Source organism: Streptomyces sp. UW30, assembly GCF_008042075.1.
GTDB lineage: Bacteria > Actinomycetota > Actinomycetes > Streptomycetales > Streptomycetaceae > Streptomyces.
On sequence record NZ_RDBN01000017.1, the window covers coordinates 18053 to 74358 of the forward strand.

Genomic DNA, 56306 nt, shown 5'->3' on the forward strand with positions numbered 1-56306 from the left:
CCGCTCCTCGTCCTCGACGTCGTCGGCCTCACCCCCCGCCTCCTCGACCACATGCCCCACCTCAAGACGCTCGCCCAGTCCGGTTCACGGGCGACACTCGGTACCGTCCTGCCCGCCGTCACCTGCGCCGCCCAGTCGACGTTCCTCACCGGCGCCCACCCCTCGGAGCACGGCATCGTCGGCAACGGCTGGTACTTCCGCGACCTCGGCGACGTACTCCTGTGGCGCCAGCACAACGGCCTGGTCGCCGGCGACAAACTCTGGGACGCGGCCCGCCGCGCCCACCCCGGCTACACCGTCGCCAATATCTGCTGGTGGTACGCCATGGGCGCCGACACCGACATCACCGTCACCCCCCGTCCGATCTACTACTCCGACGGCCGCAAAGAACCCGACTGCTACACGCGACCACCCGCCCTGCACGACGAACTCACCGACAAACTCGGCACCTTTCCGCTTTTCCACTTCTGGGGCCCCGGCGCGGACCTCGTCTCCAGCCGCTGGATCATCGACGCGACCCGCCACATCATCCGCACCCGGCACCCCGATCTGACGCTCTGTTATCTCCCGCATCTCGACTACGACTTGCAGCGCTTCGGCCCCGACGACCCGCGCTCGCTGAAGGCGGCCGCCGACCTGGACGCGGCCATGGCCCCGCTCCTGGACGACGCCCGAGCGGAGGGCCGTACCGTCGTGGTGCTCTCCGAGTACGGCATCACCCGGGCGGACCGCCCCGTCGACATCAACCGCGCCCTGCGCCGCGCGGGACTGCTGGAAGTGCACACCCAGGACGGCATGGAGTACCTCGACCCGATGGCGTCACGCGCCTTCGCCGTCGCCGACCACCAGATCGCCCACGTCTACGTACGCAGGCCGGAGGATCTCGACGCGACCCGAGAAGCGCTCGACGGACTGCCCGGCATCGAGCAACTCCTCGACGACGAGGGCAAGAAGGCCCACCATCTCGACCATCCGCGCTCCGGCGAACTCGTCGCCGTCGCGGAGCCGGACGCCTGGTTCACGTACTACTACTGGCTCGACGACGCCCGCGCACCCGACTTCGCGCGACTTGTCGAGATCCACCGCAAACCCGGCTACGACCCGGTCGAACTCTTCATGGATCCCCTCGACCCGTACGTCAAGGTCAAGGCCGCGACCGCGCTCGCCCGCAAGAAACTCGGCATGCGCTACCGCATGGCGGTCGTGCCCCTGGATCCGTCACCTATTCGCGGCAGCCACGGCCGCCTCCCTGAGAGCGACGACGACGGTCCGCTCCTCATCTGCTCCACCCCCCGCGCTGTCGGCGACCGCGTAGCGGCCACCGACGTGAAGTCACTCCTGCTCCAACTCGCCGGTCTCGGCTGACCGGTCACGACCGGCACGCATCAGCTCGCCGGTCCCACCGGCCCGTCTCTTCCGACTGGTCCCCAGTGAAGCACTCACCACTGACAACGGCCTTCGATCTCAAGGAGTTCCAGGCATGAGCCGCTTTTCCCAGACGGACCCCGAACTCACCCACCGCCTCAGCAGACGAGGCATGCTCGGCGTCGCGGCGGGCGCCACGGCCGCCGCTCTGGTGGGCGCCGCCACGGCCCCCGCGACCGCCGCCCCGGGCGCCGCGTCCGCCCCCGGCACGGCCTCCCACGGCGCCGGTCGCGGCCGTCCCGTCCTTCCGCCCGGCCGCCTCGGCATCCAGCTCTACAGCCTGCGCGACAAGGTCTCCACCCTCGGCTTCGCACCCGTCTTCGCCGAACTGGAGAAGTACGGCTACGACGAGGTGGAGTTCGCCGGATACACCCAGGGCTCGGCCGGCCCGATCACCCTCGCCCAGCTCAAGCGGCTGGCGAGGAACCACGGCCTCAACCCGATCGGCAGCCACGTCGGCTACTACTCCAACGACCCGGGCGCCTACACCTTCGCCCAGAACCTCACCAAGGTCCTGGACGACGCCCAGGCCCTCGGCCTGAAGCACATAGGCACCGCATCCGGACCGTTCCGCTACGGCTCCACCGTCGACGCCTGGAAGCGCGCCGCCGAGGAGTTCAACACCTACGGCGCGGCGGCCAGGGCGCGCGGCATGAAGTTCTACCAGCACAACCACTCCGAAGAGTTCTCCTTCGCCACCGACAACCCCAAGGTCCGTCTCTACGACGTGCTGCTCGCCGAGACCGACCCCGACCTCGTCTTCCTGGAGATGGACATCTACTGGGCCTACTCGGGCCAGTTCCGCTTCTCCAAGCGCCCCGACGGCTCACCCGCCCCCTTCGAGCCGCTCGACTACGTCCTGAAGCAGCCCCACCGTTACCCGCTCTTCCACGTCAAGGACGGCGTGAGCGACCCGTCCGACACGTACGGCTACCGCATGGTCGACGTCGGCGACGGCGACATCGACTACAAGAAGTTCATCTCCGCCGTGACGCGGCTGCGCGGGCAGCGCTCCGCCCACCACTGGCAGGCCGAGCACGACAACCCGACCGAGTCCTTCACGTTCGCCCGTCGGTCGAGCGAGCACCTGCACTCGCTGCGGGAGAAGTGCTGACGGCCGTACCTCACATGAGGAGGCCCTCCCCGGATCCGGGGAGGGCCTCCTCATATGCGGTACTCGTCAGCCTGCGGGACTCGGCACCGCCGTCCTCCCCGGCTGCCGCAGCAGCAACGCGATCGCCGCCGCCACGATCGACACGCCGCCGGCCAGGGCGTAGGCGCCGTCGTAACCCCAGGCCGCGACGACCATGGAGCCGAGACCGCCGCCGAACAGGCCGCTGACCAGCTTGCCGCTGTAGACGAGGCCGTAGTTGGTCGCGTTGTAGTTCTCCCCGAAGTAGTCGGGGGTGAGCGCCGCGAAGAGCGGGTAGAAGGCGCCGCCGCCGAAGCCGGAGAGGAACGCGAAGAACAGGAACAGCCACTCGCTCCGGAGATCTCCGGCCCAGATCACCCCGAACTGGGAGAGACCCAGCACGACGATCACGAACACCAGGGTCGACTTACGGCCCCACCGGTCCGACAGCCAGCCCACGACACCGCGGCCGACGCCGTTGATGACCGCCATCACACCCATGGACGACGCCGCGACCAGCGGGCCGAAGCCCACGTCCTTCGCGTAGTCGACCTGGAAGGATATGCCGAAGATCGACACCCCGGCGGTCAGCACCACGGACAGCCACATCAGTGGCAGCATGCCCGTCCTGATGGCCTCCCGCGGCGTGTACTGCTTCACCGCCGGAGGGTTCTTGGCCATGCTCACCGCGCTCTTCTGGCTGCCCGCGTACGAGAGCGGATCGATGTCCGCGGGCCACCAGTTCTTCGGCGGGTCCTTGAAGAAGAAGGCGCATCCGAAGACGACGATCATGATGTAGCAGCCGATCAGGTCCAGCACCCGGTGGTAGTTCGCGGTGTCGAACCCGTAGTTGAAGATGAAGATGAACGGCAGCGATCCGTACGCGAACCCGCCATTGACGAACCCGGTCCGGGCGCCGCGCCGCTCGGGGAACCACTTGCCGACCATGTTGATGCAGGTCGCGTAGATCAGGCCGGCGCCGATGCCGCCGATGACACCGAATCCGACGATCGCGAGCCGGACATCGCTCAGGTGCGACAGTGAGAGGAACCCCAGCAGGCACATGCCGGATCCGATGTACATCGCGGTGCGGGCCGTCAGGATGCCCTTCTCGCGAAGCCAGCCCGCCGGGAAGGCGATGCCGGCCTGGAAGAACACCCAGACGCTGAGGATCCAGAAGGTGTTGCTCTGCGTCCAGCCGTGCGCGTGGGACAGGGTGTCCTCCGCGGAGCCGTACGCGTATTCGAAGACGCTGATGGCCATCATGGCGATCCACGGGAGATACACCATGATCTTGCGGGAGTGGCCGAGGATGTCGCGGTCGGTCTCGCCGATGCGGTAGACGCGACCTCGCGCGTCGGCCACCTCGCGGTAGGGACGGTGTGCGGCGTCGGATGGTGCGGACGAGCTCTTTGCTGCGTACGGATCTGCCGTCATGTCAGGCCATGTCCTCGCCGAGAGGTTGGGGGTTGGGGGCGATACCGCGCGTGTTCTTGTCGCGTCCCGGTGGGCTGAGGAACAGTGCCACGCAGCCGGCGAAGAGCGAGATGGAGCCGGCCAGGATGAAGGCACCGGAGTGTCCCCAGGCGCTGACGACCACGGCGCCCATGCCCGCGCCCAGACCTGAGACGAGCTTGGCGCTGTAGACCATGCCGTAGTTGGACGCGTTGTTGTTCTCGCCGAAGTAGTCGGCGGTGAGTGCCGCGAACATCGGGAAGATGGCGCCGCCGCCGAAGCCGGAGATCGCCGAGAAGATCAGGAACAGGGTGAGGTGCTTGCTCTCGGCCGACCAGAGGATGCCGTACTGGGCGAGACCCAGGATGACGCAGACGGCGAGCAGGCACCGCTTGCGGCCGTAGAGGTCGGACAGCCAGCCGATCACGCCGCGGCCGGTGCCGTTGACGACCGCCTTGAGGGACATGGCCGTGGCCACGATCCCGCCCGCGAATCCCGCCTCCTCGCCGATGTCCACCTGGAACGCGATACCGAAGATGTTCACGCCGGACGTGCACGCCAGACAGAACCACATCAGGGCAACCCGGCCGGTCCTCCATGCCTCGATGGGGGTGTACTGGCGCACCGCGGGCGGGTTCATCCGCATCGAGCGGGCCGCGCGCGGGTCCTTGGGAGGGTTGAGGGGGTCGATCTCCGCGGGCCACCAGTTCTTCGGCGGGTCCTTGAAGAAGAAGCCGGCCGTCCCCACCATCAGGGCGAGGAAGACACCTACCGAGACCAGCACCCAGCGGAAGTTGGTCAGGTCCATGTAGCCGGTGAAGAGGAAGACGAAGGGCACCGAGCCGTAGGCGAAGCCGCCGTTGACGAATCCGGTCTTGCCGCCCTTACGCTCCGGATACCACTTGCCGACCATGTTGACGCAGGTGGCGTAGCCCATGCCGGCGCCCATGCCGCTGAACATACTGAAGCCGATGTAGGCGACGACGACATGTGGTGCGTAGGCCAGCGACAGATAGCCCAGTAGTGTGCCCGCCGCACCCAGCATCATGGCGAAACGGGCCGGCAGCTTGCCGGACTCGCGCAGCTTGCCGGCGGGGAAGGCCACCGCCGCCTGGAAGAACACCCAGACCGTCATCATCCAGAAGATGTGCGCACTGGCCCAGTGGTGCGCGGTGTGGAGCGTGTCCTCGGCGGACGCGAACGCGTACTCGGCGGAGGAGATGCCCATCATGCCGACCCAGGGCAGGATCACCATCCACTTGCGTTTGCGCCCCATGATGTCGATGTCGGACTCGCCGACGCGGTAGACGCGTCCGTTCTTGTCGGTCACCTCCCGATAGGCGGCGACTCGCGTAACGTCAGTAGTAGTCACGTTGATTGCACCCCTTGCGTCGAAAGTTCTGGCCAGCGCCCCCTGTCCAATGCCTTTCGTGCGCGCGCGGGTCCTGGGGCCGGCCGACGCGCACCGTCGGCCGGCCCCCCGCTGCCTCACCTCATGAACCGCCCCCCAACAGTCCCGCCGCGCGCGCCCAGCGGTACTTGGCGCCCAGCACGGCCACCGGCTTCTCGGTCGTGTACGGGTACGCCACGACCCCCCGCTCGTACAGGTACTGGCAGGCCTCCTCGACCTCCACGTCACCCGCGAGCGAGGCGACGACAGGCTTCTCTATGCCGCGCTCCCGGAATTCGGCGACCACGCGCGCGGTGAGCTCCGCGAAGACCATCGGAGGAGTGACGATCGTGTGCCAGTAGCCCAGGACCAGCGCGTGGATGCGCGGATCCTCCAGGCCGAGCCGGATCGTCGCCTCGTACGTCGACGGCGGCTCGCCGCCCGTGATGTCCACCGGGTTGCCCGCGGCCCCGAAGGGCGGGATGAACTTCCGGAAGGCCTCGTCCAGGTCCGGCGGGATCTCCATCAGAGACAGGCCGTTGTCGGTGACGGCGTCCGACAGCAGTACGCCGCTGCCGCCGGCCCCCGTGATGATCACGACGTTGTCGCCCTTGGGGGCGGGCAGTACCGGCAACCCGCGCGCGTACTCCAGCATGTCGTTCAGCCCGGGCGCGCGGATGACACCGGCCTGCTTCAGGATGTCCTCGTACACGGCGTCGTCGCCGGCGAGGGCTCCGGTGTGCGAGCCGGCGGCCTTGGCGCCCGCGGCCGTACGCCCCGCCTTGAGGACCACGACCGGCTTCTTCGGTACGGTCGCCTGCGCGGCCTCGACGAAGGCGCGCCCGTCCTTGAGGTCCTCCAGGTGCATCGCGATGCACTCGGTGTGCGGGTCCTCCCCGAACCAGGTCAGCAGGTCGTCCTCGTCCAGGTCGGACTTGTTGCCGAGGCCCACGATCGCCGACACGCCCGTCTTCGTGGTCCGCGCGAAGCCCAGGATGGCCATCCCGATGCCGCCGGACTGCGAGGTCAGTGCCACCCCGCCCTTGACGTCGTACGGCGTGCAGAACGTGGCGCACAGGTCCTGCCACGTCGAGTAGTAGCCGTAGATGTTCGGTCCCAGCAGCCGGATGCCGTGCCGCTCGGCGATGTCCACGATCTCGTCCTGGAGCTCGTGCTCACCGGTCTCCGCGAACCCCGAGGGGATCAGTACGGCGTTGGGGATCCCCTTGCGTCCCACCTCCTCCAGGGCCGAGGCCACGAACTTGGCGGGGATAGCGAAGACCGCCACATCCACCTCACCGGGAACGTCCGTGACACTCTTGTACGCCYTGCGGCCCAGAATGTCATCGGCCTTGGGGTTCACCGGGTGGATGTCCCCGGCGAAACCACCGTCGATGAGGTTGCGCATGACCGAATTGCCGATCTTGCCCTGCTCGTTGGAAGCGCCGATGACGGCGACCGACGACGGCTGCATCAGGCGGCGCATGGAGGTGAGGATCTCCTCGCGCGTGTAGCGGCGCCTGGGCTTGGCCGGGGCCTCGGAGAGGATCACGCGGATGTCGGCGGCGACCGCGCCCTCGGCGGTGGCGATCACCGGGTTGAGGTCCACCTCGGCGATCTGCGGGAAGTCCGCGACCAGTTGCGACACGCGGCGGATCTGCTCGGCGACGGCCCACCGGTCCACGGCCGCCTGGCCGCGCACGCCGCGCAGGATCTCCGCCGCCCGGATCGAGTCCAGCATGGACAGCGCCTCGTCGGCGGACACGGGCGCGAGCCGGAAGGTGACGTCCTTGAGGACCTCGACGAGCACTCCGCCGAGCCCGAAGGCGACCACCTTCCCGAACGTCGGGTCGGTGACCGCGCCGACGATGACCTCCTGCCCCTGCGGGAGCAGCTCCTGCACCTGCACGCCCTCGATGCGGGCGTCCGCGTTGTACGCGCGCGCGTTGTCGACGATCTTGTGGAACGCCGCCCGTACGTCCGTCGCGCCCTCGACGCCGACGATCACGCCGCCCGCGTCGGTCTTGTGGAGGATGTCCGGCGAGACGATCTTCATCACCACGGGCCCGCCGAAGCGAGCGGCGTACGCCACCGCCTCGTCGACATCCGTCGCGAGCTCCTCGCCCGGTACGGCGATCCCGTACGCGTCGGCGATCACCTTGCCCTCGGGCGCGGTCAGCGCGGTACGTCCCTCGGCCCGCACGGAGTCGAGAAGCGTCCGCACCCTGAGCTCGCGGTCTTCGGCCATCACGTCAGATCACTCCGTTCGACTTGAGCAGGCGCAGCTCCTCGTCACCGAGGCCGAGCTCGCCGATGTAGACCTCTGCGTTGTGCTGTCCGAGCAGCGGCGAACTGCTCACCTCGACGGGGGAGTCGGAGAGCTTCAGCGGGCTGCCCACGGTCACGAACTCGCCCCGCTCGGGGTGCGGCACGGTGACGACCATCTCGTTGTCGACCAGCGAGGCGTCCTCGATGATCTCCTTCGTCGACAGGATCGGCCCGCACGGGATGTTGTGGGCGTTGAGCTTCTCCAGCACCTCCCACTTGGGCAGGGTCGAGGACCACTCCTCGATCAGCTGGAACATCTTGCTGAGCTTGGGCAGCCGGGCCTCCGGCGTCGCCCACTCGGGGTCACCTGCGAGTTCGGGCCGGCCGATGAGCTCACTGAGGGGCTGCCAGCCGACGGGCTGCACGATGACGTACACGTAGTCGTTCGGGCCGCCCGGCGCGCACTTGACCGCCCAGCCTGGCTGACCGCCGCCGGACGCGTTTCCCGAGCGGGGAACTTCCGTGCCGAAGTCCTCGTTCGGATATTCAGCGAGCGGCCCATGTGCCAGGCGTTGCTGATCCCTCAGCTTCACCCGGCACAGGTTGAGTACAGCGTGCTGCATGGCCACGTTGACCCGCTGCCCACGCCCGGTGTTCTCGCGCTGGAACAGCGCCGCGAGAATCCCCGCGACGGCGTGCACACCCGTCCCCGAGTCCCCGATCTGGGCTCCGGTCGCCAGCGGCGGCCCGTCCTCGAAACCGGTGGTCGACATCGACCCGCCCATGGCCTGCGCGACGACCTCGTACGCCTTGAAGTTGGTGTACGGGCCTTCGCCGAACCCCTTGATGGAGGCGTAGACGATACGCGGATTGATCTCCTGGATGCGGTCCCAGGTGAAGCCCATCCGGTCGACCGCGCCCGGTCCGAAGTTCTCGACCATGACGTCGGAGCGCCGGATCAGCTCGGTGAGGATCTCCTTGCCGCGCTCGGTCTTGGTGTTGAGAGTGATGCTCCGCTTGTTGCAGTTGAGCATCGTGAAGTAGAGGGAGTCGACGTCCGGGAGGTCACGCAACTGCTTGCGCGTGATGTCTCCGGTCGGCGCCTCCAGCTTGACGACGTCCGCGCCGAGCCAGGCGAGCAGCTGGGTCGCGGAGGGCCCGGACTGGACGTGGGTCATGTCCAGGACGCGGATGCCTTCGAGGGCCTTGGTAGGCGTGCCGGTCATGGAGGCCACCTCACTTGTACATGGTCTGGTTCATGGTTCCGGGGGCGTACGCGTCCGGGTCGACCCAGACGTTGATCAGCGACGGCTTCCCGGACTCGCGGGCGCGCCGCAGCGCGGGGCCGATGTCGGCGGGGTCACGGACCTCCTCGCCGTAACCGCCCAGCATCTGCGCGAACTTGTCGTAGTGGACGTCGCCGAGCGTGTTGCCGACCCGCTCACGCTCCAGGCCGTACTTCTGGGCCTGGCCGTAGCGGATCTGGTTCATGGAGGAGTTGTTGCCGACGATGCCGACGAAGGGGAGGTTGTAGCGGACGAGGGTTTCGAAGTCCCAGCCGGTGAGGGAGAACGCGCCGTCGCCGAAGAGTGCGACGACCTCCTTGTCGGGCCGCGCCTGCTTGGCCGCGAGCACGAACGGCACCCCGACGCCGAGCGTGCCCAGCGGACCCGGGTCCATCCAGTGGCCGGGCGACTTGGGCTGCACGACCTGACCGGAGAAGGTGACGATGTCGCCGCCGTCGCCGATGTAGATCGAGTCCTCGGTGAGGAAGTCGTTGATCTCGCTGACCAGCCGGTACGGATGGATCGGTGAGGCGTCCGACTTCAGGCTCGGCAGCCGCTTCTCCAGGGCGGTCTGCTCGGCCGCGCGCAGCTCGTCGAGCCACTCCTTGCGCTTGGACGCGCCTCCGTTGACGCGTCCGGAAGCGGCCTCGGTGACCGACTTCAGCACCAGTCCGGCGTCGCCCACGATGCCGAGGTCGATGTCGCGGTTCTTGCCGACGGTGCGGTAGTCGAGGTCGATCTGCACGACGGTCGCGTCCGGGGACAGCCGCTTGCCGTAGCCCATGCGGAAGTCGAAGGGCGTGCCGACGATGACGATGACGTCGGCGTTGGAGAAGGCGTACCGCCGTGACAGCTGGAAGTGGTGCGGGTCGCCGGGCGGGAGGGTGCCGCGGCCGGCCCCGTTCATGTAGGCCGGGATGTTGAGGGTGCGCACGAGGTCGATGGCCGCCTCGGTGCCGCGCGTCGTCCATACCTGGCTGCCGAGCAGAATGGCCGGCTTCTCGGCGTGGACCAGCAGGTCGGCGAGCTTCTCGATGGCCTCGGGGTCGCCGGCCGAGCGGGTGGAGGCACGGTAGGCGCCCTCCTTCGGCACACGCGCCTTGCTCACCGGCACCTTGGCGTCGAGGACGTCGCGCGGGATCTCCAGGAAGGAGGGCCCGGGAGCGCCGTGGTAGCACTCGCGAAACGCCATGGACACCATGTCCGCCGCGCGTGCCGTGTCCGGCACGGCCGCCGCGAACTTGGTGATCGGCGTCATCATGTCGACGTGCGGCAGGTCCTGGAGGGACCCCATCTTGTGCTGGGTGAGGGCGCCCTGGCCGCCGATGAGCAGCATCGGTGACTCGGCGCGGAAGGCGTTCGCGACGCCGGTGACGGCGTCGGTGGTGCCGGGACCCGCGGTGACGACCGCGCAGCCGGGCTTGCCGGTGATGCGGGCGTAACCGTCGGCGGCGTGTGCGGCGACCTGCTCGTGACGGACGTCGACGACCTCGATGCCCTCGTCGACGCAGCCGTCGTAGATGTCGATGATGTGGCCGCCGCACAAGGTGTAGATGCGGTCGACCCCCTCGGCCTTCAGCGCCTTGGCAACGAGATGACCACCGGAAATGACGTCCTGGGTGTCGTCGGGCATGGCGAAGTCCTGTCCCTTCGTAGGGGGGTGGAACGGCTCTCGCGGTACATTGCATACAGTCGACGAATACTGTATGAACCTTGTTATCCCGCATCCGGTGGGTGGTGTCCAGGGGGCGTGCGGCACTTTTGAGTCAGGAGCCGGAATGGACCTGTACGAACACCAGGCAAGGGAACTTTTCGAAGAACACGGCATCTTGGTGCCACGGGCGGAGGTGACGGACTCACCCAAGGAAGCCCGCGGGATCGCACGCCGGCTCGGCGGCCGGGTCGTGGTCAAGGCGCAGGTGAAGACGGGTGGCCGGGGCAAGGCCGGCGGTGTGAAGGTCGCCGCGGATCCGGCCGCCGCCGAGATCACGGCCCGCCAGATCCTCGGCATGGACATCAAGGGCCACACGGTCGGCAAGGTGATGCTGGCCCAACCCGTCGACATCGAGACCGAGTTCTACGTGTCCTACGTACTCGACCGCGCAGCCGGCGGCTTCCTCGCCATCGCCTCAGCCGAGGGCGGCATGGAGATCGAGGAGGTCGCCGCCACCCGGCCCGAGGCCGTGGCCCGCATCCCGATCGACCCGGCCGAGGGCGTGACCTCGGCGAAGGCGGGCGAGATCGCCGCGGCGGCCGGCCTGCCACCCCAGACCGTCGWCGTGCTCGTGCGGCTGTGGGAGGTACTGGTCCGCGAGGACGCCCTCCTCGTCGAGGTCAACCCGCTCGTACGCACCGGGCAGGGACAGATCCTCGCCCTCGACGGCAAGGTCACCCTCGACGACAACGCCCGCTTCCGCCAGGCACGCTGGGGCGCCGACGGCGTCGAGCACGACGACGCGCTGGAGGCGGCGGCCGCGGCCAAGGGCCTCAACTACGTCAAGCTCGACGGCGAGGTCGGCATCATCGGCAACGGCGCCGGGCTGGTCATGTCCACCCTCGACGTCGTCGCGGGCTGCGGCGCCCGCCCCGCCAACTTCCTCGACATCGGCGGCGGCGCATCGGCCCAGATCATGGCCGACGGGCTCTCCGTCATCCTCTCCGACCCGGCCGTGAAGTCGGTCTTCGTCAACGTCTTCGGCGGGATCACCGCGTGCGACGCGGTCGCCGACGGCATCGTGCAGGCCCTGGACTCCGTCCAGTTGACCAAGCCGCTCGTCGTACGCCTCGACGGCAACAACGCCGCCCGTGGCCGCGCCATCCTCGACGGACGCGCCCACCCCCTGGTCCAGCAGGCCACCACCATGGACGGCGCCGCGCAGCGCGCCGCCCAACTCGCCGCCGCCACAGCCTGAGGAGACATGACGACATGGCCATCTACCTCACCAAGGAGAGCAAGGTCCTCGTCCAGGGCATGACCGGCGGCGAGGGCATGAAGCACACCCGGCGCATGCTCGCCGCCGGCACGAACGTCGTCGGCGGCGTCAACCCGCGCAAGGCGGGCCAGAGCGTCGACTTCGACGACCGCGCTGTCCCCGTCTTCGGCTCGGTCGCCGACGGCATGCGCGCCACCGGAGCCGACGTGACCGTCGTCTTCGTGCCGCCCGCCTTCACCAAGGCGGCCGTCGTCGAAGCCGCCGACGCCGGCATCGGACTCGCCGTCGTGATCACGGAGGGCATCCCGGTCCACGACTCGGTCGCCTTCACCTCGTACGCGAAGGCCAAGGGCACCCGCATCATCGGCCCCAATTGCCCCGGCCTGATCACCCCCGGCCAGTCCAACGCGGGCATCATCCCGGCCGACATCACCAAGCCCGGCCGTATCGGCCTGGTCTCCAAGTCCGGCACGCTCACCTACCAACTGATGTACGAACTGCGCGACATCGGGTTCTCCACCTGCGTCGGCATCGGCGGCGACCCGGTCGTCGGCACGACCCACATCGACTGCCTGGCCGCCTTCCAGGACGACCCCGACACCGAGCTCATCGTCCTCATCGGCGAGATCGGCGGCGACGCCGAGGAACGCGCGGCCGCCTACATCCGCGACCACGTCACCAAGCCGGTCGTCGGCTACATCGCCGGCTTCACCGCACCCGAGGGCAAAACCATGGGGCACGCGGGCGCGATCGTGTCCGGCTCCTCCGGTACGGCCGCGGCGAAGAAGGAGGCGCTGGAAGCGGTGGGGGTGGGGGTCGGCAGCACGCCCACCGAGACCGCGCGCCTGGTGCTGGAGCGCCTCGGCGTGGACGCGTGACGCCACTCATAGTTGACGCGAGGTCGCTTACCGGAGTTTCCGTGCCCCGCTAGCGTCCGCCGTAGCCATGTACGACCGCCCCCGAATGTGCACCGAGAGCGGAGAACCGAATGGCAACCACCCTCACCCTCAAATCCGACACCTCCTGGACCGACGCCTGGCAACGCTGCCTCACCGTCGCCCCGGAGGCCTTCCGCGACGACCGTGTCCTCAACCTCTGGAACTCCACCTGGCAGGCCGACGGTCGCGCCCTGCCCGCCACCAGCCCCGTCGACGGGCGCCCGATCGCCGGCCCGCCGCGCCTGGACCGGGAAACCGCCCACCAGGCCGTACGCGCCTCGCTCGACCAGCACCGCGCGTGGCGGCACATCCCGCTGGACGAACGCCGGGCCCGCGTCGCGGCTACCCTCGACGCCCTGACCCAGCACCGGGACCTGCTCGCCCTGCTCCTCGTCTGGGAGATCGGCAAGCCCTGGCGGCTCGCCCGGGCGGACGTCGACCGGGCCATCGACGGCGTGCGCTGGTACGTCGACGGCATCGAGCCGATGGTCGCCGGCCGGGCCCCACTCAACGGCCCGGTTTCCAACATCGCCAGCTGGAACTACCCGATGAGCGTGCTCGTTCACGCAGTGTTGGTACAGGCATTGGCAGGCAACGCGGTCATCGCCAAGACCCCGACCGATGGCGGTGTCGCCTGTCTGACCCTGGCCTGCGCGCTCGCCGCCCGCGAGGGAATTCCCGTCACCCTCGTCAGCGGCAGCGGAGGCGAGCTGTCCCAGGCGCTGGTGCGGGCGCCCGAGATCGGCTGCGTCTCCTTCGTCGGCGGCCGCGACACCGGCGCCGCAGTGGCCACGGCCGTCGCCGACCTCGGCAAACGACACGTACTCGAACAGGAGGGACTGAACACCTGGGGCATCTGGAACCACACGGACTGGGACGCGCTCACCGCGGTCATCCCCAAGCTCTTCGACTACGGCAAACAACGCTGCACGGCGTACCCGCGCTTCGTCGTCCAGCGTGAGCTGTTCGACGAGTTCCTGGCGGCGTACCTCCCGGCGGTGCGCACGCTCACGGTCGGCCACCCCCTGGCGGTCGAGCAGCCGGACGACCCGTATCCGCAGCTGGACTTCGGGCCGGTGATCAACGCGGCCAAGGCCAAGGAGCTGGGCGACCAGGTCGCCGAGGCCATCGACCGCGGCGCCGTACCACTGCACCGCGGCAACCCGTCCGACGCCCACTTCCTGCCCGGCCAGGACACCTCGGCCTATGTCCAGCCGGTCACGCTGCTGAACCCACCCCCCTCCTCCCCGCTCCACCACGCGGAGCCGTTCGGCCCGGTCGACACGATCGTCCTGGTCGACACGGAGGCGGAGCTGCTGGCGGCCATGAACGCCTCGAACGGCGCCCTGGTCGCCACGCTGTCCACGGACGACCGGGCGACATACGAGCGGCTCGCCCCGCAGATCCGCGCGTTCAAGGTCGGCCACGGCAAACCGCGCTCACGCGGCGACCGCGACGAGTTGTTCGGCGGGTTCGGCGCGTCCTGGCGCGGGGCGTTCGTCGGCGGCGAGCTGCTGGTGCGCGCGGTGACGCAGGGGCCGGCGGGGGAGAGGCTGCCCGGGAACTTCCCGGAGTACCAGCTTCTTCCGTGAGCAGAGACCGCCGGGGCATCGGCCGGCCGGCGAACCGGTCAGCCGATGCCCTGCCGGTCCGGGCGCAGCGCGAACGCGCGGTCCGTCGCGTTCGGGGCGGACTCGTCGACCGCCTGCTGGAGCAGTTCGCGGTGCCGCAGCAGCGGCTCGCGCCGATCCGGATGCGCGAGCAACAGCAGGTCGTCCAGACCGGCCAGCATGCGGCGTGACACCTGCGGGCTCCCGAGCGCACACCCGCGCACCTCGGTGAACCCGAGATCCACCAGCTCGGTCCACCCCGGCACGGACTGCACCAGCCTCACGGCCCCGCCCCGGTCCCGGTGCAGTGCGACGTCCAGCGGTTGCCGGGTCAGCGCCGCCAGGAACTGCACGACGCGGTCCAGCGCCTGCACGGCCGTCGTCGGATCGTTGATCGCGGGCGACAGGGCACGCAGCGCGATGTCGCACAACTGCCGCAGCCCGAAACCGAGATCCTGGTGGTAGGTCCGCTCCACCCCGACGTAAGTGGTGTAGCACAATGCGCCGAGCGGCGGGGCCGCCCCGCCGTGGACCGCGAGCAGGGGCGTGCCGGGCACCACGAAGTCCCCGATCCGCGGGATCAGCCGCAGCACGACGTCGTGTCTGCGGGCCACCCGCACCAGCCGTGCGATGTGCACGTCCCGCAACACCCCCGCCCGGCCCTCGTGCGGCACCCACGCCGTCGTGGGGCCCAGTTCGGGCGAGGCCGGTCCGCCCGTGGGCGGGGGCATCGAAGCGATTGCCCGGAAGGACTCCTTGGCGATCCGCGCGATCACGTGGCTGATCCGCATCAGCCGCAGGGTGGTGTTCACGTACAGCACGAAGAGCAGGAGGCTCAGTGCGACCATGCAGAGCGTGAGGATCGACTGCACCAGGGGCAGCGTCGTCACGTCCCGCGGGTCGTCGGCGGTGTCGAAGGCGGTCAGCACCAGCAGGGTCAGCACGAAGGTGGCCAGGAAGACCGCGAAGGTCGCCTTGGTGATCCGGCTGCGGACGAAGAGCCGCACCACACGCGGGGTGAATTGCCCGCTCGCCATCTGCACAGCCACCAGTGAGATGCTGAAGACCACGCCGATGAAGGTCATCATCGCCGACCCGACGGCGCTCACCACGGCCTTCGCGTCCTGCGCGAACCGCAGCAACTCGTCGAGCGTCTCGTAGTCGCCGTCCTCCCGCAGCGCGTCCACGATGGCCGTGTCGAGCGCCTGCGCCGCCAACCAGACCACGAAGACACCCACCATCGCGGCGGTCGGGGCGAACCAGAATGTGTCCCGCAGATGCTCCCTGAGGGGCGACAGCACACGCGGTCGACGGCCTGCGGGAGGGCTCTGCGTAACCAGCGAGTCACTCATGGTTCGGACCCTAGGTGCATCGGAGCGCGAGGTCCCGTACCCCCGCCATGCGGAAGGAAACGCAGGTGAAAGGCACTCCGAAAGCTTGGTATTGTTGTCCAGGTCGCCGACGGGAACACCCCCGGCAAGGCGGCAGACACCTAGTCCGGGTGGCGGAATGGCAGACGCGCTAGCTTGAGGTGCTAGTGCCCTTTATCGGGCGTGGGGGTTCAAGTCCCCCCTCGGACACAGATTCTTTCCAGCTCATGCGGGTCGAGGAWWTCCTCGRCCCGCATGAGCTGTTTCCGGAGCGCGACTGGGGCGGCTCCCGGCAATTGGGTATGCAGGCGGAGATACTTCGTAGGGCGTCGTCGGAGTGTCCGGGGCGCGTCGCGTCATGGAGGCCGCGTCCGGCCGGGCAGGAGCGATGTTGATCCGTGTTCTTCTCGTCGAGGAGGCAGACCTGGTGCGTGGGGCACTCGCCGCCCTGCTCACACGTGAGAAGGACATCGAAGTGGTCGCGGCGTCACCGGAGCGCAGTCAGACGGTCCCGCACGCGCTGTCGTACCGGCCCGACGTCGTGGTCATCGACAGCGACGGCGATGAGGACCGAGCCCTCGGTACCTGCCAGGAGCTGGCTGCGCGGCTGCCCGAGTGCGGGGCCCTGCTCGTGGTCGGCTCGACGACGCCGGACTATCTCCGGCGGGCGCTGGCACGTCGCGTCGCGGGTCTCATCGGCAGGAACAGCCCCTGCGACGTCCTGCCCCAAGGGGTCCGCAAGGTGGCCGCGGGCGAGCGGTTCATCGACCCCGGACTGGCGCTGCTGGCGCTCTCGTCGGTGGAGAACCCGCTGACCGAGAGGGAGATCGAGGTACTGCGGTTGGCGGCGGACGGCACGCCCACGCGTGAGATCGCCGACCGGCTCTCGCTGTGCGTCGGAACCGTCCGCAATCACCTGAACGCCGTCTCCAGGAAGACCGGGGCGCGCAACCGCATCGACGCGATCCGGATCGCCCGCGAGTCGGGTTGGTTGTAGACCGGGACGAGTGGCCGCGCTCGGGCACGGCGGATCGTGGTCCGATACGGACTCCGCGTCGGCCGCACCGGCGCCCCGCGTCGGTCATCCGCGCCGGACGTCGGCCGTCGCCTGGTCCCAGTGGCCGATCAGGTCGCGGTAGAGAGCGCAGTCGGCCAGCAACTGGTCGTGTGTGCCGAGGGTGCAGCGTGGGCCGTCCATCACGAGCACGAGGTCGGCGCGCAGGGCGGAGCTGATCCGGTGGGCGCAGACGATCAGGGTGGAACGACGGCAGGCGAAGGCCCGTTCGGCGACCGCCTCGGCAGCCGGGTCGAGGTGGCAGGTGGCCTCGTCCAGCAGGACCAGCGGGGCCGGCGGGAGCAGGGCGCGAACGAGTGCGATCAGCTGGCGCTCACCGGCGGACAGCAGGGCCGGGTTCACGGGAGCGTCGTAGCCGCCGAGGCGTTCGACGAGCGGGTCGGCGCCGATGGCGTGGACCGCCGCGTCGAGGGTGGGCCGGGTGGCCGTGGGCAGCAGGTAGGTGAGGTTCTCGCGCAGGGTGCCGGCGAAGACGTAAGCCTCCTGCGGGATCAGTACACGGGACCGGGCGAGTCGGCCGGGGTCCAGGGTCCGTACCGGGATTCCGCCCAGGCGTACCTGGCCGACCTGCGGTTCGAGCACCCCGGCGATGAGCGCGGCGAGCGTGGACTTGCCCGCGCCACTGGGTCCGACGACGGCCAGATGGGTGCCGGGCGCGAGGGAGAGGCCGAGGGACTGGAGGACCGGTTCGGCGCAGGGGGCGTAACCGAAGGTGACACCGCGCAGTTCGACACGGCCGTCCCCCGGCCGGGGCCCCGCATGTCCCGACGCCCCCGGCGATCTCGATGCCGCCGGTGTCGCTGCCGCGGCCGGTTCCGGCGCCGTCGACGCTCCCCACGCTGCCGCCGGCCCCTCCTGCCCCGCACCCCTCACCTCGGCCGCCTCCAGGATCCGGCCCAGTGTGACCAGCAGCCACAGCCCGCTGCCGCCGAGTCCCTGGACGAAGCCGCGCAGGGCCGGTTGGAGGCCTTGCGCGACGTAGGTCAGCGCGCCCAGGATCGCGCCGGCCGTCACCCCGCCCCGCACCAGCCAAGGCGCCCCGGCCAGGATGAGCACGATCGGCAGCCAGCCGCCGACACCCAGGGCGGCGGTGCGCAACGCGGTGAGCCGGGCCAGGGCGCGGGCCGCGCCGGCCGCCTCGTCGATACGGGCGCCGACCCGACGGCGTACGACGTCCTCGGCGCCGCACGCCGTCACGTCCCGCAGCCCGCCGGCCACCGTGCTCACCTGCTCGGCGATGGCCTCGTCGGCGAGGACGACCGCCCGCTGCCGGGCCGCCATCGCCCGCAGGGCCAGCAGGAAAAGCGTGAGCCCGGCCAGGAGGGGCGGTACGACGAACAGCAGGAGGGCCGGGTCCAGCGCGGCGAGCCCGAGCAGCACGCTCACCGTCGTGACCGCGAAGCTCTGCACGAACATCACGACCGCTCCGTACGACTCGCGGGCGATCTCCACCTGCTCCGTCAGCCGTGCGACGCCCGCGGTGTCTGCGGGTCGGCCGGCGTGGACGGAGGAGCGGTGCAGCGTGCCGGTGGTGGCTAGGGTGACCAGTTCGTCGCGGAACGGCTCGACGACTGCGGCCAGTTGGAGCGTGGCGTGCCGGGTGCCCCAGGCGCCGACGAGGACGGCGGCGGCCAGGAGTCCGAGCCAGCCGAGGCCCGCGGCGCTGCGGCCCGCGAGGAAGCCGTCGTCGACGGCACGGGCGACCAGCCAGCCGGACAGCAACGCGGGCGCGGCCTCGACCAGCGACCACCCGGTGAGCCGTACGAACTCCCGGCGCCGCGTGCGCAGCGTGGTGCGCAGCAGGGCTCCCGGTGCCGGGTTCACCGGCGCACCCCCGCGTCATCCCCGGACTCCGGGCGGAACACCGCCCGATAGCCCTCCCGTGTCCACAGCTCCCGATGCGTCCCCAGGCCCCGCACCCGTCCCGCGTCGAGCCAGACGACGACGTCCGCGCGGGCCGCCGTGGAGGCGCGGTGGGTCACGACGAGCCGGGTGCGGTGGGCGAGCGGACCGGTGCCGGTCAGGGCCTGGCCGATGTGGTGCTCGGTGACGGTGTCGAGGCTTGCCGCCACGTCGTCCAGTACCAGGAGGCGGCCTTCCGGCGCGGACTGGACGAACGCGCGCGCCAGGCCGATGCGTTGGGACTCGCCGCCGGACAGCGGGGCATCGGTGAGCGGGGTGCCGTACCCCTCGGGCATGGTCCGGACGAAGGCGTCGGCGCGTGCCGCGGTGGCCCCCGCACGCATCTCCCCGCCCCCGGGTGTGCGTGGCCCGAAGCCGATCGCGTCGGCGAAGGTCTCGCCCAGCAGCACCGGTCGTTCGAAGCCGTAGGCGACGGCCCGCCGCAGCTCCCCGCGGTCCACAGCGCCGAGCGGCGTCCCGTCGAGCAGTACCTCGCCCTCGTCCGGGTCCACCAGCCGTCCGGCCAGCGCGGCCAGCAGGGACTTGCCGGATCCCGAGCGCCCTACGACGGCGGCCAGCGCGCCCGGCGGCAGCTCCAGATCGATGCCGCCCAGCGTGGCGTCGCCCTCGGCGGTGCGCACCGTGACCCCGCGGAACTCCAGTCGCCCGCCGCCCCCGGAGGGCAGGTGTGCGCTGCCGTGGGCGACCGTGGGCTCGCCCAGCACCTCGGCGACCCGTCCGGCGGTGGCGCGTGCGAAGGCCAGCCGGTTGACCGAGGCCACCAGCGAACTCACGCCGGTGGCCAGGAGCACATACCCGCTCGCGGCGAGCATCTGACCCGGTGTGATGCGTCCTCGGGCGAGCCCCAGTCCGGCCACCGCCAGTACGGCGACCTCCAGCAGGGGGACGATCGCGGCGTCCCGTGCGCAGACCCGGGCGTACGCGCGCCACATGCCCAGGCCGTGGCGGTGCAGTTCGGGCAGCGGCTGCAGTATCCGCTCGCACTCGCGGGCCGCGGTCCCGGCGGCCGTGATGGTCCGGATGCCGGTCAGGGCGTCGACGAGTCGGGTGGCGATGTGGCCCTGCGTGGCGAAGTAGCGGTCGTTGAGGTCGGAGACGTCGCGGACGAAGGCTCGGACCATGAGGACGACCAAGGGCAGTCCGGCCAGGAAGGTGAGGCACAGCCAGGGGTCGATGAGGGCCAGGGCCACCACGGCCCCGACCGGGGGGACCAGTTCGGTCACCGCCCACACCAGGCCCGACGGGGCGTTGCCGGCCCGGGCCGTGTTGCCCACCAGACGCGCCACCAGATCGCCCGGAGTGTGCCGGCGGGTGGCGGGGGCGCCCAGATCGAGGACATGGCCGAGCAGGGTGTGCCGCAGCCATGCCGTGCAGCGGGCGTTGGCCACGGCGCCCGCGTAGTCGTCCACGGTGTCGCACACCACCAGCAGCGCGACGGTGACGGCGGACAGGGTCAGCCACAGGGCGGTGTCGCCGCGTCCGAGCACGGCGTCTACCGTGCGGCCCATCACGGCGGGCAGGAGCACGTAGACCCCTGCCAGCAGCAGTGACGCGGCGGCCTGGACGCCGCCCCACACACCGCCCCGCCGGACCGTTTCGAACAGCAGACGGTCCGCCGCGCGTCGGTCCACCGGCCGCTCCCGTCGTCGTACGGTTCCTGCGTTTCCAGCGAAGGGCGGGGGCACTCGGAGTGCCCCCGCAGTGTGGGTGAGGACTCGTCGTGAGGACTAGCAGAGCAGCAGGCTGAGGAAGCTGCCTCCACCGCATCCCTTGCTTGCCCGGCTGCCTGGCGGCGGACGGTAACCGTTCTCCGACTCGATGGTCAGTCCCTGCAGTTCGAGGAGCGACATATGTCCTCACCTCCTCTCGTGTACTCGCGTGGGGACGGGTAGGTCATCGGCCGACCAGCCGGGTGTCAGGAACGGCAGCCCTGCGGGCCGGGAGTGGAAGGCGGCGCCCAGGGCCAGCAGGACGCCCGCGGTGCCGGTGGCCAGGTCCATGGACAGTCGCAGCAACTGCTCGCCGGGGAAGGCGAGTCGGCCGTCGAGCAGGCAGGCGTGGCGGTCCAGGTGGCGCACGTGGTCCGCGATCACGGGGTCGTGCGCGGCAGCCGTGCCGGGCGGGTGCGCGCGGCTGAGGTGGAGGATCATCCCCGCCACGCCGTCGCAGAGCCCGGGTTCGATGTAGAACGACGCCCTCGCGGCCTTGCGGATCCGGTCGGCGGCCGTCGAGAACTCCTCGTCCGCGCGATGGGCCAGGTACTCGTCGAGCACCATGCCGATGCCCACGCTGCCGTCGGCGAGATACGGCATGGTGCGCCAGCCCTCGTTGACCTCCATCGAACCGTCCGCGCGCACCAGGCAGCGGCGCAGGTCCTGACGCAGCGCGGTGGCGGCCAGGTCCAGCAGCGCCGGTTCGCCGCTGTGTTCGTACAGGCGCAGGAACAGCAGCGCGGGCCCGGACGAGCCGTACATCAGCCCCGCCCTGGGGTGGGCTCCGCCACTGGTCTCGGGCACGCCGTCGGCCGGGCCGATACGGTCGGCGACGGCCTGCGCCACGTGCAGGGCGGCGTCACGGCAGGCGGCGTCGCCGAGAGTGGTCGCGAAGTGCAGCGTGTTGAGCCCGATGCCGGACAGTCCGCCCCTGAGGTCCAGTGCCATGGTTTCCCAGTGCTCGTCCAGGCACATGTCGAGGACCTTGACGGCCTCCTCATGGTGCCCGAGGTGTTCGAGGACGTACGCGACGCCGTGCAAGCCGTCGTAGAAGCCGAGGCGGGTTCCGGGCTCGGGATGCAGTGCGTGCCGGATCAGCCAGTCCTCGTGGTCGGGGTGGCGCCCGGCGCCGGTCACGTCCAGCGCGTACAGCACGCCCGCCGCGCCGTGCGCCACCGCGAGGCCGCCGCCCGGGACGCCGAACTGCTCGATGTCGCCCGGGAAGAGCCGGTCGCGGCGCTCGGGCGTGGCGGTGGCCAGGACGGCGTCGGCCATCGAGGCGCGGGCACGCAGCCAGCCGGAGTGGTCGGGGCGCAGACGCGGCCCTTCGTCCGCCCCGGCGGCCATCCCGCCGTCGCCGGTGAGCGTGCGAACGGCCTCGTCGAGGAAGTGCCGGGGCACCGGGAACAGCCGGGCGGCCTCCCTGGCGAGCTGCCCGGCCTTGCCGCCGTCCAGCTCGATGAGGCCCGTCAGGGGCATGAAGAGGAAGATCCTCAGGCAGGCCAGCGCGTAGCGGTCGATGTCGAAGCCGGTGGCCCCGCTGGGGGCGATGAAACCCGGGGCCGCGAGGACCTGGTGCCCCGCCTCCGCCACGTCCGACGCGCCTTCGAAGTCGATCAGCACCACCCGGCCGTCGGGGCGGACCAGGACGTTGTACGTGTGCACGTCGCCGATCACGATGCCCCGCTCATGAACCGCGGCGACCGCTTCCTCCACTCGCCGGTGCAGGTCGAGGGCCCAGGACGCGTAGTCGGCGAAGGCCGACGCGTCGGCCTCCAGGTCGGTCGGCGGATAGCGTTCGACGAACACCTCGTGCAGGGGCCTTCCCTCGATGAACTCCTCGACGAGGAAGTGGTGGCCGCCCAGCTCGAAGTGATCGCGGAGCTCGGGTACGCAGGACAGGCCGCGCAGCCGTTCCAGGGCCGTCCGCTCGCGCTCCAGCCGGGTGACGGCGTCCGCGCCGTCGGCGGTGAGTCCCGCGTGCGGCCGGGCCTCCTTGAGGACGACACGTTCCTCGGTGCGGGTGTCGATCCCGGCGTACAGTCCGCCGCCGTTGGAGAAGTGCAGCGCCCTGTCGAACCGGTAGGGCAGATCGGCGACGGTGGTACGGCGGCTCTCGGCGAGCTGCGCTTCGAGGAACCCGGGCAGCGGCACCCACTCGGGAACGTGGAAGGTGGGACCTCGCACATCCGGCACCAGACGTCCGGAGGGGTCCTCCACCGCCTGCTCCAGCACACCGTCGGCCGAGACGCAGTACCGGTCGGCGAAGGCGCCGTACCTGACATACAGCGGACCGGCGCCCCAGCGCAGGTCGCTGAGAATGTACGGCCCCTGCCGGCCGTCGAGGACGGCTCCGAGCTCGGTGAGGACACGCTCGCACTGGGCCTCGTCCACGGGGTAGACGGTCACGAACTTTCCGCTGGACCCGCGGTGCGCGTACTTCGCGTTGGCGAGGAAAAGGGTGTCCAGGCCGGGCAGGAACTTGAAGGCGATACGGCGCGGGACGCAGTAGTCCCACACCGCGTCCAGGGTCGTCTGCGCGTTGTCCGGACACGCCGAGACGTGGATCTTCCAGCCCTGCTTCGGGAGCTCCGCGTCGACCGGGCGGAAGACCACCCAGTCGCCGAGTTCCTCGCGCGACCAGGAGGCGGGAGGGGTGCGCAGAGTCTGGTGGAACTGGCCCTGCGTTCGGCCACGGGACGGCGTGTCGTAGAAATGCGGGTGAGTGAGGCAGTAGACCTCGTACCGCTTGTCCACGGAAAGCCTCCAGTCGGGGCTGCTCTCCTGCTCAGCGGTGCCTCGCCGCGCGACGGGGCGGGGTGGCGAACGGGCGGCCGTGCTGCTTTCGGGCCGCGTGACCAGTGCCTGTCACCTCTTACGATGGCAGAACTGGTGACGGCGAACATCGATCGTCTGTCACCGGAAGAGTGTGAGATTCACACGGCCCGCCTGTACGGATCGCACGCCCCGCAGAAGCGTCGAAGGCGCTGCGGGTGTCGCGGGGGCGGCGGGCGTGCCGGGTGCGTCAGTCGTGGTCGGCCGTCAACGCGCTCAAGGCCGACGGGTTTTCGTCGTCCGGGTCGTTCGCGCCTCTGGGCCAGGGGCGCCCGGTGATCCGCTCGATGTCCGTGTTGAACTGCCGTAGGTCGGCGATGAACCGCCCCAGTCGCTCGGGGGTCCAGTCGGCCACGACCGTGGACAGGCCTGTGACGATTCCGTCGCGCTGTTGCGTGAGGAGCCTGAGGCCCTCCTCGGTGATGCGGAACTTGCGGGCCACCCCGCCGTCCGGGTCGAGGGTCCGCTCCACCAGCCCGTTGCGCAGGAGGGCCGAGGTCTGGCGGGTGAACGTCGACGCCGCGAGTCCGAAGGCCTCGACGAAGTCCGGGATGGACATCGGGCCCTGTGCCTGGAGTCTGTTGAGGATGACGTAGGCGCTCTGGTCCAGCGGGTCCCCGCCGCGCGGGCCCCGGGGTGCCCTCATCTCCTTGTGGCGGGTGAGGATCAGCAGCTCCCGCTCGATGCGCTCCGCGGCCTCTCGGGCCTCCATGCCGATCTCCTTCCCGGGTCCCTGAGCCCACACCTTACGGTGACATTGCGCCATACATCGAAAGTGCATCATGCACTCTTGAAGCATGATGCACCACGTGCGTGAGCGCCCGAGCAGTACTCACTTCAACGCCCCTGCCGTTCCCCTGTTCTGACGGGACGGCAGGTCGTGCTCGCGTGGGCGCCTGCGCTCGTCCGGAAATCGCGCTGACCCCTTTTCGTATCCGGATCGTCCGGATCATCCGAAAGGCCACGGGCCGTGCGCACCAACCTCAACACCCTCGCCGTCGTCCGCAACCTCGGCATCCTCGCCCACGTCGACGCGGGCAAGACCACCGTCACCGAGCGGATCCTGTACACCACCGGGACCACGCACAAGCGTGGCGAGGTCCACGACGGCACCACTGTCACCGACTTCGACTCGCAGGAGCGCGACCGCGGGATCACCATTTTCGCGGCGGCGGTCAGCTGCGCCTGGGACGGTCACCGGATCAACCTCATCGACACCCCCGGGCACGTCGACTTCGCCGACGAGGTGGAGCGTTCGCTGCGTGTGCTCGACGGCGCGGTCGCGGTGTTCGACGCCGTTGCCGGGGTCGAGCCGCAGAGCGAGTCGGTGTGGCGGCAGGCCGACCGGCACGGCGTACCGAGGATCGCCTTCGTCAACAAGATGGACCGGGCGGGCGCGGACCTCGACACGGCCGTCGCGTCCATCCGGGAACGGCTGCATCCGGCGCCGCTGGTCGTGCAGTTGCCCATCGGCGCGGAGGACGGGTTCCGTGGCGTCGTGGACCTCGTACGCATGCGCGCGCTGGTGTGGGCCGACGGTGCCGACACGGCCGTGGAAGAGCCGGTGCCGGAGGAACTGCGGGAGGAGGCCCGCCGGCGTCGGCGGCTGCTGGAGGAAGCGGTGGCCGAACTGCATGCGGACGCGCTGGAGGAGTTCTGCGCCCGGTCGGCCCTCAACAAGATGGACCGGGCGGGCGCGGACCTCGACACGGCCGTCGCGTCCATCCGGGAACGGCTGCATCCGGCGCCGCTGGTCGTGCAGTTGCCCATCGGCGCGGAGGACGGGTTCCGTGGCGTCGTGGACCTCGTACGCATGCGCGCGCTGGTGTGGGCCGACGGTGCCGACACGGCCGTGGAAGAGCCGGTGCCGGAGGAACTGCGGGAGGAGGCCCGCCGGCGTCGGCGGCTGCTGGAGGAAGCGGTGGCCGAACTGCATGCGGACGCGCTGGAGGAGTTCTGCGCCCGGTCGGCCCTCACGGCGCAGACGCTGGTCCGTGCCCTGCGGGAGCTGACCCGCGGCGGCGAGGGCGTGGTCGTGCTGTGCGGGTCGGCCTACCGCAACCGCGGCGTCGAGCCGTTGCTCGACGCGGTGGTGGCGTATCTGCCGTCGCCGCTCGACGTGCCTGCCGTACGCGGCCTGCAGGGCGGCGCCGAGGAAGAGCGGCCCGCCGACCCGTCGGCGCCGTTCGCGGCGCTGGCGTTCAAGGTGAGCGCCACTTCGACCGGGCGGCTCACCTACCTGCGCGTGTATTCGGGAACGATCGCGAAGGGAGACACCGTGCTCGACGCGGGCGCGCGGCGCACCGAGCGAATCGGGCGGATCCTGCGGGTCCAGGCCGACCGGCATGAGCAGGTCGACCGAGCCGTCGCCGGGGACATCGTGGCCGTGGTCGGACTGAAGTCGGCACGCCCTGGCTCCACCCTGTGCGCACCGGGCGCCCCGCTCGTCCTCGAACCGCCCGGTGTCGCCGACCCGGTGGTGTCCGTCGCGGTCGAGGCGCGCAGCTCCCTCGACACCGACCGGCTGGCCTCGGCCTTGGCGCGGCTGGTGGAGGAGGACCCGTCGCTGGTCGTGCGGACCGACGCCGAGACCGGGCAGACGGTGCTGTCCGGCATGGGCGAACTGCATCTGGAGGTGGCGGTGGAGAAGATCCGACGGGATGCCGGGCTGGAGGTCAACGTCGGCCGCCCCAGGGTGTCCTACCGAGAGACCGTCGGCCGAGGGGTGTCCGGCTTCGTCTTCCGGCACGTCAAACAGGACGGCGGGGCAGGGCAGTTCGCGCATGTCGTCCTCGACGTCGAGCCGCTCGCGGTCGAGGAGGGTGCGACCGGCTTCGAGTTCCGCTCGGCCGTCGTCGGCGGTCGCGTGCCGCAGGAGTACGTCCGTGCCGTGGAGGCCGGCTGCCGGGACGCCCTCGCCGAGGGCCCGCTGGGCGGCCACCCGGTGACGGGGCTGCGCGTCACCCTCACCGACGGGGCGACCCATGTGAAGGACTCGTCCGACACGGCGTTCCGTACGGCCGGCCGACTCGGTCTCCGTGACGCCCTGCGCTCCTGCGCGATGGTTCTCCTGGAGCCGGTCGTCGAGGTCACGGTCACCGTGCCCGAGGACGCCGTGGGTGGAGTCCTCGGCGATCTGGCGGCGCGGCGCGGCCGGGTCACCGGCTCGGTCGCGCGGGCGGGCGCGGCGGTTGTCACGGCGACCGTGCCGCTGGCCGAACTCTTCGGCTACGCGACGCGGTTGCGCAGCCGGACGCAGGGCCGCGGCACGTTCACGGCCCGACCGACCGGGTACGCCCCGGCGCCGGCGCCGGCGCCGGCGGTGACGCGGTAGCACGTCCACGTCGACGAGAGGCCCCTCGGCCCGACGGCCTCTCGTCGACGCCCCAGGCCGTGGGCGGGCGTCGCACCCGCGAGCCCCCGGGCGGCCCCTCCCCACCACGGGGCGGGGCCGCACCGGGTGAACGAATGGGCAACCGTCACCCTGCACGGCACCCGGCCGCTGGTCCCCCGAGGCGTATGACGCCGTGGGGCTGGTCGCGCGCACCCTGGAGAGGCTGGGCGGCGCGGCCGACATCGAATCGGGGGCCGTGGCCGGGCGCCTGTTCGACGCGCCCTACCGGGGACTCGCCAAGACCCTCCGCTTCACCACGGACGGCAACAAGACCCTGGAGCAGGGGCCGCCGTACTACTTCCTGTTCCAGGCGGAGGGGAAGGCGTTCCGCTTCCTGGGACGCAGCGACCAGGTCGGATGAGCGGCCGCCAGAGGGGTGAGCGGTTGTCACGGGTACGACACGACCGTCGACGGCACCGTCGAGGTCCCCGACGTCGGCGCCCCCGTGTCGTTGATGACGCACTCGTACTGTCCTTGGCCGCCCAGCGAGACGACGAGCAGGTTGTGGAAGCGCACCCCGGGCCGCACGGGTGCGGCGAAGCCGTGGTGCTGCACGATCGTGGGGTCGACGTTGTAGTAGCAGTAGCTGCCCAGTCCCCAGCCCTCGTGCGACGTCACGCCGTCGCCCACCTTGTAGGCGGCGTAGCCCTTCATCGAGCCGTTCTGGATGGCGGCCTGGTTCGGGGCGTCGTACGCCTTCTCGTTCTGGAAGAAGACCGTGCGGCCGCGCTCGCCGTTCCACTGCACGTCGTACTTGTTGAAGTGCTCCACGAACAGGCCGGTCGCCAGGACGTCGTCGCCGTTGACGACGACGCCGTAGTCGGCCCTGTTGGTCTCCCAGCCGACGCCCTCGCCGTGGTCGGCACGCCACACCCACGTGTGGTCGACGACGGTGTGCCGGCTGTTGATCACCATGCTCGTGGTCGCCTTGCCCGCGCCGGCGCCGCCGATGCGGACGAACACGTCCTGGACCGTGGTCGGGTTGGCGGAGTGGTCCCTGGACGCGCCCTGCGGCCCGATCTCCAGCAGCGTCGCGGAGTTCACCGGTCCGGCGTCGACCAGGAACCCGGCCAGCCGCACGCCGTCGACGTCGGCGACCTTCACGGCCGTGACGCCGTTGTCCGGGATGAGCGTGGCGTAGCCGAGGCCCAGGACGACGGTGTCGGGCCGGTCGACCTGGATCGGCCGGTCGACGTGGTAGATCCCCGGGGTGAGCAGGAGGTGCAGTCCCTGCGCGAGTGCCTCGTTCAGCGTGGCCGCCGAGACGCCGGGCCGGGCGACGTAGAACTGCGACAGCGGCAGCGAGGTGCCTCTCGGGGTGCCGTTGCCCCAGGTGACGCCGCGGGCGTTCGTCCGCTTCTCCGGGAGGAAGACCCGGAACTCGCTTCCCTGGACATACAGGAACGGCTTCTCACGCGAGACCGCTGTGGTGTCGAGCGTGGTGTACGGCGGGTTGGGGAAGCTCTGCGCGGGGGCGCCCTCGACACCGGAGAACACCATGTTCCACACGCCGTTGAGCCAGCTGCCGATCGCGCTGTCGCGGGTGTACCACTGCTGCTGCGAGTACGGCCCGACCTGGCCGTCGATGCGGCTGTCGGCGATGTAGCCGCCGCTGGCCCAGCCGTAGCCGGTGGGGGAGAGGTTGAGGCCGCCGCGGACATGCATCCGGCGGAACGGTGCCGCCTGCGCGACGGCCCACCGGTTGGTGCCGTTGGCCGGGACCAGGGCCAGGTTCTCCGCCGAACGCCAGAAGTTCTGCGTCGCGTTGCCGTTGAACCAGCCCGCGTCGACCGTGACGTCGCCGTTGATCGTGGTGTCGTCGGGGGACAGGCCCAGGCCCATGATCGAGGTGTAGAAGCCGAGCTGGGCGTTGAGGCCGTTGTAGGTGCCGGGCTTGAACAGCAGCGCGTAGCGGCCGGTGCCGRACTGCRCGGACTCCTGCCGGCGGAACACCTCGTCGAGCCGGGCCTGGATGCCCGGGGTCGACGGGTCGAAGACGAGGACGTTCGGGCCGAGGTCGCCGCCGCCGGGCAGGGCGCGCGGCTTCTTCCGCGCGGACGGAGCCGCAGCGGACGGCGTGGCCACGCCGAGGACGGCCGGTGTGGCCGCGGCCGCGGCGCCCAGCAGCGTACGGCGGCCGATCGAGGGCGGCCGGGAGTGCGGGGAGGAAGCAGGCATGGGGCGGCTCTCCTTGTTCAGGAAGTGAACATGGTGGGGTTTGGGAGCGCTCTCTCGCCGGTGAATGGTTCAGCTGTAAAACGAAGGAGTCAAGAGTTAGGACCAGAGTCCGGTGACTGTGTCAAAAGCCTTGACGCGGACGCTCCTTAGGGCTTAACTCACGCTCTAAATTAAGCAGGAGTACTCCCGGAAGGGACACCAGGAGCCATGCGCACAACGCGAGCCGCGGCCGTAGCTGCCGTCACCATGTCTCTCGCCCTGGCCGCAACGGCCTGCGGAGGCGGTTCGTCGACCGATGGCGGGGGGTCCAACGAGTCGCCGAAGACCCTCACCTATTGGGCCTCCAACCAGGGCGCCAGCATCGAGGTCGACAAGAAGGTCCTCCAGCCCGAGCTCGACAAGTTCGAGAAGCAGACCGGCATCGAGGTGAAGCTGGAGGTCGTGCCCTGGTCGGATCTGCTCAACCGGATCCTGACGGCGACCACCTCCGGCCAGGGCCCCGACGTCCTCAACATCGGCAACACCTGGAGCGCCTCTCTCCAGGCCACCGGGGCACTGCTGCCGTGGGACGCCGGGAACTTCGACAAGATCGGCGGCAAGGACCGGTTCGTCGACTCCGCGCTCGGCTCGACCGGCGCCGAGGGCCAGGACCCCGCCGCGGTGCCGCTGTACTCGATGTCGTACGCGCTCTACTACAACAAGAAGATGTTCGCCGACGCGGGCATCTCCAAGCCGCCGGCCACCTGGGACGAGCTCGTCGCCGACGGCAGGAAGCTGTCCAAGGGCGGCAAGTGGGGCCTGGGCGTGGAGGGTTCGAACCCCGCCGAGAACATCCACCACGCCGTCGTCTTCGTCAAGCAGCACGGCGCCGACTTCTTCACGGCCGACGGCAAGCCCGACTTCACCTCCGACAAGGCCGTCGAGGGCGTCAAGCAGTTCGTCGACCTGATGGCCAATGACAAGATCGTCGCCCCGGGCAACGCCGAGTACGCGCAGAACCAGTCCGTCAGCGACTTCGCCAAGGGCAAGACGGCGATGCTGCTGTGGCAGTCCGCCTCCGCCAACCTCAAGTCGCAGGGCATGAGCGAGGACTCCTACGGCATCGCCCCCGTGCCCGTGCAGTCCGGCACCCCCGGCTCCGGCACGAGCGTCAACTCCATGGTCATGGGCATCAACCTGGCCGTCTTCAAGAACACCGACAACATCGACGGCGCCACGAAGTTCGTGAAGTTCATGACGAGCGACGCCGAGCAGAAGGTCCTCAACGAGGCCTACAGCTCGATCCCGCCGGTCAAGGGCGCACAGTCGGAGCAGTCCTTCAACACCCCCGCGAACGCGGTACTCAAGGACACCCTCGCGGGCAGCGCCATCGCCGCCCCGCAGGTCGCCGACGAGTCCCAGTTCGAGACGGCGGTCGGTACGGCCATCAAGGGGCTGTGGGCCGACGCCGCCGCCGGACGCCCGGTGACCACCGACTCGGTGAAGGCGGCCCTGGAGAAGGCCCAGCAGCAGATGCCGACGAAGTGAGCACGATGACGACCACGGTCCCGCCGGAGGCCACCGTGCGCAAGACCTCCCCCGGGACGGCGAGCGGTCCGCGCCGCCGTCCCGGGCGGATCCGCCGCATCGGACTGCCGTATCTGCTCCTCCTGCCCGCGCTGCTCCTGGAACTCCTGGTCCACCTGGTGCCGATGGTGATCGGCATCGTGATGAGCTTCAAGGAGCTCACGCAGTTCTACATCCGCGACTGGACCACCGCGCCCTGGAACGGCATCGACAACTACCGGATGTCGGTGGACTTCAACGCCCCCGTCGGGGAGGCGCTGCTCCACTCGTTCCTGGTCACGGTCGCCTTCACGCTGCTGTCGGTCGGCCTGTGCTGGCTGATCGGCACGGCCGCGGCGATCTACATGCAGGACACCTTCCGCGGCCGGGGCCTGCTGCGCGCGCTGTTCCTGGTGCCGTACGCGCTGCCCGTCTACACGGCCGTGATCACCTGGGTCTTCATGTTCCAGCACGACAACGGCCTGGTGAACCACGTCCTGCACGACCAGCTCGGCCTCACCGACAAGCCCTCCTTCTGGCTCATCGGCGACAACAGCTTCATCGCGCTGCTGACGGTGTCGGTGTGGAAGGGCTGGCCGTTCGCCTTCCTCATCGTCATGGCGGGCCTCCAGAACATCCCGAAGGAGCTGTACGAGGCCGCCGCGCTCGACGGCGCCGGCATGTGGCAGCAGATCCGCCGCATCACCCTGCCGTCGCTGCGCCCGGTCAACCAGGTCCTCGTCCTGGTGCTGTTCCTGTGGACGTTCAACGACTTCAACACGCCGTACGTCCTGTTCGGCAAGACCGCCCCGGAGGCCGCGGATCTCATCTCCGTGCACATCTACCAGGCCAGCTTCGTCACCTGGAACTTCGGCTCCGGCTCCGCGATGTCGGTGCTCCTGCTGCTGTTCCTGCTCGTCGTGACGGGCCTGTACCTCTGGCTCACCTCGCGCGGACGGAGGACCGCCGATGCGTAACCCGTCCATGGCGCCACCGGGCAACTCGCCCATGGCGCCCCCGCGTTCCTTCCTGTGGTCCCGCCGCATCTTCCTCACCCTGCTCACGGGCTTCGTGCTGGTTCCCGTGTACGTCATGATCTCCAGCTCGCTCAAGCCGCTTGCGGACGTCACGGGCCAGTTCCGCTGGCTGCCCAGCAGCCTGACCATCCGGCCGTACATCGACATCTGGTCGACGGTCCCGCTCGCGAGGTACTTCGTGAACTCGCTGATCGTGGCGGGCGCGGCGACGGTCTGCTCGGTGGTGATCGCGGTCTTCGCGGCCTACGCGGTCAGCCGCTACAACTTCCGCGGCAAGCGGGTCTTCACGGTCACCGTCCTGTCCACGCAGATGTTCCCGGGCATCCTCTTCCTGCTCCCGCTGTTCCTCATCTACGTCAACATCGGCAACACCACCGGCATCGCCCTGTTCGGCTCACGCGGCGGCCTGATCCTGACGTACCTGACCTTCTCGCTGCCGTTCTCGATCTGGATGCTGATCGGGTACTTCGACTCGGTGCCGCGCGACCTGGACGAGGCGGCGCTGGTCGACGGCTGCGGACCGCTCGGGGCGCTGTTCCGGGTGGTCGTGCCGGCGGCGATCCCCGGCATCGTCGCGGTCGCGGTCTACGCCTTCATGACCGCCTGGGGCGAAGTGCTCTTCGCGTCCGTCATGACCAACGACACCACCCGCACTCTCGCGGTGGGCCTCCAGGGCTACTCCACGCTCAACGACGTGTACTGGAACCAGATCATGGCCGCCTCGCTCGTCGTCAGCGTGCCCGTGGTGGCGGGCTTCCTGCTGCTCCAGCGCTATTTGGTCGCCGGCCTGACGGCAGGCGCCGTGAAGTGACGGGCCGCCCTCCAGTGACCAACACCCCCCATTCCGAAGGGATTTCTGTGTCCGACCGTATCGACCTCGCCGCACTCCCGAACGACTTCCTGTGGGGCACGGCCACAGCGGCGTACCAGATCGAGGGAGCGGTGGCGCAGGACGGCCGTTCCCCGTCGATCTGGGACACCTTCTCGCACACGCCCGGCAAGATCGAGGGCGGCGACAACGGCGACGTGGCCTGCGACCACTACCACCGCTGGCGCGAGGACATCGGGCTGATGCGCCAACTGGGCACGAACGCCTACCGGTTGTCGATCGCGTGGCCGCGGGTGGTGCCGGGCGGCGACGGACCGGTCAACCCCAAGGGCCTCGCCTTCTACGACGAGCTGGTCGACGGCCTGCTGGAGGCGGGCATCACCCCGTCCGTCACCCTCTACCACTGGGACCTCCCGCAGGCGCTCCAGGACCGTGGCGGCTGGCCCGAGCGCGAGACCGCCGAGCACTTCGCGCAGTACGCCTCGGTGGTCGCCGCCCGGCTCGGCGATCGCGTCACCCAGTTCGCCACGCTCAACGAGCCGTCCTGCTCGGCCTGGATCGGCCATCTGGAAGGGAAGATGGCGCCGGGCCTGACCGACCTGACGGCCGCCGTCCGCGCCTCCTACCACCTCCTCCTCGGCCACGGCCTCGCCACACAGGCGATCCGCGCCGCCGCGCCCGGCGCCGAGGTCGGCATCGTCAACAACCTGTCGACGGTGTACGCGGCGGGCGACCGCCCCGAGGACGAGGCCGCCGCCCGCCGCCAGGACGGCCACGTCAACCGCTGGTGGCTCGACCCGGTGCACGGCCGCGGATTCCCGGCCGACATGGTCGAGACGTACGGCGTCGACCTCCCCGAGCGCGCCGGCGACCCGGAGACCATCGCGGCCCCGCTGGACTGGCTCGGCCTGAACTACTACTTCCCGGCATACGTCGTCGACGACCCCGAGGGCCCCGCGCCCCACGCCCGCGCCGTCCGCCGCCCGGACGTACCGCGCACCGGCATGGACTGGGAGATCGACGCGAGCGGCATCGAGACGCTGCTGCTGCGCCTGACGGACGAGTACGGCCCGCGCAAGATCTACGTCACCGAGAACGGTTCCGCCTTCCCGGACGTCGTACGCCCCGACGGCACGGTCGACGACCCGGAGCGCCAGGACTACCTGGTCCAGCACCTTGCGGCCTGCGCCTCCGCCGCCCGCAAGGGCGCCCCGCTGGCCGGGTACTTCGCCTGGTCGCTGCTCGACAACTTCGAGTGGGCGTACGGCTATGCGAAGCGGTTCGGGCTGGTCCACGTCGACTACGACACACAGGTGCGCACGATCAAGGGCACCGGTCACCGGTACGCGGACATCGTCCGAGCCCACCGAAGCCAGTCACGCCGGGCGGCCTGACACCGACCGCGGTGGGCGTGGGGGCCGGAGCCCACGCCCACCGCACCGGGACGGCCCGGGCTCTCCCTCGGCCTGCCGTGCGTCAGGCCAGTAGTGCCGCCGGCCCCGGTACGAAGTCCGGGTCCACCTGGGCGGCCATGTCCTGGCCCGTCCTGGCGTCCGCCCAGGCGTGGGCGTTGCGGAGGTGGAACTCGACCGCGTGGCGGTGGGCCGTCGGCCAGTCCTTGGGGTGGGCGTCGACCGCCTCGCGCAGGACGTTCAGGGCGTGGACGTTGGGGGACTCCAACTCGCCCTGTTCCCGGCCCTGTTCGGCCGCGCGGATCCAGGAGGAGTGGTGCAGGTGGGTGAGGAGGTCGTCGCCGACCTCCTCCTTGAGGAAGAGCAGGTCGTCCTCGCCGGTGACCTTGTTGCCGACCACCGCGATGCGGATGCCGAACTCGCGGGCGTGGTCGCGGTACTGGCGGTACACCGAGACGCCCTTGCGCGTGGGCTCCGCCACCAGGAACGTCATGTCGAAGCGGGTGAACAGGCCCGAGGCGAAGGCGTCCGCGCCCGCCGTCATGTCGACCACCACGTACTCGCCGGGGCCGTCGACGAGGTGGCCGAGGTAGAGCTCGACCCCGGCGAGCTTGGAGTGGTAGCAGGCGACCCCGAGGTCGCTCTCGTCGAACTCGCCCGTCACCATCAGCGGCACCTCGCCCACGCGATGGACGTGCCGTGCGTGCAGCTCGTCGTCGCCGAGAAGGGTCAGGAGGCGGGAGCCGCGACCCGGCGGAGTGGTCTTGATCATGGCGTCGGCGGAGGCGATCCGCGGGTTCGTGCCCCGCAGGAGTTCCTTGATGTCCCGCACGTGGGCGCCCAGCGGCGGGACGTCCAGGGTGGGGCCGGTGTGGCCCAGGGCCTCGGCGAGGTGCTGGTTGATGTCGCCGTCGATGGCCAGCACGGGCGCACCGGAGCGGGCCAGATGGCGGGCGAAGAGCGCGGACAGCGTCGTCTTGCCGCTGCCGCCCTTGCCGACGAACGCGATACGCATCAGCGGCCGGTTTCCAGGGCAACATTACCCTTGTTGAAAATGGATGTCATGTGGCCAGGTTCACCTCGGCTTGAGATCGCTGTCAAATTGCTTGAGCCGTACGGGGGTTGCGGGGGTCCTGGGGAGGTCCAAAGGGCGTCGTGATCAGCACCTGTGCTTAATGCATATGATGTGCAAGTGCACGACTACAGCATCAGGGCGGCGGGCCCGGACGACCTCGACGGTGCGCGAGCCCTGATGCTCGACACCGTCTACCACGACTTCGGCACCGGCTATGTGCCCCGCTGGCACGCGGACATCATCGACCCGGCCGCCGCCTACCTCGCCCCGGCCCGCCACACCCTCCTCGTCGCGCTCGACCCGCGCGACAACGGTGTCGTCGCCACCGCCGCCCTCGACTCCCGMGGCCCGGCCCACCCGCCGAACCCGCGTGACCTCGCCGAGCGCTACCCCTCCGGCGCGACCGCGCAGCTGCGCCGCGTCTATGTCCGTGCCGAGCACCGTCGGCGCGGCCTCGCCCGGCGGCTCGTCGCGGAGCTGCTTGCCTTCGCGGCGGCCGACGGCGATTACCGGGCCGTCTATCTGCACACCGACCCGGCCGTGCCCGGCGCCGAGAGCTTCTGGCGCTCGCTCGGCAAGGTCGTGCACGACGAACGCGAGGAACCGGGCGGCGGCAACGGCGTCGTCCACTTCGAGATACCGATGGAGCGATAGACCGTGCGACCCCGACTCCGCCCGCTCGTCGCCCTCCTACTGGCACCCGTCCTCGCCGGCTGCTTCGCCTCCGACGGTGGAAGTGAAACCGGCACCGACGCCGGTTCCCGCCTGCGCGTCGCCCTCGCCTTCCCGCCCGCCGAGAACCTCTCGCCGTACGGCGCCGACTCCACCATCCTCAGCCGCCTCGGCGTCACCGAGGGCCTGACCGCGCTGGACGCCAACGGCGCCGCCACCCCCGCCCTCGCCGCCTCCTGGCGCCAGGAGGACGACCGCACCTGGCTGTTCACCCTGCGCGAGGCCACCTTCCAGGACGGCTCGAAGGTCACCCCGGCCGCCGTCGCCGCCTCCCTCGCCCACGCCGCGCAGGCCAAGCCCGCACCGGCAGCCCTCGCCGGCGTCACCCTCACCGCGAAGGCGCAGGGCGCAGGCGGCGTACGGATCACGACCGGCGCCCCCGACCCGATCCTGCCGCTGCGGCTGTCCAGCCCCTCCCTCGCCGTCCTCTCCGCGAAGGCGTACGAGGAGAAGGGCGACGTCGATCCGGTCGGTACCGCCACCGGGCCCTACGAACTCACCAAGGTCATGGGCGCCACCGCCGCCACCCTCGACCGCTACGACGACTACTGGGGCGGGCGCGCCCAGGCCACCGGCATCGACGTGAAGTTCGTCGCCGACGGCACCGCACGCGCGAGCGCCCTGCGCACCGACCAGGTCGACCTCGCCGAGGCGATCCCCGTCGCCCAGGCCGCCACCCTCGACAAGGCCACCCGCGAGGCGACCGCCACGACCCGCACCACGAGCCTGCTCCTCAACAGCAGCAAGGGCCCCTTCAAGGACGCCGCGCTGCGGGCCGCCGCCCGCCGGGCCGTCGACGCCTCCGCGCTCGCCAAGGACGTCTACGAGGGGTACGCCGACGCGGGCGCCGGCATCTACGGGCCCGCCGTCACCTGGGCCGGGGGCAAGCGGACCGAGCCGGTCGGGCGGGCCGGGGCGGGGAAGCCGGGCGGCTCGCGCATCACCCTCGCCACGTACGACAACCGGCCCGAACTCCCGGAAGTCGCCCAGGTGTTGAAGCAGCAACTGGACAAGGCCGGGTTCGACGTCACGCTGGAGGTGCGCGAGTACTCGCGGCTGGAGAGCGACGCGCTGGCCGGCAAGTTCGACGCGTTCGTCCTCGCCCGCAACACCCTCGTCGACACCGGCGACCCCGTCTCCGTCCTCGCCAGCGACTACACCTGCGACGGCGGCTACAACATCGCCCGGCTGTGCGACAAGGACGTCGACCGTGCCGTGGCCAAGGCCGAGCGCACGACCGACACCACCGGGCGGCAGGACGCCGCGATGGCCGCCGAGGCCCGCATCCTGGGCACCGACGCCGTCGTACCGCTGGTCCACCAGCGCATCATCACCGGCGTCGGCACCTCCGTCAGCGGCGCGCTCCTCGACCCGTACGAGCGCACCCTCGTCGGCATCGGCACCCGGCGCTGATCCGTGCGGCACAGCGCGGCCACGTTGCTGTGGCGGTTCGGGATCGCCGTCGCCCTCGTCACCGCCATCGGCGTACTGCCCTGGCTGTCGCACACCGACCCGGCGCTGACCGTCCTCAAGGCCCGCTCCGCGGACCGCGACCCCACGCCCGAGGTACTGGCCGACATCCGTGCCCAACTCGGCCTGGACCAGGGTCCGTTCCCTCTGCTCGGGGACTGGCTGGGCGGGCTGTGGCGCGGGGACGCCGGCCGGTCGTGGATCTCCGGCAGCGAGGTCACGCCCGTCGTGCTCCAAGCCCTCGGCGTCTCCTTGCTGCTGATGGCGGTGGCCCTCGCGGTCGCCGCCGCCACCGCCGCGCTGATCTGCGCCCGCACCCTGTGGCTCGGGGCGCACCGGCGGCTCGACGGGCGGCGGGCGGGAGGCAGTGGCTCCGCCGTCCTGGCCGCACTGCCCGAGTTCCTCACCGCGTCCGTCCTCGCCACCGTCGTCGGCGTGCAGCTCGGCTGGCTGCCCGCGCTCGGCTGGTACGGCTTCCGGTGGACGGTCCTGCCCGCCCTCGCCCTCGGTCTGCCCGCCGGGGCAGTCCTCGGCCGGCTCCTCGACGACCTGCTGCCCGGCGCCTTCGCCGAGCCCTGGGCGCTGGCCGGCACCGCACGCGGACTGCCCGGCCGCACCCTCGCCCGGCAGGCCCTGCGCCGCTGCCTGCCCGGACTGCTGCCCAACACCGGCCTGTTCGTCGTGGGCATCACCGGCGGCGCGGTCACCGTCGAGCAGATCTTCGACATCCCCGGCCTCGGCCGCACCACCCTCCAGGCCGCCCTCGCCCAGGACCTGCCCGTCCTCCAGGCCGGCACGCTCGCCCTCGTCCTGCTCGCCGCGCTCGCCGCCGGCGGGGCCCACCTCCTCACCCGCCTGCTGATCGGCCCGGCTCTGCGCGACGGCGCGCTGCCGTCCCTGCACCGGCCGACACCGCCCGCCCGCGGGATCCTGCCCTTCGTGTACGGCGGTCTGCTCGTCGCCGTCATCGCCCTCGGCCTGCCCCGCGACCCGCTGGCCCTCGACACGGCCGAGCGACTCGCGGCGCCTTCCCCGGCACACCCGTTCGGCACCGACGCCCTCGGCCGGGACGTCCTCGCCCGGGTCGCGCACGGCGCCCTCGACACGCTGCTGCTCGCCCTCGCGATCACCGCCGTCACCCTGCTCACCGGGCTGGCGCTCGGCCTGCTGCCGCGGCTGTCCGGGCCGCTCGTCGACACCGTCACCGCGCTGCCGCCGGTCCTCGTCGCCCTGCTCGTCACCGCGACCGTCGGCAGTGGAACCGCCACGCCCGCACTCGCCGTGGCCGCCGTCGCCTGGACGCCGCTCGCCGCCCACACCTGCGCGCTGCTACGGCAGGAACGCGCCGCGCTCCACCTGACCGCGACCCGCGCCCTGGGCGCCGGCCCCTGGTATCTGCTGCGCCACGAACTGCTGCCCGCCGTGGTGCCGCCCGTCACCCGGCACGCCCTGCTCCGCCTGCCCGGCATCGCCCTCGCGCTCGCGTCGCTCGCCTTCCTCGGCCTGGGCGCCCAGCCGCCCTCCCCGGAGTGGGGTCTGCTCCTCGCCGAGAACCAGCCCTACGCCGAGCGCGCCCCCTGGGCGGTCCTCGCCCCCGCCGCCGTACTCGCCCTGCTGGGCGCGCTGGCGGTGACGGCGGCCGGGGGTGTGCGACGTCGTACGCGCAGGACCGAGCCGGTCGCTCCCTTGCCCGAACGGCAGCCGGAACCAAGGGAGTTGGCGGCCACCCGATGACGCGTCCGTCGATGCTCGGTTTCCGCGGGGCGGCTCCCGACCGTCCGCGCCTCTCCCCGCTGCTCCGCCTCCTCATCCTCACCCAACTCGCCTTCAACGTCGGTTTCTTCATCGTCCTGCCCTTCCTCGCCGGGCACCTGGGACAGGCCGTCGGCATGGCGGGATGGCTGGTCGGGTTCGTGCTGGGGCTGCGGACGTTCAGCCAGCAGGGGCTGTTCGTTGTGGGCGGGGCGCTGGCCGACCGGTACGGCATCCGGCCGGTCGTGTTCACGGGGTGCGTGCTGCGGATCGCCGGGTTCGTGTGGCTGGGGTACGCCCGGGAGACGGCGGCCGTCGTAGGGGCGGTGCTGCTGATCGGGTTCGCCGCCGCGCTGTTCTCGCCGGCCGTGGAGTCCGAGGTCGCCCGCCAGGCCGTGCTGTGGGAGGAGTCGGGCGGCGGCTCCCGCACCCGGGTACTCGCGCTGCTGACGGTGGCCGGGCAGGCGGGCGCGTTCGTCGGACCGCTGCTCGGCGCGCTGCTGCTGTCGGTGGACTTCCGTACGGTCTGCCTCGCCGGCGCCGGGATCTTCGTCCTCGTCCTCGCCGGGCACGCGTGGCTGCTGCCGCAGCACATACCCGGGCAGGGCGGTGTCCGGCTGCGCGGCGGCCTGGGGAAGCTGCTGCGCAACCGCCGCTTCCTCGCCCTGTGCTGCGCGTACGGCGCCTACTTGCTCGCCTACAACCAGCTCTACCTCGCGCTCCCCGACGAGGTGGAGCGCGCCACGGGTTCCCAGGCCGCGCTGGCCTGGCTGTTCGCCCTGTCCTCGCTGCTGGTGGTGATCGCCCAGCTGCCCGTCACCCGCTGGGTGGGGGAGCGGCTCACCCTGCGCCGGTCCATGGTGGCCGGTCTGCTGCTCATCGCGGCGGGCTTCGCGGTCGTGGCCGCGGCACGCCCGGCCGACCGGACGGGCACGGCGGGCCTGCTGCCCGCGGCCGGCTTCGTCGTCCTGCTCACCCTGGGCCAGATGCTCGTCGTCCCGGTCGCCCGCGCCTGGGTCCCCGACCTCGCCGAGGAGGGCCGACTCGGCCTCTACACCGGCGCGTTGTCCTCGATCTCCGGGCTGATCGTCCTCATCGGCAGCTCGGCGACCGGCACCCTGCTCGACACCGGCCTGCCCGCCGCCGTCCCCTGGCTGGTGCTGGCGACCGTGCCCCTGGCGGCGATCGGGGTGCTGCCGCGCCGGTAGGGCCCAGCAGGCTGGGCGCAGGCAACAGCGGTTCGGAAGGCCCCTGAAGGGGGCGTGGGAGTGACGCGGCGGCACTCTGAACGGGCGCAGGAGCGCTGCGGTGGGCGCCCTGAAGGGGCGCGGGGAACTGCGCGACCAGCCACGACGGTGCCGCACACGATCGACGGCCAAGCGCGGCACTCGCACCGGAGCGCGACGTCGACGAGGCCGCGCGAACCGTCGATCTCACCTCGCGGCCGGACCGGGCCGCGGCGAACCGGCTGGACGAGCGGCTGGGGTTCGCGGCGCGGGAGCCGACCGTTCACCGGAGGCCGCTCGACGGCTGACCGCGCTCAGGACGCCACCAGCTCCCGCACCTCCGCCACCCGCGCCCGCCGCACGCGCGACGGCCGATTCCGGTACAGCCACACGATGTCCCGGCCGAACGACCAGACCAGGGCCGCGAGAGCCGTCGCGGTGACCGCGAACGTCGCCGCGTACGGGAGGTAGCCGGAGGCGGCCAGCAGCAGGAACACGCCCTGCAGCGCGGCGACCGTCTTGCGGGCCGTGCTCGGCGGGAGCGGGGCGTTCAGCCAGGGCCAGACGCGGGCGGCGGCGACGAAGCCGTAGCGCATCGCGCCGATGAGGAGGACCCAGGGGCCCAGCGACATCGAGACGTACACGCTCAGCACCAGGATCAAGAACGCGTCGACCTCCATGTCGAAGCGTGCGCCCAGGGCCGTCGACGTGCCCGTGCGGCGGGCCACCTTGCCGTCCACGCCGTCCAGGATCAGGGCCACCGCCGTCAGACCGACGAAGAGCGTGACGGGCGGCGAACTCTCGAAGGAGTCGGCCACGAGAGCCGTGACGCCGCCCACCAGCGTCGCGCGTCCGAGGGTGACCCGGTTGGCCGGGCCGAAGGAGCGCAGCCCCGACCGGTGCAGGGCCAGCGAGAGCAGCGCCCAGGTGGCGATGGCGAAGACGAGGCCGGTCAGCCAGCCCGCCGGCCCCATGCCGATCGCCGATCCGAGCAGGGCCAGCAACAGGATCTGCACGCCCGCTCCCACAGCGGTCTCCTGCTGGACCAGCCTCGCGTCGTAAGTGTTGTTCAGGGCCACCGCACATTCCTCCGGCCAGATGACAGAGTCGATCAAGGCCGCGTACTGTGCGCGACCTGTGCACACCTCCGTACGTGCACAGCTTCACGATCGTTCAGGAGGATCCCGATGAACCGCACCGCTCGTGCGTTCTGGCTCCGATCTCCGGGTGAAGGAGAGATCCGGGAAGCCACCCTTGCGGAGCCGGGCGAGGGCGAAGTACTGGTGCGGTCGCTCTACTCGGGAGTCAGCCGGGGCACGGAGACACTCGTGTTCCGCGGCGGGGTCCCGCAGAGCCAGCACGCGGCCATGCGGGCGCCGTTCCAGGAGGGCGAGTTCCCCGCCCCGCTGAAGTACGGCTATCTCAGCGTCGGGATGGTCGAGGAAGGGCCGACGGCACTGGTCGGGCGTACGGTCTTCTGCCTGTACCCGCACCAGAGCCGCTACGTCGTCCCCGCGAGCGCCGTCACCGTCGTACCCGACACCGTGCCCGCCGCGCGGGCCGTCCTCGCCGGCACCGTCGAAACCGCCGTCAACGCCCTCTGGGACGCCGCGCCCCTGGTCGGCGACAGGATCGCCGTGGTCGGCGGCGGCATGGTCGGCTGCTCGGTGGCCGCCCTGCTCGCCCGCTTCCCCGGCGTACGGCTCCAGTTGGTCGACGCCGACCCCGGCCGGGCCGCGGTCGCCGAGGCCCTCGGCGTCGGATTCGCCGCGCCCGGGGACGCGCTCGGCGAGTGCGACCTGGTCGTCCACGCCAGCGCCACCGAGCAGGGCCTCGCCCGCTCGCTCGAACTGCTCAGGCCCGAGGGCACGGTCCTCGAACTCAGCTGGTACGGCGACCGGCAGGTCGGCCTCCCGCTCGGCGAGGCCTTCCATTCCCGTCGGCTCGTCATCCGCAGCAGCCAGGTCGGCACCGTCTCCCCGGCCCGCCGCGCCAGCCGTACCTACGCCGACCGGCTCGCCCTCGCCCTCGACCTGCTCGCCGACCCCGCCCTCGACGCCCTCGTCACGGGGGAGAGCGCGTTCGAGGAGCTGCCCGAGGTGATGCCGAAACTCGCCTCCGGCCAGATCCCGGCCCTGTGCCACCGCGTCAGGTACGCGGACACCCCCTGACGGTCTCGTGCATCGCCTCCACGACATGAGCGCCTGACCTGAGAAAAGAGTGAGAGGCGGCTGAACACGGGGAAGCCAAGAGCCGTACTACACGACATCCCCGGCAGCGATCAGCGGGGGATGAGGAGTGCACCGCACCTGGAGGGTCGTCCGTTGTTCAGCATCACCGTCCGCGATCACATCATGATCGCCCACAGCTTCCGCGGCGATGTCTTCGGACCCGCGCAGCGCCTGCATGGAGCGACGTTCCTGGTGGACGCAACGTTCCGGCGCGAGCAGCTGGACGACGACAACATCGTCGTCGACATCGGTCTGGCCACGCGGGAACTGGGTGCCGTCGTCGGTGACCTGAACTACAGGAACCTCGACAACGAACCCGACTTCGCCGGGATCAACACCTCCACCGAGTTCCTCGCCAAGGTCATCGCCGACCGGCTCGCCGAGCGGATCGAGAAGGGTGCGCTGGGCGAAGGCGCCAAGGGTCTGGCGGGTCTCACCGTCACGCTGCACGAGTCGCATGTCGCGTGGGCGAGTTATGAGCGTGCGCTGTGACCGACGTGACGCTGGAAAAGAACATGACCCCGCCGAACCCGGAAAAGTTCACGCTCGGCTATGTGCCCGTGCAGCACTCCGTCCTGAAGAACGCCGAGATCATCCCCATGTCCCTGCGCTCCGTGCACTTCGTCATGCCGGGCGGCGTCGACGACCTGGCCGCGCCGAGCGGCGGCAACGCCTACGACCGGCGGGTGTGTCTGGACCTGCCCGGCTTCGGCTGGCAGGTGCACAAGCACACCGTGGACGGCAGCTGGCCCCGCCCCGGCGCCGAGGCCCGTGCGGAACTCGCCCGTACGCTGCGGGAGTTCCCGGACGGGACGGTCGTCCTGCTGGACGGGCTGGTCGCGTGCGGCGTGCCCGAGATCATCGTGCCGGAGGCGGAGCGGCTGCGGCTCGCGGTCCTGGTCCACCTCCCGCTCGGCGACGAGACGGGTCTTGAGCCCGCCGTGGCGGCGGAGCTGGACGCCCTGGAACGCACGGTGCTGCGGGCGGTCCCAGCGGTGATCGCCACCAGCGACTGGGCGGTGCGCCGCCTCGTCTCCCACCACGGCCTCGCCCCCGAGCGGGTCCATGTCGCCGCCCCCGGCGCCGACATCGCGCCCCTCGCGGCCGGCACCGACGGCGTGTCCCGCCTGCTGTGCGTGGCCGCCGTGACACCCCGCAAGGGACAGCACCGGCTGGTCGAGGCGCTGGCGGCGGTCACCGACCTGCCATGGAGCTGCGTGTGCGTCGGCGGGTTGAACCAGGACCCCGAGTACGTCGCCGAACTGCGGTCCCTGATAGCGAAGCACGGCCTTGAGGACCGGCTGATCCTGGCGGGCCCGCAGGCCGGCGCCGAGCTGGACGCCAGCTACAACACCGCCGACCTCATGGTGCTCACCTCCTACGCCGAGACGTACGGCATGGCGGTGACCGAGGCGCTGGCGCGCGGTATCCCGGTGCTGGCGACGGACGTCGGCGGACTGCCGGAGGCGGTCGGCCGGGCGCCCGACGGCGGTGTCCCCGGCATCCTCGTCCCGCCGGAGAACCCGGCCGCGATCGCCGTCGAACTGCGCGGCTGGTTCGGCGAGGCGGACGTACGACGCCGGCTGAAGGCGGCGGCCCGCGGACGCAGGGCCGCCCTGAACGGCTGGGCCGGCACGGCCCGCAGCCTGGCCTCGGTACTGGGCCGACTGCCGAACGAACCCCGGAGGGCGGCATGAGGAAGACGGCGACGGCACAGAGCGGCGGGCCGATTCCGACCCAGCCGGGGCCGCACAGCGAAATCGTTTCGGCGGAGGTTGACATGGGTGGCGCGTCCGTACCGTCGGCGGCCGATGCCGACGCCGTGATCCTCGGGGCCGGCCCCACGCTCCGGCCCGGTGAGCGAGCCACCGTGCGACTGCGGGACGCCGGGTCGGACGACCCGCCGCGCTACGCGCCCGAGTGGCTTGAGCTGCGCGAGGGCGCCGATGCCGCCGCGCGGGCGCACGACCTGCTCGACCCGCTGCGGATCCGGCTCGCCAACCTGCCGGGACGGGCCGGCGGACTGGTCATCCACGACGTGGGCTGCGGCACCGGCTCCATGGGCCGCTGGCTCGCGCCCCACCTGGACGGCCCCCAGCACTGGGTCCTGCACGACCGCGACCCCTACCTCCTGCACTTCGCCGCCGTCGCCTCCCCGCGCTCCTCCGCCGACGGCAGCCGCGTCACCGTCGAGACGCGCCGCGGCGACGTCGGCCGGCTCACCCCGGACGCCCTCCTGGGCGCCTCGCTGGTGACGGCGTCCGCCCTGCTCGACGTCCTCACCCGCGAGGAGATCGACACCCTCGCCGCCGCCTGCACGGGCGCGGGCTGCCCGGCACTGTTGACGCTGTCCGTCGCGGGCCGCGTCGAACTCACCCCCTCCGACCCGCTGGACGCCGAGATCGCCGAGGCGTTCAACGCCCACCAGCGGCGCTCGGGTCTGCTCGGCCCGGACTCGATCACCGCGGCGGCGGAGGCCTTCTCCGAGCACGGCGCGACCGTGCAGGTCCACCCGAGCCCCTGGCGGCTCGGCCCCGGCGAGTCCGCGCTCACCGCCCAGTGGCTGCGCGGCTGGGTCGGCGCGGCGGTCGAGCACCGTCCCGAACTGCGCGAGCGCGCCGACCGCTACCTCGTCGAACGCCTCGCCGCCTGCCAGGCCGGCGAACTGCGCGTCGTGGTCCACCACAGCGACCTGCTCGCGCTGAGCCGGCCGACGGGCGGAGCGTCATGAGCGTGGAGACGGTGGCGCGGGCCCGCGCCGAGCGCCGGGGCCTCAAGCCGCGCAGCCGTCGAGCCGTCCGCCAGCGCGAGGCGGCCGCGGGCGAGCGGAACGGACCGGTGGAGCGCGCGGGCCTGACCGGGTCCGAGGGGACGGCGGTTCGGCCGGACGCAGATGTCGTCGCGGCGGGCGTCGCGGTCATCGACGGTCCGGCCGAGGGGGCCACGGCGCCGCGATCGACCGTGCCCGTCCGGACGGCACGCCGGGACGCCTCCGTCTCCCCGGCCCGCACCGGCGTCATCGTCACCGAGCAGCGCCCCGCGGCTGCCGACACCGGGCCGGCCCGCCCCCGCGGCACCTTCCGGGCCCTCCTCGCCCGCCTCAACACCCCGGCCCTGCGCACCCACCTGGGCACGGCCGTCGGCGTCGTCATCCTCGGCGTGCTGTTCTGGCGGCTCGGCACCGGAGTGTTCCTCGACGGGCTGCGGCGCATCGACGGGGCGGCGCTGGCCGCGGGGCTCGCGATCGGGGTCGTCACCACCGTCTTCAGCGCCTGGCGTTGGCAGTTGGTGGCGCGGGGCCTGCGGATCCGGCTGCCGCTGTGGCCCGCCGTCGCCGACTACTACCGTGCCCTGTTCCTCAACGCCGCCCTACCCGGCGGCGTCCTCGGCGATGTGCACCGGGCCGTGCGGCACGGGCAGAGCGCCGGAGACATGGGGCGCGCGGTCCGCGCGGTCGTCCTGGAGCGCACGGCCGGCCAGGTCGTCCTCGCCGGCGTCGGCGCCGTCGTGCTGCTGACCATGCCGTCCCCGGTGCTGGACCAGGCCCGCGACATCACCCCGCTCATCCTGTTCGCCGGGGTGGGCGCACTCGCGGTCGTGGCCGCCGTACGCATGAACCGGGCGCCGTCGCGTCGCGACCGGACCCGCCCGACGGCGCTGCGCACGACCCTCGACGAGGCCAGGGAAGCCCTGCTGTCCCGCCGTAACGGCCCCGGCGTCGCCGTCTCCTCGGCCGTCGTGCTGGCCGGACACCTCGGGATGTTCGTGCTCGCCGCCCGGGTCGCCGGTTCCGACGCCTCCGTGGCCGAACTGCTGCCGCTCGCCGTCCTCGCGCTGCTCGCGATGGGACTGCCCCTCAACGTCGGCGGCTGGGGCCCCCGAGAGGGCGTCACCGCCTGGGCGTTCGGCGCCGCGGGCCTCGGCGCGACCACCGGATTCACGGTCTCCGTCGTGTACGGCGTGCTCAGCTTCGTGGCCGCTCTGCCCGGCCTCGCCGTCCTCGTCGCCCGCTGGTACACCGGCCTGCGCGGTTCCGGATCCGCCGGGACCATGGCGGACCCGGAACCCAGCGGCTATTTTCGTGCGTCTCCCGTGTCCGCTACGGAATCGTCCGCGGAGGTCAGCAGTGACACATACGCGCCGAAGGAATCCGAGAGGCTCGCCAGCAGCCGCTTCCCCTTTTCCGGGGAACCCAGCGAAGGACGGCCAATGACACCCGAATCGGTATAGCCGGACATACCGAGGGTCAGCAGATGACGGCGGTCGTCCGCCACGAAATCGGAAGTCTCATAACCGGGTCGGAGAAATTCGGGATGAGCGTGCAGAAGGATGGAGGTCTCGATTTCCCCCGCGTGCATGTCGGTGAGCAGAGAGGTCTCCACCCCGGCCCGCTCCCGCGCCGCCTCCCAGTCCTCCGGGGCCGGGAACAGCGCCATCCGCTCACCACGCGCGGAGGACTCCTGAACGACGTTGCCCAGTACGTAGTTTCCGCCGTGCCCGTTGACCAGCACCAGGGCGTCGACGCCCGACCGGCGAAGCGAAGCCGCAATATCCCGTATCACCGCATGAAGGGTCACGGAGGAGATGCTCACGGTCCCCGGCCAGGCCGCGTGCTCGTGCGAGCAGGAGATCGTCACCGGCGGAAGGAGGTGCACCGGGTACGCGGCGGCGATCTCACGCGCGATGGCGCAGGCCACGAGCGTGTCGGTCGCCAGCGGAAGGAACGGACCGTGCTGCTCGAAGCTTCCGACGGGCAGGACCGCCACCTGTCGTGAGACGTCCGCTCCTCGCGTCCGTACGTCTTCGGTGGTGTCCGTCGGCACCAGCGAGTGTGCCGCCGGCCGCGTTTGCGAACCACTCATCTTTTCACGGCCTTTCGTCTCTGCTTAGGATCTGAAGAATCATGACAGAAAAAATTGGCGTCCTCGGCAAGAAGTCCGCGCAGCGGACGCAGCGTTCCGGTGTGGAGCGGGTGGTGAATGCCCCGCTGCCCACCGTGTACGGGGAATTCCGCGCGATCGGATACATGGACCACGACCGCGGCGACGAGCAAGTGGCCCTGGTGTACGGCGAGATCGGCACCGAGGACGTCCTCACCCGGCTGCACTCCGAGTGCCTGACCGGCGACGCCTTCGGCTCCCAGCACTGCGAGTGCGGCGACCAGCTGGCCTCCGCGCTGCGCGCCGTCGTCGCGGCGGGCTCGGGCATCGTCGTCTACCTGCGCGGCCACGAGGGCCGTGGGATCGGCCTGCTCGCCAAACTGCGCGCGATGGCCCTCCAGGCGGAGGGCCTGGACACCGTCGAGGCCAACCTCGCACTCGGCCTGCCGGTGGACGCCCGCGACTACGGCGTCGCCGCCGGGATCCTGCACGACCTGGGCGTGGCGAGCGTACGCCTGCTGTCGAACAACCCGCGCAAGCGCGAGGCGCTGCTGCGGCACGGCATCCAGGTGGCCGAGCAGGTCCCGCTGCTGATCCCGCCCTGCGAGGACAACATCACCTATCTGCGCACCAAGCGGGAGCGTCTCGACCACCACCTGCCCCATCTGGACGCGGTCGCGCACCTGTCCTGATTGCCGCAAGGCCCGTCCGGACAGGAAGAGGGAATGACCGACGACGTCCTCTTCCTGACCGGAGAACAGGTCTCGCGCCTGCTCGGCCTCGACGCGGCGATCGCCTCGCAGCGCGCGGCCTTCACGGCGCTCGGCGCCGACGCGGCCGACCTGCCCAGGAAGATCATGCACCCGAGCCGCTTCGACGACAGCGTCGTCTTCGCGTACGTCTCCCGGCTGTCCGCGGACACCGGGGCCGTCGCGAAGATCGGCAGCGTCAACCCGGGCAACGCGGCATCCGGCCTGCCGACCATCCACGCGGTCATCACCGTGCTCGACCCGGTGACGGGCACTCTGGCCGCCGTCATGGACGGCACGGCGATCACGACCCTGCGCACCGCGGCCGCGAGCGCCGTGGCGATCGACGCCCTGTCCACCCCCGGCAGCGCGGACCTCGCCCTCCTGGGCTCCGGCACCCAGGCCCTCGCCCACGCCCGGGCCGTCGCCAGGGTGCGCGAGCTGAAGTCCGTACGGCTGTGGAGCCCGACCGCACGCAACCGTCTCCGTGCCGCGGAGCAGCTCACGGCCGAACTGGGCCTTGCCGTCCAGGCCGTCGGCACCGCGCAGGAGGCCGTGACGGGAGCGTCGCTGGTCGTCGCCTGCACGCTCAGCACAACGCCCGTCGTGCGGGGGGAGTGGCTCGCCCCCGGGTGCACGGTGGTCAGCGTCGGGTCGTTCGAGCCCGGGCGCCGGGAGGTGGACGCGGAGGTGCTGCTGCGCGCCGCGAGCGTCGTCGTCGACGAGCCGGCCACCGCGGCCGAGCACGCCGGTCCCGTGGTGGACGCCCTGCGGGCAGGGGCGTTGGCCCCCGAGGACCTGGTCGGGTTGGGCGCCGTGCTCACCGGGCAGAGCTTCCCGAGATCCGGACCCGAGGACATCGTCTACTACAACACCGTCGGCCTCGGCATCCAGGACGCGGCAGCCGCCTGGGCCGTGTTCGAGGCGGCCAGGAAGGTGGGCCAGTGACAGCGCGCGCGACGACAGGAGCCACGACCGTGGGAGGCCGCCCGTGAACACGCACGCGAACGTCGTCGTCATCGGAGGCGGTGTGATGGGCACCAGCATCGCCTACCACCTGGCCCGCGCGGGCGTACGGGACGTCGTCCTCGTCGAGCGGGACGAACTGGCCTCCGGCTCCACCTCGAAAGCGGCCGGCGGAGTGCGCGCACAGTTCTCCGACGAGCTCAACATCCAACTGGGGGCGCGCAGCCTCCAGGCGTTCGCCCGGTTCGCGATGGAGACCGGGTACGACATCGGGCTGCACCGGGTCGGCTATCTGTTCCTGCTGTCGACCCCGCAGGACGTCGCCGGGTTCGAGGCGGGCGTCCGGCTCCAGAACTCCCTCGGCGTGCCGAGCCGGATGATCGACCCCGCCGAGGCCCGGCGGCTGTCCCCGCTGATCACCACCGACGGACTGCTGGCGGCCGCGTTCTCCCCGGACGACGGTCACTGCACCCCCGAATCCGTCGTCCACGGCTACGCGTCCGCGGCCCGCGAGTACGGGGCGCGGATCTTACGCCACAACGACGTCACCGGCATCGAACTGCACGGCGACCGCATCACCGCCGTGGCGACGACCATAGGCCGTATCACCACCGACACGGTGATCTGCGCGGCCGGCCCCTGGTCGCGGGCGATCGGGGCGATGGTCGGCGTGGACCTGCCGGTGGTGCCGCTGCGCCGCCAGGTCGCGGTCACCGAAGCCGTCCACGGACTGCCGCCGCACCTGCCCATGACCATCGACTTCACCTCCAGCCTCTACTTCCACTCCGAGGGCCCAGGGCTTCTGCTCGGCATGTCCGACCCCGACGAGCGGCCCGGCTTCGCCACCGACACCCACGACCGCTGGATCCCCCGCCTGACCGAGGCCATGGAGCGCCGCGCCCCCGCCCTGCTCGATCTGCGCCGCACCGGAGGCTGGGCGGGCCTGTACGAGGTGACGCCGGACCACAACGCGCTGATCGGCGAGGCGACTTCCGTGTCCCGTTTCCTCTACGCGACCGGCTTCTCCGGCCACGGCTTCCTCCAGGGACCGGCCGTCGGCGAGGTCGTCCGTGACCTGTACCTCGGCCGCGTACCCTTCGTCGACGTCAGCCCCTTGAGCGCCGGCCGGTTCGCGGCCGACGCCCCGCGCCCGGAGGCCAACCGCGTATGACCGAGCTCCATCTGTGGCTGCGCCACGAGGTCCGTTCCACCGAGCGACGCACGCCGATCGTGCCGTCGGACGCCCGCCGGCTCGTCGAGCGCGGGATGACACTGACCGTCGAGGAGTCCGCGCAGCGGATCTTCCCCGTCGAGGAGTACGAGGAGGCCGGCTGCCGCACCGCGCCCGCCGGGTCGTGGGTGTCGGCGCCCGGGACGGCCGTGGTGATCGGGCTGAAGGAACTCCCGGACCGGCCGGGCGAGCTGACGCACCGCCACGTCTTCTTCGGGCACGCCTACAAGCGCCAGCCCGGCGCCGAGACCCTGCTCAGGCGCTTCGCGGCCGGGGGCGGGGCGCTGCTCGACCTGGAGTACCTGGTGGACGACGACGGCCGCCGCCTCGCCGCCTTCGGCTTCTGGGCCGGCTATCTCGGTGCCGCCCTGGCCGTCCTGCAGCACCGCGGACGGCTCGCCGCCCCCCTGACGCCCATGGCGAAGGACGAGCTCGACGCGCTCCTGCGACCGGCCGCGGGGGACGAGGAGTTCACCGCGCTGGTGATCGGCGCCCTGGGGCGCAGCGGACGGGGCGCGCGGCTCGGGTTCCTGACCGCCGCGGTCGAGGCGACGCCCTGGGACCTCGCCGAGACCCGCGCGCTGGACCGCCGGGCCCTGCTCGCACACGACGTCCTGGTCAACGCCGTCCTCGCCACCACCCCCGTCCCGCCGTTCCTGCGCGAGGCCGACCTCGACGACCCCGCCCGCCGGCTGCGCACCCTGTGCGACGTCACCGTCGACGTGGGCTCGCCCCTGAACGTCCTGCCGATCTACGACCGCACCACCGACTGGACCGATCCGGTACGCCGGCTGCGCAAGGAACCTCCGCTCGACCTCATCGCCATCGACAACCTGCCCTCCCTGCTGCCCCGCGAGTCCAGCGCCGACTTCTCCTCGGCGCTGCTGCCGCAGCTGCTTCAGTTCGAGACGGGCGGGCCGTGGGGGCGCTGCAAGGACCGGTTCCACCAGGCATGCCGTGAACTCGGCATCGTCGAAGGGGAGTTCCGTGATGTCTGACAGATCCGCACGCGTGCCCGCGAGCGGCACCGTCCACTGGGTCGGCGCCGGGCTGTCCACCGGCAGCGGGCTGGCCCGGCTGTGCGACACGGCCGACGGTGTACGGCTGTGGCACCGCACCCGGGACCGCGCCGCCGACGCCTTGGCCCGGCTGGGGCTCACCGGGCGGGCCGAGCCGCGCGCCTACACGCTCGACGCGCTCACGGCCGAACTGGTGCCCGGCGACGTCGTCGTGTCGATGCTGCCCGCGCCGGAGCACGCCGGAATCCTGGCGGCCTGCGTCGGGCGACAAGCCCACTTCGCCTGCTCCAGCTATGTGTCGGACGCGGTCCTCGACCAGGTGCCCGCGGCCACCGCGGCCGGGCTCGTCGTGCTCACCGAGGCCGGGCTCGACCCCGGCATCGACCACCTCTTCGCCCACTGCCTGATCGGCCGCGCCCGGGAGGCCGTCGGCGACGACACCGGGGCCTCGTACAGCCTCACCTCCTACTGCGGCGGTGTCCCCGCCGTCCCGAACGACTTCAGGTACCGCTTCAGCTGGGCGCCCGCCGGAGTCCTCAACGCCCTGCGCTCGCCGGCCCGTTACCTCGACGAAGGTGCCGAGACCGTGGCGGAGCGGCCGTGGGAGGCGACGCGTCGGCACATCGTCGACGGGGAGGTGTTCGAGGTCTACCCCAACCGTGACAGCGTCCCGTTCGTCGAGCAGTACGGGATGCCGGCCGCCTGGAAGCCCCTGACCTTCGTGCGCGGCACCCTGCGCCTGGACGGCTGGCTGCGTGCCTGGGACGCCGTGTTCGAGGAGCTGAAGGACGGCGACGACGCCCGGATCGCCGCCCTGGCCGGGGAGTTGGCGGCGGCCCACCCGACCACGGACGCCGACCGTGACCGCGTCGTCCTCGCCGTGTCGCTGGACGTGCACGGCGCCTCGGGGCAGTCGTGGTCCGGCAGCTATCTGCTCGACCTGGTGGGGGACGAGGAGGAGAGCGCGATGGCCCGCTGTGTCTCGCGCCCCCTCGCCCTCGGCGTCCGCCACATCCTGGACGGTTCCCTGCCGGCGGGCCTGAACCGGGCCGCTGAGACGGCGGCCCGCTCGGAGGAGTGGTTGCGTGAACTCGCGCTGGAGGGAGTGGAGTTCACCCTGCGCGTGGACTGCTGACGGGCTCAGGCCTTCGTGAGGGCCTCGTGCACGAGCCGCCTGAAGTCCTGGAACATCGTGTGCGAGGTCTTGGGCCGCACCTGCGTCATGAACTGCACCGTCAGGTCGTGGCGCGGGTCGACCCAGAACGTGGTGGTCGCCGCGCCGGTCCAGCCGTAGGCGCCGAGGACCGACGGGGCCTTCGTGCGGGCCGGGTCGATCACGACGGAGACGCCCAGGCCGAAGCCGATGCCGTCGTTGCCGGGCTCGTCGTGGGCGGGGCAGCTGCCGAAGGAGCGCAGGTCGGCGCCGCCCGGGAGCTGGTTGGACGTCATCAGGTCCACGGTCTCGGGCGCCAGCAGCCGGGTGCCGTCGAGTTCGCCGCGGCGGCGCAGCAGCTCCATGAAGCGATGGATGTCGTGCGCGGAGGCCGCCAGACCGCCGCTGCCGGACAGGAAGCGGGGGCGGCCGCGCAGCGGGAGGCCGGGGATCGGCTCGATGCCGCCGGCCTCGGTCTCGCCGTACAACTCGGCGAGCCGGACCGCCTGTTCGTCGCTCACCTGGAACCCGGCGTCGGTCATCCCGAGCGGGCCGCAGATCCGCTCGGCGAAGAACTCGTCGAGCGGCTGCCCGGACACCACCTCGATGACCCGGCCCAGGACGTTGGTGGCCACCGAGTAGTTCCACTGTGTGCCCGGCTCGTACTGGAGCGGCAGGCTCGCGTACACGTCGACCGTGCCGGCCAGGTCGGAGCCCGGCAGCACCGCCGAATCCAGGTTGGCGTCGCGGTACAGGGCGTCGACGGGGTGCGCGCGGTAGAAGGCGAAGGTCAGCCCCGCGGTGTGGGTCATCAGATGCCGGACGGTTATCGGCCCGTCGGCGGGGCGCGTCACCAGGTCGGCGCCGGATCCGCCGACATACACCCGGGGCTCGGCGAAGCCCGGCAGGTGACGGCCGACCGGGTCGTCGAGGGTCAGCTTGCCCTCCTCGACCAGCAGCAGCGCGGCGACCGAGGTGACCGGCTTGGTCATGGAGTAGATCCGCCACAGCGTGTCGGCCTCGACGGGCAGTCCGGCCGCGCGGTCCCGGTGGCCGTGCGTGGTGAGGTGGGCGACGCGTCCACCGCGGGCGATGGCCACCAGGTAGCCGGGCAGCCGCCCCTCGTCGACGTAGTGGGCGAAGTACTGGTCGAGGCGGTCCAGCGCCTTCGCGTCCAGCCCGACCTCACCCGGGTCGACCTCTTGTGTCAGCAGTGCCATCGCTCTCCTCCGAATGCGTACGCCGAGGGTGCGCTCCGGCATACCCCGCAGGAACGGCCTCTGATCTCATCGTCGCGCAGGAACACGTGTACGGTCCTTCGAATGGCCATGATCGTTCAGGGTTGCGTCCTGCCGCCCCGGCAGCGCACGGCCCGCCGCCGCCCCGGCCAGCGCGAGGGCCGCCAGTACGGCCAGCGGCAGCCCAGGGCCACCGCCGGTTTCCAGGAGTGCGGTCGCGGCGGCCACGCCCAGCACCGGTCCGACGTTCATCGCGGTCTGCTGGAGCCCGCCCGCCACCCCGGCCGACTCGACGGCGGCCTCCCGTACGACCACATGCGTCGCCGCCACCATCACCGTGCCGAACCCGGCCCCCACCAGCGCGAACGCCGTGCACAGGAGCGGGACGGACGACGTGCGGGACAGCGTGAGGATGCCGAGCGCGAGGAGTGTCATCGCCGCCACCGTCGTACGCCGGGCACCGACCCGGCGCAGCAGCACCGCGCAGGTCGGTGCCGCCGCCACCATCAGCGCGGCCAGCGGCAGGCTGACCAGAGCACTGCGGAACGGGTCCAGACCGAGGGTGTCCTGCAACAGGAACGTGCCGGTGAACAGCGCGCCCGACAGCGCCGCCGACGCGGCCACCAGCATGCCGAGCGCCGAGCCGACGGCAGCGGATCCGATCACGCCCGGCGGCAGCAGCGGGCTCGCGGTGCGGCGCTCGTGCCGGACGAAGGCGGCGCCGGTGACCGTGGCCGTCGCGGCGGTCCAGCCCCAGCCCGGCAGCACCACGAGGGCGTGCACCAGGCAGGCCAGGGTGATCGCGAGCAGGAGCGCTCCGGGCAGGTCGAGGGGGACGGGTGAGGCCGGGCGCGGGGGCCGTACGGTGAGGGCCAGCGCGCCGAGGACGAGCGCGGGGACGACGTTCAGCAGGAACACCACCCGCCAGCCCGGCCCCGCCACCAGCGCACCGCCGAGCACCGGTCCGACAGCGGCCGACACGCCGATCGCCGCCGTCCGTATCGCGATCGGCGTCCGCAGCCGGTCGGGCGGGAACGCGGCCCGCAGCATCCCGAGCGTCGCCGGTTGCAGCAGCGCCCCGAACACCCCCTGCACCACCCTGAGCCCGATCACCCAGCCGACACCGGGCGCCAGGGCGATCCCCGCCGACACGGCTCCGAAGCCGAGCATGCCGATGCCGAAGAGACGGTGGTGGCCGTGCCGGTCGCCGAGCCGTCCGGCGAACACCAACAGGCTCGCCACCGCGATGAGATAACCGGTGCTGGTCCACTGGACCTGGGCGAAGGAGGCGCCGAGGTCGCGTTGCACGCTGGGCTGGGCGATGGTCAGCACGGTGCCGTCGAGCGCGACGATCACCGCTCCGACGACGCTGCTCACGAGGGTGAGACGCGGGTTCACTCGCCCTCCCGACCGAGGTGGGCGTCCAGGACCGAACGCAGCACAGGCGCGAAGTCATCGGTGCCCGTGGCGAGTTGGGGCGGGTGTACCTGGAGTTCGCACTGGGCAACCGCGGGATGTATGAGCTCCCACAGCCCGCCCGCGACCAGACGCGCGTCGGCGTCCGGGCGTACCCGGCCCACCAGTTCCACCAGACGGCCGAAGAGCGGAAGGCTGGTGTCCCGCAACCCCAAGTGGCCGCTCTCCAACAGGTCATGACGGAACATCAGCTCATACATCCCGCGGTTGCCCAGTGCGAACTCCAGGTACACCCGCCCCAACTCGGCGAGCTGCGCCCGCGGACGCGCGTCGCCGACCAGCGCCGCCCGCGCCCCCAGATCGTCGAAGCCACGGCGTGCGATGGCCGAGAGAAGCTCCAGGTGAGTGGGGAAGTAGCGGCGCGGCGCGCCGTGCGAGACGCCGGCCCGGCGGGCGATCTCGCGCAGGGTGAGCGCCTGGACGCCCTCCCGCGCCACGAGATCGACGCCGACGTCGACCAGCCGGGTGCGCAGTCCCGGGTCGGATTCCCTCGATGCATGCATAGACACTGTCTACCAGAATGAAGTAGACACTGTCTACGAGGAATGCCGGGCACGCTCGCCAGGGTTGATGCAGACATGACTCAGGACGCCACCCACAACGCACTGCTCGCGCTCCTCGCCCAGAGCCACGGCGGGGTGCTGGTCACCCTGAAGCGCGACGGCCGGCCGCAGCTGTCGAACGTCAGCCACGCCTACTACCCCGACGAGCGGATCATCCGCGTCTCGATCACGGACGACCGCGCCAAGACCCGCAATCTGCGCCGCGACCCGAGGGCGTCGTACCACGTCACGACCCCCGACCGCTGGGCCTATGCGGTCGCCGAGGGCACGGCCGACCTGTCGCCGGTCGCACGGGATCCGTACGACGCCACGGTCGAGGAACTCGTCCGCCTCTACCGGGACGTCCAGGGCGAGCACCCCGACTGGGACGACTACCGGGCCGCGATGGTCCGCGACGGGCGGCTGGTGCTGCGGCTGCGGGTGGAGCGGGCGTACGGCATCCCGAAGAGCGCCGACCGGGGGTGAGCCTTGGTGTGCGACGAGGGCCTAGGGCGCGGGTCGCAGGGCTCATGACCGATGGTCACGGCGGACGCGGGCTGCCTAGGCTGCCGAGTGGATCAACGCCGATCAGGACGCCACACGGAGGGTCACCATGCCGGTCACCGGCCGCAGTCACATCCGTATAGCCCGCCCGTCCCGCGACCTTGCCGCGGCGGAGCGCTTCTGGGCCGAGGGCCTCGGACTCGCCGTCGTATGGCGGGCGGTGGGCGGTCCGGAACCCGGCGAGCACGACCTGCTGATGCTCGGGTGGCCCGACGCCGACTGGCACCTGGAACTGGTCAACGAACCCGCCCACCC

The 56306-nt window shown here is 71.4% G+C and carries 44 protein-coding genes, 1 tRNA gene and 3 pseudogenes; 30 read left to right on the top strand and 18 right to left on the bottom strand.

Annotated elements, in window-relative coordinates:
• Together EAO75_RS09320 and EAO75_RS09325 are read left to right on the top strand one after the other, a co-directional pair.
• Positions 1 to 1365 (top strand): nucleotide pyrophosphatase/phosphodiesterase family protein (locus tag EAO75_RS09320; RefSeq protein WP_147994628.1); only part of this gene is annotated, 1365 nt, incomplete at its 5' end.
• Between the two features lie 115 nt (positions 1366 to 1480).
• On the top strand, positions 1481 to 2539 hold the full coding sequence (locus EAO75_RS09325; protein ID WP_147994588.1) for a sugar phosphate isomerase/epimerase family protein: 1059 nt from the start codon (positions 1481 to 1483) through the stop codon (positions 2537 to 2539).
• Between the two features lie 66 nt (positions 2540 to 2605).
• Here the strand turns inward: EAO75_RS09325 and EAO75_RS09330 are convergent, their stop codons facing one another.
• The 5 genes from EAO75_RS09330 to EAO75_RS09350 form a co-directional block, all read right to left on the bottom strand.
• The gene (locus EAO75_RS09330) at positions 2606 to 3994 is read right to left on the bottom strand and encodes an OFA family MFS transporter (protein ID WP_147994589.1); all 1389 of its coding nucleotides are present in this window, start codon (positions 3992 to 3994) and stop codon (positions 2606 to 2608) included.
• Position 3995: 1 nt separating this feature from the next.
• Positions 3996 to 5384 carry an OFA family MFS transporter gene (locus EAO75_RS09335; protein WP_187284364.1) on the bottom strand — a complete coding sequence of 463 codons (1389 nt, stop codon included), beginning with the start codon at positions 5382 to 5384 and terminating at the stop codon, positions 3996 to 3998.
• A 121-nt stretch (positions 5385 to 5505) separates the two neighbouring features.
• The gene (locus EAO75_RS09340) at positions 5506 to 7650 is read right to left on the bottom strand and encodes an acetate--CoA ligase family protein (protein ID WP_147994590.1); all 2145 of its coding nucleotides are present in this window, start codon (positions 7648 to 7650) and stop codon (positions 5506 to 5508) included.
• Between the two features lie 4 nt (positions 7651 to 7654).
• On the bottom strand, positions 7655 to 8896 hold the full coding sequence (gene frc, locus EAO75_RS09345) for a formyl-CoA transferase (protein ID WP_147994591.1): 1242 nt from the start codon (positions 8894 to 8896) through the stop codon (positions 7655 to 7657).
• Between the two features lie 10 nt (positions 8897 to 8906).
• Positions 8907 to 10589 (bottom strand): thiamine pyrophosphate-binding protein, encoded by a 1683-nt coding sequence (locus tag EAO75_RS09350; protein WP_147994592.1) that lies wholly within the window; start codon positions 10587 to 10589, stop codon positions 8907 to 8909.
• 145 nt (positions 10590 to 10734) lie between these two features.
• On the opposite strand from EAO75_RS09350, the gene sucC reads away from it, so the two are divergent.
• The 3 genes from sucC (at position 10735) to EAO75_RS09365 (ending at position 14419) form a co-directional block, all read left to right on the top strand.
• Positions 10735 to 11868 carry an ADP-forming succinate--CoA ligase subunit beta gene (sucC, locus tag EAO75_RS09355; protein ID WP_147994593.1) on the top strand — a complete coding sequence of 378 codons (1134 nt, stop codon included), beginning with the start codon at positions 10735 to 10737 and terminating at the stop codon, positions 11866 to 11868.
• A gap of 14 nt (positions 11869 to 11882) precedes the next feature.
• Complete coding sequence (sucD, locus tag EAO75_RS09360; protein ID WP_147994594.1) at positions 11883 to 12767, top strand: succinate--CoA ligase subunit alpha; 885 nt, start codon at positions 11883 to 11885, stop codon at positions 12765 to 12767.
• 110 nt (positions 12768 to 12877) lie between these two features.
• Positions 12878 to 14419 carry an aldehyde dehydrogenase family protein gene (locus EAO75_RS09365; protein ID WP_147994595.1) on the top strand — a complete coding sequence of 514 codons (1542 nt, stop codon included), beginning with the start codon at positions 12878 to 12880 and terminating at the stop codon, positions 14417 to 14419.
• Positions 14420 to 14457: 38 nt separating this feature from the next.
• On the opposite strand, the gene EAO75_RS09370 is transcribed toward EAO75_RS09365, so the two are convergent.
• Positions 14458 to 15789: a DUF2254 domain-containing protein gene (locus EAO75_RS09370; protein WP_147994596.1), complete on the bottom strand. Its 1332-nt coding sequence runs from the start codon at positions 15787 to 15789 to the stop codon at positions 14458 to 14460.
• Between the two features lie 143 nt (positions 15790 to 15932).
• Between EAO75_RS09370 and EAO75_RS09375 the strand changes: the two genes are divergently transcribed.
• Positions 15933 to 16017: transfer RNA gene (locus EAO75_RS09375), tRNA-Leu, on the top strand.
• Positions 16018 to 16195: 178 nt separating this feature from the next.
• Complete coding sequence (locus EAO75_RS09380) at positions 16196 to 16804, top strand: response regulator transcription factor (protein ID WP_147994597.1); 609 nt, start codon at positions 16196 to 16198, stop codon at positions 16802 to 16804.
• Between the two features lie 84 nt (positions 16805 to 16888).
• Here EAO75_RS09380 and EAO75_RS09385 read toward each other — a convergent pair whose 3' ends face one another.
• From EAO75_RS09385 to EAO75_RS09405, 5 genes are all read right to left on the bottom strand, one after another.
• Positions 16889 to 18706 carry an ATP-binding cassette domain-containing protein gene (locus EAO75_RS09385; RefSeq protein ID WP_147994598.1) on the bottom strand — a complete coding sequence of 606 codons (1818 nt, stop codon included), beginning with the start codon at positions 18704 to 18706 and terminating at the stop codon, positions 16889 to 16891.
• Positions 18703 to 20436, bottom strand: a complete 1734-nt coding sequence (locus tag EAO75_RS09390) for an ABC transporter ATP-binding protein (RefSeq protein WP_147994599.1) — start codon at positions 20434 to 20436, stop codon at positions 18703 to 18705. The genes EAO75_RS09385 and EAO75_RS09390 overlap by 4 nt, the downstream gene beginning before the upstream one ends.
• 96 nt (positions 20437 to 20532) lie before the next feature.
• Positions 20533 to 20655 carry a SapB/AmfS family lanthipeptide gene (locus EAO75_RS09395; RefSeq protein ID WP_147994600.1) on the bottom strand — a complete coding sequence of 41 codons (123 nt, stop codon included), beginning with the start codon at positions 20653 to 20655 and terminating at the stop codon, positions 20533 to 20535.
• Positions 20656 to 20661: 6 nt separating this feature from the next.
• Positions 20662 to 23274: a class III lanthionine synthetase LanKC gene (gene lanKC, locus EAO75_RS09400; RefSeq protein ID WP_147994601.1), complete on the bottom strand. Its 2613-nt coding sequence runs from the start codon at positions 23272 to 23274 to the stop codon at positions 20662 to 20664.
• Between the two features lie 268 nt (positions 23275 to 23542).
• Positions 23543 to 24064 (bottom strand): MarR family winged helix-turn-helix transcriptional regulator, encoded by a 522-nt coding sequence (locus tag EAO75_RS09405; RefSeq protein WP_147994602.1) that lies wholly within the window; start codon positions 24062 to 24064, stop codon positions 23543 to 23545.
• 258 nt (positions 24065 to 24322) lie between these two features.
• On the opposite strand from EAO75_RS09405, the gene EAO75_RS09410 reads away from it, so the two are divergent.
• On the top strand, positions 24323 to 26686 hold the full coding sequence (locus EAO75_RS09410) for an elongation factor G (protein ID WP_147994603.1): 2364 nt from the start codon (positions 24323 to 24325) through the stop codon (positions 26684 to 26686).
• Positions 26687 to 26879: 193 nt separating this feature from the next.
• The gene (locus EAO75_RS09415) at positions 26880 to 27107 is read left to right on the top strand and encodes a hypothetical protein (protein ID WP_187284365.1); all 228 of its coding nucleotides are present in this window, start codon (positions 26880 to 26882) and stop codon (positions 27105 to 27107) included.
• Between the two features lie 26 nt (positions 27108 to 27133).
• Here EAO75_RS09415 and EAO75_RS09420 read toward each other — a convergent pair whose 3' ends face one another.
• Positions 27134 to 28924 (bottom strand): coagulation factor 5/8 type domain-containing protein, encoded by a 1791-nt coding sequence (locus EAO75_RS09420; protein ID WP_147994604.1) that lies wholly within the window; start codon positions 28922 to 28924, stop codon positions 27134 to 27136.
• A gap of 207 nt (positions 28925 to 29131) precedes the next feature.
• Between EAO75_RS09420 and EAO75_RS09425 the strand changes: the two genes are divergently transcribed.
• Genes EAO75_RS09425 through EAO75_RS09440 form a run of 4 tightly spaced genes read left to right on the top strand, consistent with a single transcriptional unit; the run spans position 29132 to position 33729 of the window.
• On the top strand, positions 29132 to 30451 hold the full coding sequence (locus EAO75_RS09425; RefSeq protein ID WP_147994605.1) for an ABC transporter substrate-binding protein: 1320 nt from the start codon (positions 29132 to 29134) through the stop codon (positions 30449 to 30451).
• Positions 30452 to 30456: 5 nt separating this feature from the next.
• On the top strand, positions 30457 to 31446 hold the full coding sequence (locus tag EAO75_RS09430) for a carbohydrate ABC transporter permease (protein ID WP_147994606.1): 990 nt from the start codon (positions 30457 to 30459) through the stop codon (positions 31444 to 31446).
• A 31-nt stretch (positions 31447 to 31477) separates the two neighbouring features.
• Positions 31478 to 32317 (top strand): carbohydrate ABC transporter permease, encoded by an 840-nt coding sequence (locus tag EAO75_RS09435; protein ID WP_147994630.1) that lies wholly within the window; start codon positions 31478 to 31480, stop codon positions 32315 to 32317.
• Positions 32318 to 32364: 47 nt separating this feature from the next.
• The gene (locus EAO75_RS09440; protein ID WP_147994607.1) at positions 32365 to 33729 is read left to right on the top strand and encodes a GH1 family beta-glucosidase; all 1365 of its coding nucleotides are present in this window, start codon (positions 32365 to 32367) and stop codon (positions 33727 to 33729) included.
• Between the two features lie 82 nt (positions 33730 to 33811).
• Here EAO75_RS09440 and EAO75_RS09445 read toward each other — a convergent pair whose 3' ends face one another.
• Positions 33812 to 34762 (bottom strand): ATP-binding protein, encoded by a 951-nt coding sequence (locus tag EAO75_RS09445; protein ID WP_147994608.1) that lies wholly within the window; start codon positions 34760 to 34762, stop codon positions 33812 to 33814.
• Between the two features lie 177 nt (positions 34763 to 34939).
• Here EAO75_RS09445 and EAO75_RS09450 point away from each other — a divergent pair, with 177 nt between their 5' ends.
• From EAO75_RS09450 to EAO75_RS47135, 5 genes and pseudogenes are all read left to right on the top strand, one after another.
• Positions 34940 to 35476, top strand: coding sequence for a GNAT family N-acetyltransferase (locus tag EAO75_RS09450; protein ID WP_147994609.1), 537 nt, complete (start codon positions 34940 to 34942; stop codon positions 35474 to 35476).
• Between the two features lie 3 nt (positions 35477 to 35479).
• The gene (locus EAO75_RS09455; protein WP_147994610.1) at positions 35480 to 36967 is read left to right on the top strand and encodes an ABC transporter substrate-binding protein; all 1488 of its coding nucleotides are present in this window, start codon (positions 35480 to 35482) and stop codon (positions 36965 to 36967) included.
• Positions 36968 to 36970: 3 nt separating this feature from the next.
• Positions 36971 to 38758: an ABC transporter permease subunit gene (locus tag EAO75_RS09460; protein ID WP_147994611.1), complete on the top strand. Its 1788-nt coding sequence runs from the start codon at positions 36971 to 36973 to the stop codon at positions 38756 to 38758.
• On the top strand, positions 38755 to 39984 hold the full coding sequence (locus EAO75_RS09465) for an MDR family MFS transporter (RefSeq protein WP_261989218.1): 1230 nt from the start codon (positions 38755 to 38757) through the stop codon (positions 39982 to 39984). Before EAO75_RS09460 ends, EAO75_RS09465 begins: the two co-directional genes overlap by 4 nt.
• A 200-nt stretch (positions 39985 to 40184) precedes the next feature.
• A pseudogene (locus EAO75_RS47135) lies at positions 40185 to 40310 on the top strand (GNAT family N-acetyltransferase); the annotation flags it as partial.
• 6 nt (positions 40311 to 40316) lie between these two features.
• Here EAO75_RS47135 and EAO75_RS09475 read toward each other — a convergent pair.
• Positions 40317 to 41081 (bottom strand): CDP-alcohol phosphatidyltransferase family protein, encoded by a 765-nt coding sequence (locus EAO75_RS09475; protein WP_147994612.1) that lies wholly within the window; start codon positions 41079 to 41081, stop codon positions 40317 to 40319.
• A 108-nt stretch (positions 41082 to 41189) separates the two neighbouring features.
• On the opposite strand from EAO75_RS09475, the gene EAO75_RS09480 reads away from it, so the two are divergent.
• The 5 genes and pseudogenes from EAO75_RS09480 to EAO75_RS47140 all read left to right on the top strand — a co-directional run.
• Positions 41190 to 42173, top strand: coding sequence for a zinc-dependent alcohol dehydrogenase (locus EAO75_RS09480; protein WP_147994613.1), 984 nt, complete (start codon positions 41190 to 41192; stop codon positions 42171 to 42173).
• Between the two features lie 153 nt (positions 42174 to 42326).
• Positions 42327 to 42725, top strand: coding sequence for a 6-pyruvoyl trahydropterin synthase family protein (locus EAO75_RS09485; protein WP_107908117.1), 399 nt, complete (start codon positions 42327 to 42329; stop codon positions 42723 to 42725).
• Complete coding sequence (locus EAO75_RS09490) at positions 42722 to 43930, top strand: glycosyltransferase family 4 protein (RefSeq protein ID WP_410092220.1); 1209 nt, start codon at positions 42722 to 42724, stop codon at positions 43928 to 43930. The genes EAO75_RS09485 and EAO75_RS09490 overlap by 4 nt, the downstream gene beginning before the upstream one ends.
• Positions 43927 to 44964, top strand: coding sequence for a class I SAM-dependent methyltransferase (locus EAO75_RS09495; RefSeq protein WP_147994614.1), 1038 nt, complete (start codon positions 43927 to 43929; stop codon positions 44962 to 44964). The genes EAO75_RS09490 and EAO75_RS09495 overlap by 4 nt, the downstream gene beginning before the upstream one ends.
• Positions 44961 to 46163 (top strand): annotated as a pseudogene (locus EAO75_RS47140) (lysylphosphatidylglycerol synthase transmembrane domain-containing protein); the annotation flags it as partial. The gene EAO75_RS09495 and the pseudogene EAO75_RS47140, both read left to right, overlap by 4 nt.
• 143 nt (positions 46164 to 46306) lie before the next feature.
• Here EAO75_RS47140 and EAO75_RS09505 read toward each other — a convergent pair.
• Positions 46307 to 47095, bottom strand: a complete 789-nt coding sequence (locus tag EAO75_RS09505; RefSeq protein WP_147994616.1) for a creatininase family protein — start codon at positions 47093 to 47095, stop codon at positions 46307 to 46309.
• A 41-nt stretch (positions 47096 to 47136) separates the two neighbouring features.
• Between EAO75_RS09505 and ribA the strand changes: the two genes are divergently transcribed.
• Genes ribA through EAO75_RS09530 form a run of 5 tightly spaced genes read left to right on the top strand, consistent with a single transcriptional unit; the run spans position 47137 to position 52213 of the window.
• On the top strand, positions 47137 to 47805 hold the full coding sequence (gene ribA / locus EAO75_RS09510; protein ID WP_147994617.1) for a GTP cyclohydrolase II: 669 nt from the start codon (positions 47137 to 47139) through the stop codon (positions 47803 to 47805).
• Between the two features lie 33 nt (positions 47806 to 47838).
• Entirely contained in the window at positions 47839 to 48810 is a 972-nt protein-coding gene (locus tag EAO75_RS09515) for an ornithine cyclodeaminase family protein (protein WP_147994618.1), read from the top strand.
• Positions 48811 to 48853: 43 nt separating this feature from the next.
• Positions 48854 to 49999: an NAD(P)/FAD-dependent oxidoreductase gene (locus tag EAO75_RS09520; RefSeq protein WP_147994619.1), complete on the top strand. Its 1146-nt coding sequence runs from the start codon at positions 48854 to 48856 to the stop codon at positions 49997 to 49999.
• Complete coding sequence (locus EAO75_RS09525; RefSeq protein ID WP_147994620.1) at positions 49996 to 51057, top strand: saccharopine dehydrogenase; 1062 nt, start codon at positions 49996 to 49998, stop codon at positions 51055 to 51057. Before EAO75_RS09520 ends, EAO75_RS09525 begins: the two co-directional genes overlap by 4 nt.
• Positions 51050 to 52213 (top strand): saccharopine dehydrogenase family protein, encoded by a 1164-nt coding sequence (locus tag EAO75_RS09530; RefSeq protein WP_147994621.1) that lies wholly within the window; start codon positions 51050 to 51052, stop codon positions 52211 to 52213. The genes EAO75_RS09525 and EAO75_RS09530 overlap by 8 nt, the downstream gene beginning before the upstream one ends.
• Positions 52214 to 52218: 5 nt before the next feature.
• Here the strand turns inward: EAO75_RS09530 and EAO75_RS09535 are convergent, their stop codons facing one another.
• The 3 genes from EAO75_RS09535 to EAO75_RS09545 form a co-directional block, all read right to left on the bottom strand.
• Positions 52219 to 53451: a serine hydrolase domain-containing protein gene (locus tag EAO75_RS09535; RefSeq protein WP_147994622.1), complete on the bottom strand. Its 1233-nt coding sequence runs from the start codon at positions 53449 to 53451 to the stop codon at positions 52219 to 52221.
• Between the two features lie 66 nt (positions 53452 to 53517).
• A complete protein-coding gene (locus EAO75_RS09540; protein ID WP_147994623.1) occupies positions 53518 to 54867 on the bottom strand; it encodes an MFS transporter in 1350 nt (449 codons plus the stop codon).
• Positions 54864 to 55448, bottom strand: a complete 585-nt coding sequence (locus EAO75_RS09545) for a TetR/AcrR family transcriptional regulator (protein WP_147994624.1) — start codon at positions 55446 to 55448, stop codon at positions 54864 to 54866. The genes EAO75_RS09540 and EAO75_RS09545 overlap by 4 nt, the downstream gene beginning before the upstream one ends.
• A 75-nt stretch (positions 55449 to 55523) precedes the next feature.
• On the opposite strand from EAO75_RS09545, the gene EAO75_RS09550 reads away from it, so the two are divergent.
• Positions 55524 to 55973, top strand: a complete 450-nt coding sequence (locus EAO75_RS09550) for a PPOX class F420-dependent oxidoreductase (protein ID WP_147994625.1) — start codon at positions 55524 to 55526, stop codon at positions 55971 to 55973.
• Between the two features lie 127 nt (positions 55974 to 56100).
• Positions 56101 to 56306 (top strand): annotated as a pseudogene (locus tag EAO75_RS09555) (VOC family protein); the annotation flags it as partial.

What these genes read in the sequence shown, in the direction of transcription:
- EAO75_RS09405 (WP_147994602.1), bottom strand. Translation starts at nt 24,064, where the DNA reads ATGGAGGCCCGAGAGGCCGCGGAGCGCATCGAGCGGGAGCTGCTGATC.
- ribA (WP_147994617.1), top strand. Translation starts at nt 47,137, where the DNA reads ATGACAGAAAAAATTGGCGTCCTCGGCAAGAAGTCCGCGCAGCGGACG.
- EAO75_RS09380 (WP_147994597.1), top strand. Translation starts at nt 16,196, where the DNA reads ATGTTGATCCGTGTTCTTCTCGTCGAGGAGGCAGACCTGGTGCGTGGG.
- EAO75_RS09550 (WP_147994625.1), top strand. Translation starts at nt 55,524, where the DNA reads ATGACTCAGGACGCCACCCACAACGCACTGCTCGCGCTCCTCGCCCAG.
- EAO75_RS09395 (WP_147994600.1), bottom strand. Translation starts at nt 20,655, where the DNA reads ATGTCGCTCCTCGAACTGCAGGGACTGACCATCGAGTCGGAGAACGGT.
- EAO75_RS09350 (WP_147994592.1), bottom strand. Translation starts at nt 10,589, where the DNA reads ATGCCCGACGACACCCAGGACGTCATTTCCGGTGGTCATCTCGTTGCC.
- EAO75_RS09330 (WP_147994589.1), bottom strand. Translation starts at nt 3,994, where the DNA reads ATGACGGCAGATCCGTACGCAGCAAAGAGCTCGTCCGCACCATCCGAC.
- EAO75_RS09425 (WP_147994605.1), top strand. Translation starts at nt 29,132, where the DNA reads ATGCGCACAACGCGAGCCGCGGCCGTAGCTGCCGTCACCATGTCTCTC.
- EAO75_RS09515 (WP_147994618.1), top strand. Translation starts at nt 47,839, where the DNA reads ATGACCGACGACGTCCTCTTCCTGACCGGAGAACAGGTCTCGCGCCTG.
- EAO75_RS09430 (WP_147994606.1), top strand. Translation starts at nt 30,457, where the DNA reads ATGACGACCACGGTCCCGCCGGAGGCCACCGTGCGCAAGACCTCCCCC.
- EAO75_RS09495 (WP_147994614.1), top strand. Translation starts at nt 43,927, where the DNA reads ATGAGGAAGACGGCGACGGCACAGAGCGGCGGGCCGATTCCGACCCAG.
- EAO75_RS09365 (WP_147994595.1), top strand. Translation starts at nt 12,878, where the DNA reads ATGGCAACCACCCTCACCCTCAAATCCGACACCTCCTGGACCGACGCC.
- EAO75_RS09530 (WP_147994621.1), top strand. Translation starts at nt 51,050, where the DNA reads ATGTCTGACAGATCCGCACGCGTGCCCGCGAGCGGCACCGTCCACTGG.
- EAO75_RS09535 (WP_147994622.1), bottom strand. Translation starts at nt 53,451, where the DNA reads ATGGCACTGCTGACACAAGAGGTCGACCCGGGTGAGGTCGGGCTGGAC.
- EAO75_RS09370 (WP_147994596.1), bottom strand. Translation starts at nt 15,789, where the DNA reads ATGAGTGACTCGCTGGTTACGCAGAGCCCTCCCGCAGGCCGTCGACCG.
- EAO75_RS09465 (WP_261989218.1), top strand. Translation starts at nt 38,755, where the DNA reads ATGACGCGTCCGTCGATGCTCGGTTTCCGCGGGGCGGCTCCCGACCGT.
- EAO75_RS09445 (WP_147994608.1), bottom strand. Translation starts at nt 34,762, where the DNA reads ATGCGTATCGCGTTCGTCGGCAAGGGCGGCAGCGGCAAGACGACGCTG.
- EAO75_RS09480 (WP_147994613.1), top strand. Translation starts at nt 41,190, where the DNA reads ATGAACCGCACCGCTCGTGCGTTCTGGCTCCGATCTCCGGGTGAAGGA.
- EAO75_RS09505 (WP_147994616.1), bottom strand. Translation starts at nt 47,095, where the DNA reads ATGAGTGGTTCGCAAACGCGGCCGGCGGCACACTCGCTGGTGCCGACG.
- EAO75_RS09525 (WP_147994620.1), top strand. Translation starts at nt 49,996, where the DNA reads ATGACCGAGCTCCATCTGTGGCTGCGCCACGAGGTCCGTTCCACCGAG.
- frc (WP_147994591.1), bottom strand. Translation starts at nt 8,896, where the DNA reads ATGACCGGCACGCCTACCAAGGCCCTCGAAGGCATCCGCGTCCTGGAC.
- EAO75_RS09545 (WP_147994624.1), bottom strand. Translation starts at nt 55,448, where the DNA reads ATGCATGCATCGAGGGAATCCGACCCGGGACTGCGCACCCGGCTGGTC.
- EAO75_RS09325 (WP_147994588.1), top strand. Translation starts at nt 1,481, where the DNA reads ATGAGCCGCTTTTCCCAGACGGACCCCGAACTCACCCACCGCCTCAGC.
- EAO75_RS09435 (WP_147994630.1), top strand. Translation starts at nt 31,478, where the DNA reads ATGGCGCCCCCGCGTTCCTTCCTGTGGTCCCGCCGCATCTTCCTCACC.
- sucD (WP_147994594.1), top strand. Translation starts at nt 11,883, where the DNA reads ATGGCCATCTACCTCACCAAGGAGAGCAAGGTCCTCGTCCAGGGCATG.